This is a genomic window from Pantoea sp. DY-15 (assembly GCF_019795935.1).
Taxonomy (GTDB): domain Bacteria; phylum Pseudomonadota; class Gammaproteobacteria; order Enterobacterales; family Enterobacteriaceae; genus Pantoea; species Pantoea leporis.
In genome coordinates, this window is sequence record NZ_JAIMIF010000001.1 from 1,029,499 (window position 1) to 1,087,169 (window position 57,671).

At 56.1% G+C, this 57,671-nt stretch carries 50 protein-coding genes and 1 pseudogene (2 of these 51 only partly in view); 31 read left to right on the plus strand and 20 right to left on the minus strand.

Annotated elements, in window-relative coordinates; genetic code table 11:
- Both pqqE and pqqF read left to right on the plus strand, forming a co-directional pair.
- Positions 1–536: the end of a pyrroloquinoline quinone biosynthesis protein PqqE gene (gene pqqE / locus K5Y32_RS04980; protein WP_222181951.1), read on the plus strand. Its footprint begins 604 nt before the window's first position; 536 of the gene's 1,140 nt are visible here — the last part of the coding sequence; the start codon falls outside the window, past its left edge; the stop codon is at positions 534–536.
- Entirely contained in the window at positions 536–2,854 is a 2,319-nt protein-coding gene (gene pqqF, locus K5Y32_RS04985; protein WP_222181952.1) for a pyrroloquinoline quinone biosynthesis protein PqqF, read from the plus strand. The genes pqqE and pqqF overlap by 1 nt, the downstream gene beginning before the upstream one ends.
- A 301-nt stretch (positions 2,855–3,155) precedes the next feature.
- On the opposite strand, the pseudogene dld reads toward pqqF, so the two are convergent.
- A pseudogene (gene dld / locus K5Y32_RS04990) lies at positions 3,156–4,856 on the minus strand (D-lactate dehydrogenase).
- Positions 4,857–5,290: 434 nt separating this feature from the next.
- Here dld and K5Y32_RS04995 point away from each other — a divergent pair.
- The 12 genes from K5Y32_RS04995 to K5Y32_RS05050 all read left to right on the plus strand — a co-directional run bounded on the left by K5Y32_RS04995 (position 5,291) and on the right by K5Y32_RS05050 (position 14,833).
- Positions 5,291–6,271: a 6-phosphofructokinase gene (locus K5Y32_RS04995; RefSeq protein ID WP_101764479.1), complete on the plus strand. Its 981-nt coding sequence runs from the start codon at positions 5,291–5,293 to the stop codon at positions 6,269–6,271.
- 10 nt (positions 6,272–6,281) lie between these two features.
- Positions 6,282–6,596, plus strand: coding sequence for a PTS sugar transporter subunit IIB (locus K5Y32_RS05000; RefSeq protein ID WP_008110086.1), 315 nt, complete (start codon positions 6,282–6,284; stop codon positions 6,594–6,596).
- A complete protein-coding gene (locus K5Y32_RS05005; RefSeq protein ID WP_008110085.1) occupies positions 6,589–7,962 on the plus strand; it encodes a PTS sugar transporter subunit IIC in 1,374 nt (457 codons plus the stop codon). Before K5Y32_RS05000 ends, K5Y32_RS05005 begins: the two co-directional genes overlap by 8 nt.
- The gene (locus K5Y32_RS05010) at positions 7,949–8,791 is read left to right on the plus strand and encodes a class II fructose-bisphosphate aldolase (RefSeq protein ID WP_101764478.1); all 843 of its coding nucleotides are present in this window, start codon (positions 7,949–7,951) and stop codon (positions 8,789–8,791) included. Before K5Y32_RS05005 ends, K5Y32_RS05010 begins: the two co-directional genes overlap by 14 nt.
- Positions 8,792–8,853: 62 nt before the next feature.
- Positions 8,854–9,123: a hypothetical protein gene (locus K5Y32_RS05015; protein ID WP_222181953.1), complete on the plus strand. Its 270-nt coding sequence runs from the start codon at positions 8,854–8,856 to the stop codon at positions 9,121–9,123.
- A 9-nt stretch (positions 9,124–9,132) separates the two neighbouring features.
- Complete coding sequence (locus K5Y32_RS05020) at positions 9,133–9,570, plus strand: PTS sugar transporter subunit IIA (protein WP_101764476.1); 438 nt, start codon at positions 9,133–9,135, stop codon at positions 9,568–9,570.
- Positions 9,567–10,151: an ATP-binding protein gene (locus tag K5Y32_RS05025; RefSeq protein ID WP_222181954.1), complete on the plus strand. Its 585-nt coding sequence runs from the start codon at positions 9,567–9,569 to the stop codon at positions 10,149–10,151. Before K5Y32_RS05020 ends, K5Y32_RS05025 begins: the two co-directional genes overlap by 4 nt.
- 124 nt (positions 10,152–10,275) lie before the next feature.
- Positions 10,276–11,070, plus strand: coding sequence for an SDR family NAD(P)-dependent oxidoreductase (locus K5Y32_RS05030; protein WP_222181955.1), 795 nt, complete (start codon positions 10,276–10,278; stop codon positions 11,068–11,070).
- Between the two features lie 140 nt (positions 11,071–11,210).
- Entirely contained in the window at positions 11,211–11,567 is a 357-nt protein-coding gene (locus K5Y32_RS05035; RefSeq protein ID WP_222181956.1) for a hypothetical protein, read from the plus strand.
- A gap of 49 nt (positions 11,568–11,616) precedes the next feature.
- Positions 11,617–13,617 (plus strand): protein-disulfide reductase DsbD, encoded by a 2,001-nt coding sequence (locus K5Y32_RS05040; protein WP_222181957.1) that lies wholly within the window; start codon positions 11,617–11,619, stop codon positions 13,615–13,617.
- Entirely contained in the window at positions 13,617–14,339 is a 723-nt protein-coding gene (locus K5Y32_RS05045) for a DsbA family protein (protein WP_222181958.1), read from the plus strand. The genes K5Y32_RS05040 and K5Y32_RS05045 overlap by 1 nt, the downstream gene beginning before the upstream one ends.
- On the plus strand, positions 14,336–14,833 hold the full coding sequence (locus K5Y32_RS05050; RefSeq protein WP_222181959.1) for a protein disulfide oxidoreductase: 498 nt from the start codon (positions 14,336–14,338) through the stop codon (positions 14,831–14,833). The genes K5Y32_RS05045 and K5Y32_RS05050 overlap by 4 nt, the downstream gene beginning before the upstream one ends.
- 16 nt (positions 14,834–14,849) lie before the next feature.
- Here K5Y32_RS05050 and K5Y32_RS05055 read toward each other — a convergent pair whose 3' ends face one another.
- A complete protein-coding gene (locus K5Y32_RS05055; RefSeq protein WP_222181960.1) occupies positions 14,850–15,179 on the minus strand; it encodes a cupin domain-containing protein in 330 nt (109 codons plus the stop codon).
- A 128-nt stretch (positions 15,180–15,307) separates the two neighbouring features.
- Between K5Y32_RS05055 and K5Y32_RS05060 the strand changes: the two genes are divergently transcribed.
- Complete coding sequence (locus K5Y32_RS05060) at positions 15,308–15,946, plus strand: RpiB/LacA/LacB family sugar-phosphate isomerase (RefSeq protein WP_222181961.1); 639 nt, start codon at positions 15,308–15,310, stop codon at positions 15,944–15,946.
- Between the two features lie 596 nt (positions 15,947–16,542).
- Here K5Y32_RS05060 and K5Y32_RS05065 read toward each other — a convergent pair.
- The 6 genes from K5Y32_RS05065 to K5Y32_RS05090 are packed head-to-tail and all read right to left on the minus strand — an operon-like array spanning position 16,543 to position 22,925.
- Positions 16,543–17,298 (minus strand): ABC transporter ATP-binding protein, encoded by a 756-nt coding sequence (locus K5Y32_RS05065; RefSeq protein WP_061720157.1) that lies wholly within the window; start codon positions 17,296–17,298, stop codon positions 16,543–16,545.
- Positions 17,299–17,316: 18 nt separating this feature from the next.
- Positions 17,317–18,183 carry an ABC transporter ATP-binding protein gene (locus K5Y32_RS05070; RefSeq protein ID WP_222181962.1) on the minus strand — a complete coding sequence of 289 codons (867 nt, stop codon included), beginning with the start codon at positions 18,181–18,183 and terminating at the stop codon, positions 17,317–17,319.
- A complete protein-coding gene (locus tag K5Y32_RS05075; RefSeq protein ID WP_176972282.1) occupies positions 18,155–19,060 on the minus strand; it encodes an ABC transporter permease in 906 nt (301 codons plus the stop codon). Before K5Y32_RS05075 ends, K5Y32_RS05070 begins: the two co-directional genes overlap by 29 nt.
- Positions 19,057–20,082, minus strand: coding sequence for an ABC transporter permease (locus K5Y32_RS05080; RefSeq protein WP_064741146.1), 1,026 nt, complete (start codon positions 20,080–20,082; stop codon positions 19,057–19,059). Before K5Y32_RS05080 ends, K5Y32_RS05075 begins: the two co-directional genes overlap by 4 nt.
- Positions 20,079–21,710: an ABC transporter substrate-binding protein gene (locus K5Y32_RS05085; protein WP_222181963.1), complete on the minus strand. Its 1,632-nt coding sequence runs from the start codon at positions 21,708–21,710 to the stop codon at positions 20,079–20,081. Before K5Y32_RS05085 ends, K5Y32_RS05080 begins: the two co-directional genes overlap by 4 nt.
- 60 nt (positions 21,711–21,770) lie before the next feature.
- Positions 21,771–22,925 carry a mandelate racemase family protein gene (locus K5Y32_RS05090; RefSeq protein ID WP_222181964.1) on the minus strand — a complete coding sequence of 385 codons (1,155 nt, stop codon included), beginning with the start codon at positions 22,923–22,925 and terminating at the stop codon, positions 21,771–21,773.
- 324 nt (positions 22,926–23,249) lie between these two features.
- Here K5Y32_RS05090 and K5Y32_RS05095 point away from each other — a divergent pair, with 324 nt between their 5' ends.
- From K5Y32_RS05095 to K5Y32_RS05110, 4 genes are all read left to right on the plus strand, one after another.
- Positions 23,250–24,365 (plus strand): ABC transporter substrate-binding protein, encoded by a 1,116-nt coding sequence (locus tag K5Y32_RS05095; RefSeq protein ID WP_222181965.1) that lies wholly within the window; start codon positions 23,250–23,252, stop codon positions 24,363–24,365.
- Positions 24,366–24,495: 130 nt separating this feature from the next.
- Entirely contained in the window at positions 24,496–24,918 is a 423-nt protein-coding gene (locus K5Y32_RS05100) for a DUF2231 domain-containing protein (protein ID WP_222181966.1), read from the plus strand.
- Positions 24,915–26,207 (plus strand): sorbosone dehydrogenase family protein, encoded by a 1,293-nt coding sequence (locus K5Y32_RS05105; RefSeq protein ID WP_101764461.1) that lies wholly within the window; start codon positions 24,915–24,917, stop codon positions 26,205–26,207. Before K5Y32_RS05100 ends, K5Y32_RS05105 begins: the two co-directional genes overlap by 4 nt.
- Before the next feature lie 590 nt (positions 26,208–26,797).
- Entirely contained in the window at positions 26,798–28,180 is a 1,383-nt protein-coding gene (locus tag K5Y32_RS05110; RefSeq protein WP_222181968.1) for a Xaa-Pro peptidase family protein, read from the plus strand.
- A gap of 108 nt (positions 28,181–28,288) precedes the next feature.
- On the opposite strand, the gene K5Y32_RS05115 is transcribed toward K5Y32_RS05110, so the two are convergent.
- The 4 genes from K5Y32_RS05115 to uxuA all read right to left on the minus strand — a co-directional run bounded on the left by K5Y32_RS05115 (position 28,289) and on the right by uxuA (position 32,735).
- Positions 28,289–29,182 (minus strand): LysR family transcriptional regulator, encoded by an 894-nt coding sequence (locus K5Y32_RS05115; RefSeq protein WP_222181970.1) that lies wholly within the window; start codon positions 29,180–29,182, stop codon positions 28,289–28,291.
- 46 nt (positions 29,183–29,228) lie between these two features.
- Positions 29,229–30,005 carry a Uxu operon transcriptional regulator gene (uxuR, locus tag K5Y32_RS05120; RefSeq protein WP_222181971.1) on the minus strand — a complete coding sequence of 259 codons (777 nt, stop codon included), beginning with the start codon at positions 30,003–30,005 and terminating at the stop codon, positions 29,229–29,231.
- A gap of 121 nt (positions 30,006–30,126) precedes the next feature.
- Entirely contained in the window at positions 30,127–31,545 is a 1,419-nt protein-coding gene (gene uxaC / locus K5Y32_RS05125) for a glucuronate isomerase (protein WP_222182898.1), read from the minus strand.
- Complete coding sequence (uxuA, locus tag K5Y32_RS05130; RefSeq protein ID WP_222181973.1) at positions 31,542–32,735, minus strand: mannonate dehydratase; 1,194 nt, start codon at positions 32,733–32,735, stop codon at positions 31,542–31,544. The genes uxaC and uxuA overlap by 4 nt, the downstream gene beginning before the upstream one ends.
- 230 nt (positions 32,736–32,965) lie before the next feature.
- Here uxuA and K5Y32_RS05135 point away from each other — a divergent pair, with 230 nt between their 5' ends.
- Both K5Y32_RS05135 and K5Y32_RS05140 read left to right on the plus strand, forming a co-directional pair.
- Positions 32,966–34,267: an MFS transporter gene (locus K5Y32_RS05135; protein ID WP_222181975.1), complete on the plus strand. Its 1,302-nt coding sequence runs from the start codon at positions 32,966–32,968 to the stop codon at positions 34,265–34,267.
- Positions 34,268–34,281: 14 nt separating this feature from the next.
- Entirely contained in the window at positions 34,282–36,675 is a 2,394-nt protein-coding gene (locus K5Y32_RS05140) for a TIM-barrel domain-containing protein (protein WP_222181977.1), read from the plus strand.
- Between the two features lie 269 nt (positions 36,676–36,944).
- Here K5Y32_RS05140 and K5Y32_RS05145 read toward each other — a convergent pair whose 3' ends face one another.
- On the minus strand, positions 36,945–37,820 hold the full coding sequence (locus K5Y32_RS05145; RefSeq protein ID WP_222181979.1) for a LysR family transcriptional regulator: 876 nt from the start codon (positions 37,818–37,820) through the stop codon (positions 36,945–36,947).
- Positions 37,821–37,923: 103 nt separating this feature from the next.
- On the opposite strand from K5Y32_RS05145, the gene K5Y32_RS05150 reads away from it, so the two are divergent.
- Positions 37,924–39,018, plus strand: coding sequence for a tRNA-dihydrouridine synthase (locus K5Y32_RS05150; protein ID WP_222181980.1), 1,095 nt, complete (start codon positions 37,924–37,926; stop codon positions 39,016–39,018).
- 131 nt (positions 39,019–39,149) lie between these two features.
- On the opposite strand, the gene K5Y32_RS05155 is transcribed toward K5Y32_RS05150, so the two are convergent.
- On the minus strand, positions 39,150–40,052 hold the full coding sequence (locus K5Y32_RS05155) for a ParB/Srx family N-terminal domain-containing protein (RefSeq protein WP_222181982.1): 903 nt from the start codon (positions 40,050–40,052) through the stop codon (positions 39,150–39,152).
- A 132-nt stretch (positions 40,053–40,184) separates the two neighbouring features.
- On the opposite strand from K5Y32_RS05155, the gene K5Y32_RS05160 reads away from it, so the two are divergent.
- A complete protein-coding gene (locus K5Y32_RS05160; RefSeq protein ID WP_222181984.1) occupies positions 40,185–40,817 on the plus strand; it encodes a DapH/DapD/GlmU-related protein in 633 nt (210 codons plus the stop codon).
- An 84-nt stretch (positions 40,818–40,901) separates the two neighbouring features.
- On the opposite strand, the gene K5Y32_RS05165 is transcribed toward K5Y32_RS05160, so the two are convergent.
- The 3 genes from K5Y32_RS05165 to K5Y32_RS05175 form a co-directional block, all read right to left on the minus strand.
- The gene (locus tag K5Y32_RS05165; protein ID WP_222182900.1) at positions 40,902–41,867 is read right to left on the minus strand and encodes a GT-D fold domain-containing glycosyltransferase; all 966 of its coding nucleotides are present in this window, start codon (positions 41,865–41,867) and stop codon (positions 40,902–40,904) included.
- A 237-nt stretch (positions 41,868–42,104) separates the two neighbouring features.
- Complete coding sequence (locus K5Y32_RS05170) at positions 42,105–43,448, minus strand: NtaA/DmoA family FMN-dependent monooxygenase (protein WP_222181986.1); 1,344 nt, start codon at positions 43,446–43,448, stop codon at positions 42,105–42,107.
- The gene (locus tag K5Y32_RS05175; protein WP_222181988.1) at positions 43,445–44,374 is read right to left on the minus strand and encodes an aliphatic sulfonate ABC transporter substrate-binding protein; all 930 of its coding nucleotides are present in this window, start codon (positions 44,372–44,374) and stop codon (positions 43,445–43,447) included. Before K5Y32_RS05175 ends, K5Y32_RS05170 begins: the two co-directional genes overlap by 4 nt.
- Before the next feature lie 367 nt (positions 44,375–44,741).
- Here K5Y32_RS05175 and K5Y32_RS05180 point away from each other — a divergent pair, with 367 nt between their 5' ends.
- Complete coding sequence (locus K5Y32_RS05180) at positions 44,742–47,102, plus strand: membrane-bound PQQ-dependent dehydrogenase, glucose/quinate/shikimate family (protein WP_222181990.1); 2,361 nt, start codon at positions 44,742–44,744, stop codon at positions 47,100–47,102.
- A 42-nt stretch (positions 47,103–47,144) separates the two neighbouring features.
- Here the strand turns inward: K5Y32_RS05180 and K5Y32_RS05185 are convergent, their stop codons facing one another.
- A complete protein-coding gene (locus K5Y32_RS05185) occupies positions 47,145–47,696 on the minus strand; it encodes an AAA family ATPase (RefSeq protein WP_222182902.1) in 552 nt (183 codons plus the stop codon).
- 104 nt (positions 47,697–47,800) lie between these two features.
- Here K5Y32_RS05185 and K5Y32_RS05190 point away from each other — a divergent pair, with 104 nt between their 5' ends.
- The 5 genes from K5Y32_RS05190 (at position 47,801) to K5Y32_RS05210 (ending at position 55,231) form a co-directional block, all read left to right on the plus strand.
- Entirely contained in the window at positions 47,801–48,442 is a 642-nt protein-coding gene (locus K5Y32_RS05190; RefSeq protein WP_222181992.1) for a glutamate racemase, read from the plus strand.
- Between the two features lie 310 nt (positions 48,443–48,752).
- Positions 48,753–49,895 carry an efflux RND transporter periplasmic adaptor subunit gene (locus K5Y32_RS05195; protein WP_222181994.1) on the plus strand — a complete coding sequence of 381 codons (1,143 nt, stop codon included), beginning with the start codon at positions 48,753–48,755 and terminating at the stop codon, positions 49,893–49,895.
- Between the two features lie 2 nt (positions 49,896–49,897).
- Positions 49,898–53,053: an efflux RND transporter permease subunit gene (locus K5Y32_RS05200; protein WP_222181996.1), complete on the plus strand. Its 3,156-nt coding sequence runs from the start codon at positions 49,898–49,900 to the stop codon at positions 53,051–53,053.
- A 1-nt stretch (position 53,054) separates the two neighbouring features.
- The gene (locus tag K5Y32_RS05205) at positions 53,055–54,488 is read left to right on the plus strand and encodes an efflux transporter outer membrane subunit (protein WP_222181997.1); all 1,434 of its coding nucleotides are present in this window, start codon (positions 53,055–53,057) and stop codon (positions 54,486–54,488) included.
- Positions 54,489–54,607: 119 nt separating this feature from the next.
- On the plus strand, positions 54,608–55,231 hold the full coding sequence (locus K5Y32_RS05210) for a TetR/AcrR family transcriptional regulator (protein ID WP_255602377.1): 624 nt from the start codon (positions 54,608–54,610) through the stop codon (positions 55,229–55,231).
- A 2-nt stretch (positions 55,232–55,233) separates the two neighbouring features.
- Here the strand turns inward: K5Y32_RS05210 and K5Y32_RS05215 are convergent, their stop codons facing one another.
- Positions 55,234–55,797 carry a TetR/AcrR family transcriptional regulator gene (locus K5Y32_RS05215; protein WP_222181999.1) on the minus strand — a complete coding sequence of 188 codons (564 nt, stop codon included), beginning with the start codon at positions 55,795–55,797 and terminating at the stop codon, positions 55,234–55,236.
- A gap of 204 nt (positions 55,798–56,001) precedes the next feature.
- Between K5Y32_RS05215 and K5Y32_RS05220 the strand changes: the two genes are divergently transcribed.
- Both K5Y32_RS05220 and K5Y32_RS05225 read left to right on the plus strand, forming a co-directional pair.
- On the plus strand, positions 56,002–56,673 hold the full coding sequence (locus K5Y32_RS05220) for a pirin family protein (RefSeq protein WP_222182001.1): 672 nt from the start codon (positions 56,002–56,004) through the stop codon (positions 56,671–56,673).
- Positions 56,674–56,778: 105 nt separating this feature from the next.
- A complete protein-coding gene (locus tag K5Y32_RS05225; protein WP_222182003.1) occupies positions 56,779–57,495 on the plus strand; it encodes a GntR family transcriptional regulator in 717 nt (238 codons plus the stop codon).
- A gap of 1 nt (position 57,496) precedes the next feature.
- Here the strand turns inward: K5Y32_RS05225 and K5Y32_RS05230 are convergent, their stop codons facing one another.
- Positions 57,497–57,671 carry the final stretch of an enolase C-terminal domain-like protein gene (locus tag K5Y32_RS05230; RefSeq protein ID WP_192233810.1) on the minus strand. 1,025 nt of this gene lie beyond the right edge of the window, so only the last 175 of its 1,200 coding nucleotides appear in the window; its start codon lies beyond the right edge, outside the window — the gene reads right to left on this strand; the stop codon is at positions 57,497–57,499.

Consider the following 57,671-nt stretch of genomic DNA (forward strand, 5'->3'; position numbering starts at 1 on the left):
CGCGCGAGCAGATCGCCAACGCCGAAGCGGTGGTGGCCGATTATCGTCAGCGCATGGGCGCCAGCGGCAATCTCACCAATCTGCTGTTCGTGACGCCGGATTACTACGAAGAGCGGCCGAAACCCTGCATGGGCGGATGGGGATCGATCTTCCTCAGCGTCACGCCTGACGGCACCGCGTTGCCGTGCCACAGCGCGCGTCAGCTGCCGGTTGAGTTCCCGTCGGTGCTGGAGCGCACGCTGGACGATATCTGGTACAACTCGTTTGGTTTTAACCGCTATCGCGGCTTTGACTGGATGCCGGAACCCTGTCGCTCCTGCGATGAAAAAGAGAAAGACTTTGGCGGCTGTCGCTGTCAGGCCTTTATGCTGACCGGCGATGCCGATAACACCGATCCAGTGTGCAGCAAATCGCCGCATCACGGCAAGATCCTCGAAGCACGACGTGAAGCCAACTGCAGCGACATCAAAATCCAGCAGCTGCAGTTCCGCAATCGCAGCAACTCCGAACTGATCTTTAAGCAGCGCGTCACCTGATGCACGCGCGCCAGCTCACGCTCGCCAACGGCCTGCGCTGCCATCTTTATCATCAGCCCGACGCGCGTGAGGCGGCGGCGCTGATGCGCGTGCAGGCCGGCAGTCTGGATGAAGCGGATCGCTGGCCGGGTTTGGCACATCTGCTGGAACATCTGCTGTTTTGCGGCAGCGAAGTTTTTCACGGCGACGACCGCCTGATGCCGTGGCTGCAGCAGCAGGGCGGCCAGGTGAACGCCACCACGCAGTTGAGCCGCAGCGCCTATTTCTTTCAGCTCCCAGCCGCAGCGTTGTCAGCGGGCGTGCAGCGGCTGTGCGATATGTTGGCGTCACCGTTGCTGACAGCGCAGGCCATTCAGCAGGAAGCGGCGGTGATTGAGGCTGAGTATCAACTGCTGCAAAACCATGCCGACACGCTGAGTGAAGCTGCCGTGCTGGATAAGTTGCCGGGACGTTTCCAGCGCTTCCGTGTCGGCAGTGGGTTTGCATTTGGTGACAACGTCACGGAGTTACAATCCGCACTACGCGATTTTCATCGCCGTTTCTATCGCGCTGAAAATATGGAACTTTGGCTGCAAGGGCCGCAATCACTGGATGAGCTCGAACAGCTGGCGGCACGCTTCGGCGGCAGTTTGCTGGCGGGTGGAGAATGCGCTGCGGCTGTTGAAGCTACGCTGTTGCGAGGCGATCGTTTACTGCTATCAGGCGGTGAAGAAAATTTCTGGCTGACGATGTTGGTGGCGGGCGATGAGCAGACTGTGCGTGACAATGTCACCTTATTAACAGCATTCTGGCAGGACGAAGCGCCCGGCAGCTTGCTGGCGCAGTTGCGCGTTGAGGCGTTATGCGAAACCTTTGACGCGCATTGGTTATGGCAAGATGAGCAGCAAGCGTCACTGGCGCTGCGCTTTAGCGCCAGGCGCATTTCCCCGGCGCAGGCGCAACAGATTGAGCAACGCGTTTGGCAGCATCTGGCTGTGTTAACTGAATGTACGGCGCTTCAGCTGCAGCACTACGCACAGCTCGCGCAGCAGGATTTCGCGACCTTGTCGCCGCTGGAACAATTGCGCGGCCGGGCGTTGGGCTTCGCGCCGGGCTGCGCGCTACCAGACAATTTCACGGATTTTGCCGCAGCGTTGCCGCATTGGCCGCGCACACGTCTGCTCACACAGCAACAGATTGACGGCGCGCCGCATCACACGCAGGGCTTCACCCTGCAACTGGCTGAGTGGCTGCCGCCGTTACTGGCTGCGACCAAACCCGCAGCGTTTCACTTCTATCCCGCTTCAGCCGCTGTTCCGCTCCCTCGTCTCCCGCCCGTGGCGCAGCCGTTACCGCTGATTGAACCGGTAAAACAGGTTGAAACGCTGCTGCTGCGTCCGGCGTTTTATCAGACCTTGAGTGACGAAGACGCGCAGTCGCGGCAGCGCCAGTTACGCCCGTTGCTGGCGGAATTGCGCCACGCGGGTGGCAACGGCAGCTGGCAACAGACGCATGCCAGCTGGCAGCTGCTGCTCAATCTGCCCGCATCCGCCGATCGCGCGTTGTTTAGCGTGCATCAGGCAATACAGGCGCTGAACACGCCGGTGCTGGCGCAACCCGCAGCGAATACCCCTTCGATTGTGATTCATCAATTGCTTGCCGCTTTGCCCACTTGCTTGATCAAGCCATTACCCGCGCCACAATGGCTGGCGGCATGGTGCGGCACCAATACCGCATTAAGCCAGCGCGTGGCGCATCTGCTCAGCGATTTTACGCCGGATCTGGCGCGCGACACGCCGCTAGCACGACTGCAGCGCGGCATCGTGCCCATCGCTTGCGACGGGCGCGATCAGGCGCTGCTGCTGTTTATGCCGTTACCGCAGGCCGACGATGCCAGCCTGGCCGCTTTACGCGTGCTGGCGCTGATGCTGGAAACGCGCTTCTTCCAGCGGTTGCGCGTGGATCAGCAAATTGGCTATGTGGTGTCGGCGCGCTATCAGCGGGTGGCGGATGTGGATGGCTTGATGCTGGCGCTGCAATCACCGGATATCTCCTGGCGTGCGCTGCTGGGTCACTGCAAACGCTTTATGCGTGAGATGGTAGCCGAGATCGCGGCAATCTCGCCGCAAAAGCTGGCGGCATGGCAGGCAAGCTTAATGACGCAATGCGCAAGCAAAGATAATGGCGAGGCCGCACTCGAAACCCTGCGCCAGCAGCACGGCCTGGCCACTCTCAATCGCGCGGCTATTCAGGCACTGACGCTGCAGCAGCTCGAGCAACTGCATCAGCGTCTGCTGCGCGAACGGCATCGCTGGTTGATTTTGGTCAATCAAAGCTGAAAGGTTCAACCGAAACGCACCCATAATTATTCGTCTTTGTAGGGTCGCCATTTATGGCGACCAGGCGTGCATGAATGCGCACCCTACGAAAACGCGCCAATCCTTTGTAGGGTCGCCATTTATGGTGACCAGGTGCGCATAAATGCGCACCCTACGAAAAACGCGTCAATCGTTTGTAGGGTCGCCATTTATGGTGACCAGGCGCGCATGAATGCGCACCCTACGAAAAACGCGCCAATCCTTTGTAGGGTCGCCATTTATGGTGACCGGGCGCGCATGAATGCGCACCCTACGTGCGATGTTACATCTCCCGCCAAAACTTCTTCTTACTGGTTTTGCCAATCCCCGGATTACAACTGTTGGTGGGGTCGAGCTGTTTCCAGTGCTCAACATGTTCACAGGATGCCTCATAGAGGTGTCCGACATTGTGCTCGGCAGGATACTTCGCGCCGCGCTGCTCCAGATAGCGCTTCACCTCTTCCTTAAACACTTTCGCGTCGTAGCCCGGTTTCAGCACGTAATCCTGATGATTGACAAAGCAGAAGAAGTGCCCGCAGCACGAATCAACCTGCACCTGCGCCGCCAGATGATCGGGCAGCGTCAAACGCCATGCATCGTCATTACGGCGCAGCGCCACGTCGAAGGCTACCAGCCGCTCGTTGGGGTTATAGCCCAGCGCATCGCAGTAGGAAATGGTGCAGCCGCCCACGCCGAAGCGCACCAAAAACGCATCCGCCGCTTCACGCGTATTGCAGCGGAAAAAGCCGCCTTGCTGCTCAGCAAAGAATTGCTGCAGTAAACTCTGCAACTCGGCGGTTTGCGGCGACTCTACTTTGATCATCAGATGATGTTGATACTCGCTGCGGTAATCCATGATGCGCGGCGCAATAAAGCTCGGCGTCAGCTGGTTGAAGAATTGCAGCACCCGATCAACAACATTGCGCGGCAGGAATTTAAGATGGCTGACGCGCACATCCCATTTGGCTTTATTGGCCATCATCTGCGGAATGGCCTGCGGGCCCAGTTTGCGGATCGCCAGATACATATGCTTGGCGTAGCGCACGGTTAAATCGAAGGCATTGCGATGGATATATTCCGCCTGCAGCGGCAGTTCGCTCATTTCGGTTAGCAGGAAACGGCGCAGCGCCACCAGCACGTTCTCATCGTTAGTGCCGATGTAGAAGGTGTCGCTGCCGGCGCTGGCTTCGAAGGTGGGCAAGCGTACAGCGAAAACCACCACTTTACCGGCGCTGCCCGAGCTGTCGTGCAGGTAGCGCAGATCGCCATTGAAGCGTGCTGGGGAATCCGCGGTCACATCTCGTAAGCGGTCGGCGTAGTCATCGGCCCAGATTTTACCCTGCCAATCGGCTTGCTCGCCGGTTTGATACTGCTGCTGCGCCAGGTTTGCCAGCATCACTTCTGGCGTGTCGCCCAACTCGATGCCGAGATGATTAACCATCTCTAAGCGACCATCCTCATGAATACGGGCGAACAAGGATTTTTCGGTAAACGCGGGGCCGCGCCGAATCAGCGAGCCGCCGGAATTATTACAGATCCCGCCGACCACCGAGGCGCCAATGCAGGATGATCCAATCACCGAGTGCGGCTCACGCCCGAGCGGCTGTAAGGTGTGCTCCAGTTCGGTCAAGGTGGTGCCGGGGAAGGCGATCACCTAGCGCGCCTGATCGATTACCTGCACGCCTTTGAGCTGGCGGGTGCTGATGATCACGATATCGCGGTCGTAGTCATTGCCGTCGGGCGTTGAGCCGCCGGTAACGCCGGTATTTGACGCCTGCATCAACACAATCACATCGTGCGCCACGCACACCTGCAGTGTTTGCCACAGCTGCAACAAGGTTTGCGGTAATGCCACCGCCAGCGCGTCACCGCGCCCGACGCGGAATCCCTTTATGTACCAGGCTTTATCATCCGCATGGGTTAATAACTGTTTGTCACCCACCACCGCGGCCAACTTAAGCAAAATATCCTTCTGCATGCTCATTTTTCTCTTCTTTATTCTTCATCTGCCACGGTATTGGACAAGGGCAGCTGCACTGAGTCAATCATTCACTGGCCCTGACGCGTAAATAACGCACGGAATCATTATCCCTTTTTACTTTACGGAATAACCGGGAGGAACCGATAAAAATGCGCGGGAAATCACAAAATAGATCGAAATAAAAATCGCGAAGAGGGCGTTTATTTGGCCTGCTGATTTTACTACGCAAAATAAATATAACATTATGATTTTACTTGTCATTGTGGGTTTAATCTTAAAATTGACGTGTGACATATATCACAAAAGAAAGCCTTTATTGGCCGCTGTCAATGATCGCTCTCGATGAATTGATGGCAAAAGTGTGACATTCGTTGCAAATAACAATGCGGTTAATCGGAAGAATGAATTCCAGACGCACAGCATAAAGGATGATGACAATGAGAATTGGCATGGTAATCAGCGGTGGCGATGTCACCGGGATTAATAACTTTGTGTATCAAATATCGCGCTTAACTCAAGCGGAAATGGTGTTATTTAATGGTGGTATTCCAGGTTTGCTGGAAAACAATCACCAGGAAATATCCCAACGCGATTTAGTGGATTACGCCATCGCCGCTATTCCGGTGATGCAATCGGGACGAACCAGCAGGAAATTAATTCGCCCGGAATATGAGATGATCGCCAAACACCTTAAATCGCTGCGCATCGATGTATTAATTATGGCGGGCGGAGATGGTTCATTACAATTCCTGCATACGCTGAGCGAATTTGGTGTCAACTGTTTTGGCGTCGGCATGACCATCGATAACGATGTCTTTGGCAGTGATTACAGTATTGGTTTCTCCACCGCCTGTGAGCAGGTGTTAAAAGAGGTGGCGAAGTTACGTAATACCGGCCGCGCCTTAACCGGTCGTGTATTTATGGTGGAGCTGCTGGGAGGTTATTGCGGTGAATTAACCTTGCAGTCAGCGATCAAATCCAATGCGGATTTCGCGCTGATCCCGGAATGCCAGATTGCACCGCAGGAGCTGGCGGAGCGCATCACGCAGCGGCTGGCGGCGCAGAACAGCGTAATAATTTTGTGCTCGGAAGGCTATACCCGTGAATATTCACCGGGCTTTCAGGGTGCTATCGATACCTTAATTAAACAAATTGAACCGTTAATTGGTGTGCGTATCCGTAAAACGATTATCGGTTATGGCCTGCGTAATGGCGATCCTACCTGTGAAGAGATTTATCAGGGCACCATTATGGCCAGTGAAGTCGCGCGTTGTATTCAGTCGGGAATGCGCAATAAAGCGGTGATTATTAATGGCAGTAATCGACCGATTCCGATTGATTTAATAAGCATGAAAAAACGCCTGGTCGATACGGAAGGGCATCATTATAAACTCGCTAAACAACTGCAAATTCTGTGAGGAAATAGCCATGCTGAAAATATTATGTGTCTGTGGATGTGGTTTGGGTTCAAGCTTTGCGATTGAAATGAGCGCCAAGTCAGTATTAAAGAAACTCGAAATTGATGCTGATATTGATCACACCACCATTTCTGAAGCCAACGCCTTTAAATCCGACATGATTTTAACCCAGAAAGCCTTTGCTGATGTGTTAAATGCCGATGCCAGCCCGGAACAGATCAAGCGGGTGATTATTCTCAATAAGCTGACCGACAAAGCAGAAATTGAAGAGAAAATCGTGGCGTTTATGAAAGAACGTAACTTAAAGGTTGCTAATCATGAATAGTGTCATCGACTTCCTGGTAAAAGACTTATTGGGGCAGGCATCGATACTGATCGCCTTTATTGCCCTGATTGGTCTGCTACTGCAAAAAAAATCGGCGGGCAAGGTGGTGGAAGGCACCTTTAAAACCCTGCTCGGTTTCTTAATTATGATGGCCGGTATCAACATTATTGTCGGTACGCTGACCTTCCTGAACACCATTTTCACCCACGGCTTTGGCATGCAGGGTTATATCACCGACGTTGCCGCCATTGCCGGGTTAGCAAACCGCGAGCTGGGTTCAGAAGTGGCGCTGACGCTGTTGGTGATCTTTATCGTCAACATCATCATTGCGCGTCTGACACCGTTCAAATACATCTTCCTTACCGGACAGGCGCTGCTGTGGATGGCGACCATCGGTGCGGTGATTGGCTATAAAGCGGGGCTGACAGGTTTACCTCTGATCCTTACCGGCGGCATTTTTGGCGGCATTATGGCGGTGGTGATGCCTGCACTGGCCCAACCGGTGGTGCGCCGCATCACCGATTCTGACGACGTGGCGCTCGGGCACTTCTGCACCATTGGCTATCTGCTGACGGCGGCGGTGGCAAAGGTGGTGGGCAAAGGGTCGCGCTCCACCGAAGATCTCAAACTGCCCGATAACTTTAAATTCCTGCAGGACACCTATCTGTCGATGGCGGTGGTGATGGTGCCGATGTACCTGATCCCTGCGGTCGCCGCCGGTCCGGAATTTATCGGCCAGTACAGCAACGGCATGAACTACCTGATGTACGCCTTTATGCAGTCGATTCAGTTCGTGTGCGGTGTGTTCGTGCTGTATAGCGGCGTGCGTCTGTTGCTGAACGAACTTGTGCCGGCTTTCCGTGGTATCGCCATGCGTCTGGTGCCGGATGCAAAACCGGCGCTCGACTGCCCGGTGATGTTCCCGTACGCCCCAAACGCGGTGATCGTCGGCTTCCTCGCCACCACGCTGGGTTCGGTGGTTGGCATGCTGGTGTTCCCGATGTTTGGTCTGGCGATGATTCTGCCAGGTCTGCTGACCAACTTCTTTGCCGGTGGCACCGCAGGCGTGTTTGGTAATGCGCTCGGTGGTCGTCGCGGCGCAATGATCGGCGGTTTCGTGCACGGTCTGTTCATCACTTTCCTGCCGGCGATTCTGGTGCCGATGCTGGAAAGCTACGGTTTTACCGGCGTCACCTTCAGTGATTCGGATGTCATCAGTACCGGCCTGGTGCTCGGCCATGCATTCCAGAATAACTGGCTGTTCGTCGCGCTGTTTATCGCCTTTATTACTCTCATCGCCTGGTTTGTTAACGGAAAATCCACCAAGTCTAAATCCCATGAGGAAAAGCTCCATGAAACTTTATAACTTTACCGATCTGTTACAGGTGGCTAAAGAACGTGAATTTAAAGCGCTCGGTTCCTTTAATTTGCACTGCCTGGAAATGTTGCCCGCCTTTTTTAAAGCCGCGGAGAAAACGAATAGCCCATTAATGATTCAGATCTCAACCGGAACCGCCAAATATCTCGGACATAAATTATTGGTAGATGCGATTCGCTCATTGTCGGAAAGCCGTAACGTGCCGACCTGTTTGCACCTCGATCACTGTTCGGATTTGGACGCTATCCAAACCGCGCTGGATGCGGGCTTCAGTTCAATTATGTATGACGGTTCACATTTACCGATTGAAGAGAACATCGCCAATACGCGCCGTGTTATTGATATGGCGCGCCCTCTGGCGGTTTCGGTTGAGGCGGAATTGGGCGCGATTGGCGGCTCGGAAGATGGCAAAGAAGTGGAAATGAACGATGCGGCCTTTACCACCGTCGATGAAGCTAAACGCTTCGTCGATGAAACCGGCGTCGATATGCTGGCGATCTCCATCGGCACGGTGCACGGCTTGTACACTGGTAAAGCCCATATTCAACATCAGCGCCTCGCGGAAATTACCGATGCCACTAAAACGCCGCTGGTGCTGCACGGCGGAACCGGTGTTAGCGATGAAGATATGCGTCTTGCGGTGCGCAGCGGCATTGAGAAAGTGAACGTCGGCACAGAGATGAATGTGCAGTGGGTCGCAAACTGCAAGCAGACGTTTGAAAAGGGCAAGGTCAACGACAGCGTGCGTAATTTCCTTGTGCCGGCCAACGATGCCGTGACCAATGTGCTGGTAGAAAAGATTCAGCTGTTCCGCTAAGTCCGACTCACTCATGACGTAATAACCTGAGGTGCCCGGCGCCATTCGGGGCAGGAGACGCTATGTTTGGATTCTTGAAAAAGGGCTCTGATAATAAGAGCCAGGATTCACAGGAAATAGATCTTCAGGCTGAAACCATCAGCGGGAAAATAAGCGAACTGGAACAACAGTTAGCGAATAATCCGCAGGCGACAGACACGCAAAAACAATTAATGCTGGAATATAATCGTGCGTTAAATATCTTTGCCAAAAGTCGACAGTATCGTCAGGAAATTGATCCGCTGTTTGTCAAAATTGATGAACTGCGCAACACCATTCGCAAATCATTTTAAGGAGGCAGTATGAGTATTAAACAGCTGCTGCAGGAGGCAAGTGCGATTCAGGTGGGGATCAGCGCCAGGGATTGGCGCGAAGTGATCGCGCTGGCGGCGCTGCCGCTGGTGAACGGCGGTTACATCAAAGCCAGTTACCCGGAAGCGGTGATCGCTAACACGCTGGAGCATGGCGCCTATTACGTGTTTGAGGAGGGCATCGCCATTCCCCATGCGCGGCCGGAGGCCGGCGTGCTGAAAGATTGTTTCAGCATGATTGTGCTGGATGAGCCGATCTCATTCGACGGCAGTGACAAAGCCGACATCGTGATTATGTTCGGTGCGCGTGACAGCAACGCGCACATTGAAGAGGGCATCCGCGCGATTGTTACGCTGCTGGAGGATGAGGAGACGCTGGTGCGATTGCGAAAGGCCAGCAGTGCCGCGGAGGTGATAGAAATCCTATGACAACCGACACTGAAGAGAAAATTGTCGTGCTGGTGAATGGCATTCCGGCTTCCGGCAAAAGCACGCTAACGCGCGCGCTGGCCGAGCAGTTTGGCTTTCCGGTGCTGACGCTGGATAGCCTGAAAGAGCCGTTTATGGCCAGCTTTGCGCCGGTGGATCGCCTGCGCAATCGCCAGTTAGGTTGTGCGGCGTATCAGGCGATCTGGCAAGTGGTGGCGCAAGCGCCGACGCGTTGTATCTATGTCATCGATGCCTGGTTTGGCTTCCAGCCGAAAGAGGTGCTGCAGCAGGGATTGCAGCAGGCGGGCGTGACGCGGGTGCTGGAGCTGTGGCTGGCGATCACGCCGGATGAGGCGGTAGCGCGTTATCAGGCTCGTTTAACCGATCGCATGCCGGGACATCCGGGCGCGGAGTATCTGCCAGAACTGCGCCAGTTAGCAGAAACCGCCCAACCGATGGCGCTGGGTCCGGTGTTGCAGCTTAACGCACGCAATCCGGATCAGGCGGCAGCCTGCGCCTGGTTACAGCGTCAACTGCGGCTGCCGATCAGCGCTCAACCGGCTTTATCGGCCTCGGGCTGAAAATGTCGGCAGCAGGCTGAACGCACATCAGCACTGCGGCCGACACCGCCATCGCATGATTCGTCAAGGCATCTTCTCCTGTCTGAACCAGGCTTTTGTGATAACGATCACACAGGAGAATGCCATGAACATCGATTTATACGGAAAAACAGCCTTAGTCACTGCATCAACCGGCGGCATCGGTTTTGCCATTGCACAAGGTCTGGCTGCCAGCGGGGCGGAAGTGGTGCTGAACGGCCGCAGCGAAGCATCGGTGAGTCGTGCGCGCGAGAAGCTCAACGGCTTAGTGGCGGGGGCGAAAATTCACACCTTTATCGCCGATCTCGGCAATGCCCAGGGCGTTATGCAGCTGCTTAATGGCTTGCCGCCAATCGATATTCTGGTGAATAACGCCGGGATTTACGGTCCGCAGGATTTTTATGACGTGGATGACGACACCTGGGACGCCTATTGGCAAACCAACGTGATGTCCGGCGTGCGCCTGTCGCGGGCTTTATTGCCGGAGATGGTGCAGCGTGGTTGGGGCCGCGTGGTGTTTATCTCCTCGGAATCAGCCTTGAACATTCCCGCCGATATGCTGCATTACGGCGTGAGTAAAACGGCGCAGCTATCGCTGGCGCGCGGTCTGGCAAAAGTGGTGGCGGGTAGCGGCGTGACGGTAAACAGCGTGTTGCCCGGCCCAACGCTCTCTGATGGCTTTGCCGCCATGATGGAAGATGAGGTGAAGCGCACCGGTAAGCCGCTGGAAGAGCTGGCGAAAGAGTTTGTGATGGCGCAGCGGCCAAGTTCGGTGATTCAGCGCGCCGCCACGGTGGAAGAAGTGGCGAATATGGTGGTGTACGTTTGTTCGAAACAGGCATCGGCAACGTCCGGTGCCGCGCTGCGTGTCGATGGCGGCGTGGTCGATGATATTGTTTAGCCGGGTGTGGTAATTGACCAGGTCGCCATGAATGGCGACCCTACGACGCTCGCACCACAAAGACAAAAGTTTACACAGCAAAGCTTGGTGTTTCTGCTGCGGATGCTTAAAATGCCCGCACTTTTCTCTGAGGCTGCGGCATGACGATATCGCTATCACGCGCAAAATGGATTCTGGCACTGGTTTGTCTGGTGCTGGCGTTTTGTCTCGTCCAGCGCAGCTTCAATTTGCCTTCCGTACCTTTAGGGCAGGTCAGCGCGTCCGCGCACACCAACAGCAGTGATGATGCCAGCGGCAGCGAAAAGCCCTGTGCGCTGAGCGCAAAATCGCTGAGTGCCGCCGCGCCAATCCTTGATACCGCATTGCCTTTCCTGCTGTTGCTGCTGGCACTGATCGCCACTTTCACACAAACCACCACTTGCGTCGGCTATCGCCGCGCACCGCTGTTTCCGCCTCTGCGACGGCGGCATCTGACCTTTTGCGTCTTCCGGGAATAACACCTGCGCGTTACATCGCGTAAACCCTGTTATTCACTGGAGAATTCACATGACTGTATTGATCAGGAGCCTGCTGCTCCTGCTGGCGAGCTGCGCGATCACTGCGCAGGCGGCAGACACCGGCTGGCTGCGCAATGCGCAAAACAGCCACGCCGAAGTGCGCCTGCGCAGCGCCAGCCACAACGATAATCAGCAACTGCTGCTGGATATTCGCCTGCAACCCGGCTGGAAAACCTACTGGCGCACGCCAGGTGAAGGCGGCGTTGCGCCGGAAATCCGCTGGCTAACGCCGGAAGTCAAGGCGCAATGGTTCTGGCCAGCGCCCGAGCGTTTTGACGTCAGCGGCTTGACCACGCAAGGCTATAAAGGCGATATCACGCTGCCGATCGAGCTGGCGAAACTGTCGAGCCAGCAGCTTGCGGGAACGTTGACGCTCTCGACCTGCAGCGACGTCTGCATCCTTACCGACTTCCCGTTTAGCCTCGATCTGACGCAGCCCGCAGACGCCCATTTTGCCCGCGATTTCGCCGAGGCGATGGGGCGCATCCCGGCGGCCAGCGGCTTAACCGATCAACTCAATGCCAGCTTTGTTAAGGGCGAATTGCAGATCCGCGCACAGCGCCAGGGCGGCTGGCAACAGCCTGAACTGTTCTTCGATTATCCGCCGGGCAGCATGCTGGCGGCACCGACGATCCGTGTAAATGGCGACACACTCAGCGCGCGCGTAGCGGTCACCGATGAATGGGGCGAAGCGGCACCGGATCTGCGCGGTAAAACGCTGTCGCTGGTGGTTGCGGATGCTGGCATTGCGCAGCAAAGCGCGATAAATATCGGCGCGGAAACGCTGGTGTCCGGCGATGCGGCGCAAACCTTATGGTCGGTGTTGCTGCTGGCGCTGCTCGGCGGTTTAATCCTCAACCTGATGCCGTGCGTGTTGCCGGTGCTGGCGATCAAGCTCAGCAGCCTGGTGCAGCAGCAAGGGCAAACGCAGCGCCAGACGCGCCAGCAGTTTCTCGCCTCAAGCGCCGGTATCATTTTCTCCTTCCTGCTGTTGGCGCTGCTGATGACCGGACTGCGGCTCAGCGGTCAGGCGTTGGGCTGGGGCATTCAGTTCCAGAGCAGCGGCTTCCTGCTGGTGATGGTGCTGGTGATGTTCCTGTTCAGCGCCAGCCTGTTTGATCTGCTGCATTTCCGCTTGCCGTCGGGTTTGAATACCAAACTGGCGACGCAGGGCGGCAACGGCTTGCTCGGCCACTTCGGCCAGGGCGCGTTTGCCACCTTGCTGGCCACGCCATGCAGCGCGCCGTTTCTTGGTACGGCGGTGGCTTATGCGCTGACGGCACCGCTGCCGCAGCTATGGCTGCTGTTTGTCGCGCTTGGCGTCGGCATGAGTTTGCCGTGGCTGCTGGTGGCGGCGTTACCGGGCATGGCGCGCTGCCTGCCGCGTCCGGGGCGCTGGATGGTGCATCTGCGCACTGTGCTCGGCCTGTTTATGCTGCTTGCGACCTTCTGGTTGGTAACTCTGCTGGTGCCGCATAGGGGCAGCACCTTCGCGCTGGTGCTGGCGGGCGTGTTACTCGTGGTGTTGTGTGGCTGGCTGGTGAAGCGTCGCGCGCTGCAGCAGGCGGGCGTGGTGTTTATCACCTTGACGCTGGCCGGAGCGCTGTTCCTGATGACGCGTATCTCGCCGGAAGAGGAGACGCTGCACTGGCAGCCGTTGACTGAAGCGGCGATCCATCAGGCACTCGAGCAGGATAAACGGGTGTTTGTCGATGTCACCGCCGACTGGTGCATCACCTGTAAAGTGAATAAATCCCGTGTGTTAAATCAGCCGGATGTGCGTGCTGCGCTCAAAGCCGATGACGTGGTGCTGCTGCGCGGCGACTGGACGCAGCCCGATCCGGCCATTGGTGAATTCCTGCGCCGCCGCGACCGCGTGGCGATCCCTTTCAACCAAATTTATGGCCCGGCACTGCCGCAAGGCCAGATTTTGTCACCGCTGCTGAGTCGTGAAGCGGTGATCTCCACTCTCTCTGAGGCGAAAAAATAATGAAGAAATCCCTGTTACTGCCACTGATGTTCCTTGCCATGCCTGCACTGGCGGCCGCGCCTTTTACGCCTGAGCAGGAGGCGCGCATCAAAGAACTGATCCGTGAAACCCTGGTGCAGAATCCGTCGATTCTGGCGGAAGCGGCCGATGCATTTGATAAAGAAGCGGCGCTGCAGCAGCAAAACGTGGTGGCGCAGATGGTGAAGAAAAACCACGATGCGCTGTTCAACGACGCCGGTTCACCGCGCATTGGCGCTGAGAAACCGGCGCTGACGCTGGTCTACTTCACCGATTACAACTGCGTGTTCTGCAAGAAGTTTGAAGCCGATATCGAAAAACTGATTAAGGCTTATCCGCAGGTAGCGGTGGTGATCAAACCGCTGCCGTACCGTTCTGAAACCTCACTCACCTCGGCGCGTCTGGCGCTCACCGTGTGGGAGCAGCAGCCGAAAAACTTCCTGAAGCTGCATGAGCGTTTGATGGCGAAAAAGGGCAATCACGATACCGCCAGCATCGACGCGGCGCTGGAGAAAACCGGCATCAAGCTGAAAGAGCCAAGCAAAGTGAGCCTCGATACCATCAACAGCAACCTGACGCTGGCGCAGCAGCTCGGCGTTCAGGGCACGCCAGCCACGCTGGTAGGCGACCAGATGATCAGCGGCGCGGTGCCGTATGAGCAGCTGGAAGCGGCAGTGAAAGGCGCGCTGCAGGCGAAGCAATGAGTCGATTAAAGCGCTGGCTGCGTGAGACGCTGCTGCTGGTGCTGATTGTCGCAGCGGCGCTGTGGGGCATGGATTGGCTGCGCGCACCGCAGCTGCCTGCTGACATGGCGCAACAACCGCTGACCTCGCTGCAAGGCGAGGTGAATCTGGCCGAACTCAGTCAGGATCGGCCACTGCTGGTGTACGTCTGGGCAACCTGGTGTGGCGTGTGCAAACTCACCACACCAACCGTGGCGGCGATGAGTCAGGAAGGTGACAAGGTGGTGAGCGTGGCGCTGCGTTCCGGCAGTGACGCGCGCGTGGCAACCTGGCTGGAGAAGAAAGGGCTGCAAGGCGTGGCGATCAATGATGAGAGCGGGGCGATCGGCCAGCGCTGGGATATCAACGCCACGCCGACCTTTATCGTGCTGCATCAGGGCAAAGTCATTAGCACCAGCAGCGGCTGGACCAGCGGTTGGGGGCTGAAGCTACGACTCTGGTGGGCTTCCCGTTAATCGTTCTGGCGGCACGTTACGGTGCCGCCAGAAAATCCTCGCGTTGTGGCGTAAAGGTATCCAGCAATACGCCCGCTTCCAGACACACGCAGCCGTGCACAATGTTCGGCGCTTTATACAGCGTATCGCCAGCGCCGACTTCCTTCGTCACGCCATCAATGGTGAAAGCGAAACGTCCAGACAACACATAGGTGAGCTGCTCATGCGAATGGTGATGCAGCGGACCGACAGCATCCTGCTCAAAGGTGACTTCCACCGCCATCATGGTGCCGCCGTGCGCCAGAATTCGGCGCGTCACGCCGTTGCCTAAATCGTCCAGTTGGGTTGCGCTTTTATAGATAAACATGGTTTCTCCTTGCAGGTTGCATCGTCAATGTGTGACTTAACTCACAGTCAAAAAGGCAATTAAAGGCTGCATTTTAACGATCTTTGATTAAAATGAAACGGTGTTTCAATTTAATCTGAGGATGGATCATGAAAATCGCTTTGATGATGGAAAACAGCCAGGCTGCGAAGAACGCAACGGTGTTGAAAGAGCTTCAGTCTGTGGCGCAACCGCTCGGGCATCAGGTGTTTAACGTCGGTATGAGCGACGAACAGGATCACCATCTTACCTATATTCACCTCGGCATCATGGCCAACGTACTGCTTAACAGCAAAGCGGTGGACTTCGTGGTAGCCGGTTGCGGTACCGGCCAGGGCGCGCTGATGTCGCTGAACCTGCATCCCGGCGTGGTGTGTGGCTATTGCATCGATCCGGCGGATGCCTACCTGTTTGCGCAAATCAACAACGGGAATGCGCTGTCGCTGCCGTTCGCCAAAGGCTTCGGTTGGGGCGCGGAACTCAATCTGCGCTTTATCTTCGAAAAGGCCTTCACCGGTGAAAAAGGGCACGGCTATCCGCCTGAGCGCAAAGAGCCGCAGGTGCGCAATGCGGGCATTCTGAACGAAGTGAAAGCGGCGCTGCTGAAAGAGAATTACCTCGATTCACTGCGTGCTATCGATCCTGAGCTGGTGAAGACCGCAGTGAGCGGCCCGCGCCTGCAGCATTGCCTGTTTGAGCATGGGCAGAATCAGGAGATTGTGCGCTTTGTCCGTGAACTGACGCAGTAGTCAATACGGTTTGAGCAAAGCCAGGGAAACCTGGCTTTGTTGTTTATGTCCTTCTTCATTTGCACTCCGGCATCAAAATGTCGGAAAATTGTCGGAGTAAGTATCGGAGAAAACGCTAAGAGTTAGGCAGCTTCAGAGTCAGTGAAGCACTCGTTTTTGTTATCCCTTCGATTCAACAGTAACGCGTATTTATCCTGCCGGACCAACCGTTGCAGACGTCTCAATGGTTCATTCAAGTCACCACAGATGACGTAATGCATGTCAGTTAAGCCAGTGACGAGTACGCAGGCCGGTGCGTGTTATTGAAAAGGGCACCTTTGCCAGAGGCGCTGGCGCGTCTGCTGCGGCAAAAGGGCTATTCGCAGCGCTGAGGCTTTTACGTTGGGCCAGGAGCCTCGCGCATGGATGCGCGAGGCAGTTCGGGGTCGGCCAGGGAAGGCCGATCCGCGAACGGTCCGTTGGCACAACGTGGAAGCCGAAGGCACCGCGCTAGCGGCGCGAGGACGGCCCGTGACGCAGCAGATGTGTCAGAGCCCGCAACAGATTTAAAGCAAAATGCTTTCTTATCAGCAAGGATTACGCCATAAACGGCGACCCTACGCCAACACCCCGTTATCCTGCCGACTCGCATCCACCAGCATCTGCGTATAGGCCACCTGCGCGCGGTTATGCACCAGCGCATCGACATCCAGCGTCTCCAGCACTTTGCCGTGTTGCATCACCGCCACGCGATGGCACAGATGCGCCACCACGCCGAGATCGTGCGTCACCATCAAATAGGTCAGCTTCTCCTGCTGCTGCAAATCGCTGAGTAGATTGAGGATCTCCGCTTGCACCGAAACATCCAGCGCCGAGGTCGGTTCATCCAGCAGCAGCACGCGCGGTTCGAGGATCAGCGCGCGAGCAATGGCTACGCGCTGGCGCTGACCACCGGACAGCTGATGCGGATAGCGGGTTTGCCAGGCGCGATTGAGTCCAACCTTCTCCAGCATGGCGATGACGCGCTGCTGGCGCTGGCCGATGCCGTGAATCTGCAGCGGCTCCTCAAGAATATCGCCGATGGTGTGGCGCGGATGCAGCGATCCGTACGGATCCTGAAACACCATCTGCACGCTGCGGCAGCGCTCGCGCGCGATACGATGCTCCAGCGGCACGCCATCAATCGCCAGCTCACCGTGCCAATGGGTAAACAGCCCGGCGAGGCACTTCAATACCGTGGTTTTGCCCGATCCGGATTCGCCAACCAGGCCAAAAATTTCACCCTCGCGAATCGACAAATTGACGTCGAACAGCACCTGATTACGCCGCTCCTCCTCACCAAAACTGAGGTTGAGATTACTTACGCGGATCATCTCGTTCATCATTGCTCCTTAAGGTTGCAGCCAGCTGGCCTGACGTTGCAGCACCGGCAGACGGGCGCGACGCTGATCCATATCGGGCAGCGCGGCGAGTAGGCCCTGCGTATAGGGATGCTGCGCCTGATCGAGCTGGCTGGCAGCCAGCGACTCCACCACGCGCCCGGCATACATCACCAGCACGCGGTCACAGAAACGCCGCACCAGATTGATGTCGTGACTGATAAAAATCAGCCCCAGACCGCGCTGTTTCACCAAATCGTCCAGCAGCGCCAGCACCTGCAAACGCACCGAAACGTCCAGCGCCGAAGTGGGTTCGTCGGCAATCAGCAGTTCGGGATCGGTAATCAGCATCATGGCGATCATCACGCGCTGGCCCTGACCACCGGAAATCTCGTGCGGATAACATTGATAGATGCGGCCCGGATCGCGCACCTGCACCACGTCGAGCATCTCCATTGCGCGCTGCCGCGCAACGTCGCGCTGGCCGGGATGATGACTGCGCCACGCTTCAGCTATCTGCTCGCCCACGCGCACCACCGGATTCAGCGAGTATTTCGGGTCCTGCATAATCATGGAGATGCGCTTGCCGCGAATGGCGCGCATCTGTGCCGGCGTGGCACGCAGCAGGTCCACGTCACCAAACTGCATGCGCTGCGCCGTGACCTGCGCGCTGCGCGGATGCAGCTGTAACAGCGCGCGGCCAACGGTGGATTTGCCGGAACCGGATTCGCCCACAATCGCCAGTTTCTCCTTGCCCAACTGGAAGGAGATGCCGCGTACGGCGGGCGTCACCAGCCGGCCATTGACGAAATTGACCTGTAAATCCTGCACGTCGAGCAACGGTGCAGCGCTATTCGCTGCGGGGATCGAGGATGTCACGTAAGCCATCTCCTAAGAAGTTGAACGCTAAGCTGTTGATCAGAATCGCCAGACCTGGCACCGTCACCACCCACCAACACTCCAGCATGTATGTGCGGCCGCTGGCGATCATCGCACCCCATTCCGGATCCGGCGGCTGCGCGCCCAAACCGAGAAAACCGAGTCCGGCAGCGGTGAGAATGATGCCCGCCATATTCATGGTGATGCGGATAATCACCGACGGCAGGCACAGCGGCACAATGTGTTTCCACAAAATGCGCAGTGACGAGGCGCCCTGTAAGCGCACCGCGGAGACAAAATCGGCCTGACGCAGCGACAGTGCTTCAGCGCGCGCCAGTCGCGCAATCGGCGGCCAGGCGGTGAGCGTAATGGCGATCACCACATGCTCCAGCCCCGGACCGAGCGCGGCGACAAACGCCAGCGCCAGCACCAGGCTAGGGAAGGAGATGAAGATGTCGGTGACGCGCATCAACACGCTATCCACTTTGCCGCCGAAGTAACCGGCGGTGACGCCGAGCAGCAAGCCCAGCGGACCCACGGTGATCGACACCAGCAGCACGATATACAGCGTGATGCGCGCGCCCCACACCAGACGGCTGAAGATGTCGCGGCCAAACTCATCGGTGCCAAACCAGTGCTGCGCGTTGGGCGGCGTCAGCGCATTGTTGAGGTCCTGAATCAGCGGATGGTAGGGCGCGATCCACGGTGCGAACAGCGCCACCACCAGCAGTAGCAAAATGATGCCGCCGCCAATCGCGGTTAGCGGGTTGCGCGCCATTTGCCAGAGAAAATGGCCGATGCGCGCGCCGGTGCGGCGACAGCGCGCCAGCCGTTCGCGCGTCTGGCTGGCTAACGGCGTATCGAGAGAAATCGTCATACTTTGGTCCTCGGATCGAACACCTGATAGAGCAGGTCAGAGAGAAGATTGAGCAGCACGAATATCAGGCCGACCACCAGCACGCAGCCCATCACCGCATTCATATCGCCGAGCATCAAACTGCCGGTGAGATAGGACCCAAAACCGGGCCATGAGAACACGGTTTCAATCAGCACCGCGCCTTCCAGCAGCGAGCCGTACGCCAGCGCCACCACCGTCAGCAGCTGCACCAGAATATTGCGGAACGCGTGCTGCCAAATCACCTGCCATTCGCTGAGACCTTTCACCCGCGCCGTCAAAATGAACTCCTGCGACAGCTGCGCCAGCATAAAGCTACGCGTCATGCGGCTGATGTAGGCCAGCGAGTGAAAACCGAGCAGCGATGCGGGCAGAATCAGATGATTGAGTGCATTGCTGAACACCGTGAAGTTGCCCACCAGCAAGGCGTCGATCAGCAGAAAACCGGTGCGACGCGGCACAATGCCATCGAGACTGAAATCAACACGGCCCGCGCCGCCAACCCAGCCGAGATGGGCATAAAACAGCAACAGGCCGACCATACCCACCCAGAAGATCGGCGTGGAGTAGCCGGCGAGGCTGATGATGCGTACCAGATAGTCAATCACGCTGTTGCGGCGCGCCGCGGCCCACACGCCCAACGGGACGCCCAGGCCGGTACCAATCACAATCGCCAGCGTTGCCAGTTCTACCGTGGCCGGGAAGACGCGCAGGATATCGTTAATCACCGGTTGTCCGGTCAGCAGCGCCAGCCCGAGGTTGCCGTGCAGCAGGCCTTGCAGATAGATACCAAACTGCACCCACAGCGGTTTATCGAAGCCGAGCTGGTGATAAACCTGCTGATAAGTATTGTGATCGGCATCCGGCCCGACAATCGCCAGCACCGGATCGAGCGGCATCACACGACCAATAAAGAAGGTCAGCAACAGCAGGCCAAACAGCGTGATCGCCACCTGAACGGTGCGGCTACGCAGGCGTCGCCAGTGGCTTTTTGTCAGCTTCATTGCGCACCTCCCGCCAGGCTGTCTGGCGTTTTCCATACGTCACGCAGGAAAGTGGTGGCCGATGGATGCGGCACGTAATCCTGCACCCGATTATTCACCACCACCGAATCGGTCATTTGCGAGATTGGCATCAGCGCCGGAATCAGCTGGTCGTAGCGCTGCTGGATAGCAAAATAATCCTGCTGCTGCTGTTTTACATCGCGCTCCAGCAGCGCTTTATCGATCATGCTGTTCAGCTGCGCGTCATAAAAACCGGTGCGCCAGCCCTGAAAGTTAGTGAGGCGCGCACTGTCGGCGTTGTTGGGGTTGTACACCAGCGCGCGCAGGCTGGAGTGCGGATGCGGCTCCACGCCGCTGCCGCCGCGCCCGACTAGTAGATTGAACTGACGATCGCGCATCGCACCGTAAATCTGGTTACCGGTGCCGGTGATGATTTTGGCGCGAATGCCGCCTTGCATCAGCGTGGACTGAATCGCGATGGCGACATTGAGGAACGGCTGATCGGCCAGCACGCGCAGCGTGGTATCAAACCCGTTGGGATAACCGGCGGCGGCCAGCAATGCTTTGGCGCGCGGCACATCCAGCTTGTAGCCAGGATCGGGCAGCGTTGCCGGCATACCGGCTTGAATTGGCCGCTGATGCAGCGTGCCGTAACCGGCCATCAGCGTTTTGTTAATCCCCTGATAATCCACCAGATAACGCAGCGCTTCGCGTACCTGAGGATGGGCGAAGTGATCGTCCTTCATGCTCATCGCCAGGTAATAAATCGTGCCTTTTTGTACCGCGTCGATGGTGAGATCGGGATCGTGGCGCAGCGCTTTCACGTCAGGGATCGCCATGTTACTGGCGATATCGAGATCGCCTTTCTCCATCATCAGCCGCAAGGTTTGCGACTCCTGCAGATGACGGAACACCACGCGCGACAGCTTCGGTGCACCGCGCCAGTAGTGGGCATCGCGGCTGATGCGCAGCACATCTTTGGCCTGCCACACATCCAGGCGGAACGGCCCGGAACCCGCTTCGTGAGTGGTGAGCCAGCGATTGCCCCAATCGTTATTCACCGCCTGCGCCTGCACGGTTTTGCTGTCGAGCACCACCATGCTGCCGAGCGCCGCCAGCGAGTAGAGCACCAGCTTGGGATCGTTAGGCTTGGGCAGGCGAATCACCACCGTGCGCGCATCCGGCGCGCTGATCATCTGATCCACGTTCTCTTTGCTGAAGCCGTAAGACTTCCATACTGAGGCCTGCGCCAGATTAAGGTGCAGCACGCGACGCATCGACCAGATCACATCGGCGCTGCTCAACGGGTTACCGGAGTGGAAGGTGACATTGTCACGCAGGTGAAAGGTGAGTTGACGATTGTCGGGGCTGATCTCCCAACGTTCCGCCAGCGCGGGACGCACGTTGGTGAGTTGTTGCGGATCTAATTCGACTAAACCGTCATAAAGATTGACGACAATGCCGACCACTTCGTTGCCGGTCATGGCGGCGGGATCGAGTGTGAGCAGGTTATTCATGTTCATGCCCACAATCAGCTGGTCGTCTGGCGTGGCCGCCAGCAGCGACGGGCTACAGGTGAGCAGCAGCAGCGCGGCGCACCACGCTCTACAGGGGTTCATCAGGTTCATAAGCAAAGTCCAGCAGGTCAGAGGTTTATAGTTTTTTGCCGTACTGCTTGTGTTGGGCGCTTACCAGCGATTTAACGTGTGCGTCTCAATCCACGCGAAATTGATGTCCTCCCCAAGTCCGGGACGCGTTGGCAGATGGACAAAACCCTCTGCGTCCATGGGATCGACCAGCGAGTTGAGATAAGCCGGCGGCTGTTCGTAATCGAGGAACGGATGCAGCAGACCGCGTTCGTACCAGCGGCAGTTGCGGATAGCACCGACCACCGCGATGCTGGCGGCGCCGTTGCCGTGTACTTCGCAATCCATACCAAAGGCTTCGGCCAGGCTGGCGACCTTCATGGTGGCGGAGATGCCGCCGACGCCGTTAGCACCGGCGCGCAGAATGTCGCAGGCACCGGCGCGCACCCAATCGGCGCGGCTGTGGTGTTTGCCGCCGAGACTTTCCGGGCCGAGCACGTCAATGCTGAGGTTTTCCGCCAGCCACGCGTACGACGCCATGCTTTCCTCTTCCATCGGCTCTTCGAACCAGGCGAAATTGAGTTTTTCCAGCGCTTTACCGATGGTGAGCGCTTCGCTGCGGCTGTACCAGTGATAGCCGTCGAGCATCAGGGCGATGTCCGGGCCGACCGCTTCGCGCACAGCGGCGCAGGCTTTGATGTCCATTTGGGTGCTTGGCGCGAACGAAACCGGCGGCATCCAGGTGTGCAGTTTGATGGCCTGATAACCGCGCGCGACCAGTTTTTCGGCAAACTGCGCGTATTCATCGGGCGTGGATAAACCGCCTTCCAGCTCATCGCCACACATGGTGCTGCCGTAAGCGGGGATTTTCTCGCGATAACCGCCAAGCAGCTTATGCACCGGCTGCTTGAGTTTGCGACCAATCAGATCCCACAGCGCCTGTTCCACCGCCGATAACGCGCGTTCGGTGAGCTGATGGGCGCTACCGCGCTGCCAGTGCACCAGATCCTGCCACAGACGCTCGCGATCAAAGGCATTTTGCCCAATCAGCACTTTGCGGAAGAAGGCGTTCACCACGTGCGGACGAATCACTTCGGCGGGGGCAAACGCGTAGCCGCAATCGCCATCTTCGCTGGTGATCGTTAGCAGCGCCATTTGGGCATCGGTCTCTGCGCCGGGATGCGAATGTCCGGCGCTGTCAGAGACGCGGCGTGTAGGGTAGCTAAACAGGGTGACATCAATGGCACTGATCTTCACGGTAACTCCTCCTTCAACTCAGTGGCTTGCCCAAATCAGGCATTAACATAAAAAATAAAACATCGTTTCATTTTGTAATTTAGCGTTCACCCTTTGTTTACGCATTAGCCAAAGCGCGGGATAGCGCGGCGATTAATTGGGCATTTGCCCGGTAAGCTGTGAGGTTTTTCACGAATGAAGGGCATTTTGTGAGCGATTGCACAGTGGGAAAAAGCGCGGGGAATGTAAAAAAATGTGTATCCAGGGCTTTTCATTTCCTGTCTGCCAGGTAATAGTGACGCCGCGAAATTTAAATAATAATCATTATCATTCTAGGTGTATTAAATGAAATCATGGCTGATAGCACTGGGATTACTGGCGGTGACGGGTCACGTTGCGGCGAAAACCATTACCGATGTGGCTGGACGACAGGTCGAGGTCAAGGAGGAGTCTAAACGCATCATTCTCGGCGAAGGGCGTCAGATGTATTTGCTGGCGGCGTTTGACACCGCTGCGCCGTTCCAGCGCGTGGTGGGCTGGCGTGACGATTTCCATAAAGCCGACTACGACGGCTATATGGCGTACGAAAAGAAATATCCGCAGATCAAAAAGCTGCCGACCTTTGGTGGCGCGAAAGATGGCACCTTCAACGTCGAGCAGGCGCTGACGCTGAAGCCCGATTTGGTGCTGATGAACCTCGAATCCAAAGCCGCGACCGACGAAGGCAAGCTGATCGAGAAGTTACAAGCGGTGGGCGTGCCGGTGGTGTTTATCGACTTCCGCGAGAAGCCGATGGAACATGCTGAGCAAAGCATCCGCATCATGGGCGAGCTGGTTAACAATCCGCAGCGCGCCGAAGAGATCGTGGCGTTCCGCCGTGCGCAAATCGAAAAGGTAACCGATCGCCTGAAAAACTTTAACGGCACGCGCCCGAAAGTGATGATTGATCGTGCTGGCGGCTATACCGATGAGTGCTGCATGTCGTTTGGTAACGAGAACTTTGGTCAGATGGTGGAACTGGCGGGCGGCAGCAACATTGCCAAAGCGTTGATTCCGGGCACCTTCGGCACACTCAATCCCGAGCAGATCATCGCCAGCCGTCCCGATGTGGTGGTGGTGACAGGCGCGAACTGGAAAAACTACAACACCGTGGGTAAATGGGTTGGCGTGGGGCCCGGTGCGGATGTGAAAGAAGCGACGGCGCGTTTACGCGTGCTAATGATGCGTGATGCCTTCAAAACACTGCCGGTGGCGCACAACGGTAACGCGCATGCCATCTGGCATCAGTTCTACGACAGCCCGTATCAGTTTGTCGCGATTCAGGCGCTGGCGAAGTGGTTACATCCTGAACTGTTTGCCGATCTCGATCCGGACGCCACGTTCCATGAGTTCCACGAAAAGTTTCTGCCTTTGCCGTATCAACCGGGTTATTGGGTAAGCCTGCCGGCAGATAAGTCTTAAGTTAGAGTGTGTTAGATAAGTGTTAAACGTTACTGTTTATCTTTACTAATATTTCACAGGTGGCTGCACGTTGTTTTATAAAAGCGAAACGCGTGCACCATCTGACAATAATACGGTAAGGGAGAGAGTAATGTTTCATACCTCAGGAAGACCGGTGTTCGGTGTGACGTTGTATACGCTGCTGGAACCGTTGCCGCTGGGCTTTTTTGTCGCCGCCTGGTTTTTCGATATCCTCTATTTGCAAACCTTCGTCATCATGTGGACCAAATCCGCTAGTTGGCTGATCGCTATCGGTCTGGTGCTGGCCATCCTGCCACGTTTAATCAGTTTGGTTTATTTATTCCGCGGCGCGCGGCCGACCGAGAAAACCCATTTCTGGCTGTCGCTGCTGGCGATCGTGCTGGCGGTGGTGAATGCCTTTATTCACAGTCGCGATGCTTACGCGGTGGTGCCACTGGGCATCACGCTGTCGACGCTGGTGGTGGCGCTGCTGCTGATCGCTAACGTGCAGCTGGTGTTGCGCGAACGTCGCACGCAAGGAGGTCGCGTATGAAACACTTACTCAGTGCGGTAGCCATCGCGATGCTGCTCAGCGCCTGTGACGACGGGGCGCTGATCGATCCTCAAAAGCAAATCGGTGCGAATCCTGAACTGCCGCAGGCGCAGAACTTCTTTATGCCGCCGATGCAGGTGCCGGAAGGCACGCCGTGGAAAGCCGGTGAAATGCCGAAAGTGGCGGATGGGTTAAAGATCGAAAAGATCGCCGACAATCTGCAGCATCCGCGTCAGGTGCTGGTGCTGCCGAACAATGATGTGCTGGTGGCGGAATCCAATGGCACACCGAAACCGACCACCGCACCGAAGCAGCTGATTATGGGCATTGTGCAGAAAGCGTCTGGCAAGGGCGGCGAGGGCGGTAATCGCATTACCTTGCTGCGTAATGTTAACGGCAAATGGGAGCAACATCGCTTTATCGACAACCTGACAGCGCCGTTTGGTATGCAGCTGGTGGGCAACACGCTGTATGTGGCGAACGCCGATAGCCTGGTGAAATTCCCGTATGAAACCGGGCAAACCGAGATCCGCACCCCGCCGGTGGAAGTGACCGAGCTGCCGGGCGGGCCAATTAATCATCACTGGACCAAATCGCTGCTCGCCAGCCCCGACGGCAGCAAGCTGTACGTTGGCGTGGGATCGAACAGTAACGTAACGGAAAACGGCATTGGTGAAGAGTATCGCCGCGCGGCGGTGCTGGAAGTGGATGCGGCCAGCGGTGCTAGCCGGATTTATGCCAGCGGCCTGCGCAATCCAACCGGCTTACAGTGGGAGCCGCAGAGCGGCAAGCTGTGGGCGATTGTGAATGAGCGCGACGAGATCGGTTCTGATTTAGTGCCGGATTATATGACGTCGGTGCAGGACAAAGGCTTTTACGGCTGGCCGTACAGCTATTATGGCCAGCACGTGGATGAGCGCGCGCAGCCGCAGAGGCCGGATCTGGTAGAGAAGGCGATTAAACCGGATTACGCCCTGAGTTCGCACGTCGCACCACTCGGTCTGTTGTTCTACGGCGCGGATAATATGCCGCAGTATCGCGGCGGGGCGTTTATCAGCGAACACGGCAGCTGGAACCGTACGCCGCTCAACGGCTATCAGGTGGTGTGGGTGAAATTCGAGAATGGGAAACCGGTGGGACAACCACAGCCGGTGGTGACTGGTTTCCTCACCGACGATCAGAAGCAGGTGCGCGGCTTGCCGGTTGGTTTAGCCACCGATCGGCAGGGCGGCGTATTAATTGCCGATGATGCGGGAAATACCATTTGGCGTATCAGTTCCGCCAGATAATTAATCGCAGGTAATAAAAAAGGATTTGGCATTAAGCCAAATCCTTTTTTTTATGTTCGCTAAACGGCTGGTAACCGCGCCGCGAACGGGGTGCTCAGCACTCCTCACAACAGCGATAATAAAATGTGCGGCGAGATATTTCAAGTTTTGCCATAATACTGTATGGTTATACAGGTGTTGAGTGACGAGCGAAGCCTCATTGTTTTTCTGATGACTCCAGGGGCGCGGATAGTTAAATCCCGGCAGGTTTCAGGTGGTGCTGGCCTGTGGCTTTTACAATGAGAGCCGCTCAGCACTCCTCACAATTGTGCTTAGGCGGTCGGCGGGTGGAGTCAAAGCCCCGGCAGCTGAAAGGCGCGCTCCTCTCAGAGGAGAAGGAAAGTGATGGAACTTGTTCGATTGCTGCTGGACATCGTCCGCATCATTCTTCAAATCATCGTTGCCCTTTTGCAACTGACCGGTCAGGCACACTGACTGGAACTTGAGACAAGGCGGAGCTCACCCCTCCGCCTTTTTTCGCGTGGATCAAAATCCGCTGCGCTAAAAACGCGACTATCCTCATCTCATTCTGTAATGCGAGGAAGTGCATCATGGCAATCACGTTCGGGCCGATTACCGCGCCGATGACGTTCAGCGACGTTGAACCGGTTTTTCTCACCGATGATACGCTTGTGCAGCGCAAGAACGCGCTGCTGGCGGGCATGCAGCGCGAGGGTTTTGACTGGCTGGTGATCTATGCCGACAAGGAACACGGCGGCAATTTCGAATATCTGAGGGGATTTATCCCGCGTTTTGAAGAGGGATTGCTGCTACTGAATCACTCCGGAGCTTGCACGGTGGTGCTGGGCAACGAAAACCTGAAAATGGCGTGCTTCTCACGCACAGCGGCCGCGCTGCTGCACACGCCGTACTTCTCACTTCCCAATCAGCCCATGGACAATGAAGTGCCGCTGGAAAGTCTCTTCAAAGATGCTGGCTTAGCGAACGGCCATAAAGTCGGGCTGGTGGGCTGGAAGATGTTTACGCCCGCCGCCGGCAATGGGCGTGCGATGTTTGATCTGCCGTACTTTATTGTCGATGCTATTCAGCGCACGCTCAGCGATGACGGCATGTTAGAAAATGCCATCCACTTGTTTATTGGCGATAACGGCGCGCGCACCACCTGCAATGCCAATGAAATCGCCCATTACGAATATGGCGCAAACCTCGCGTCAAAGTGCATGCTGGAGGCGCTGAATGCCATCGAGGTGGGCGTGCGTGAAACAGAATTGGGCGCGTTACTGCACGCCGAAGGGCAATGCAACACGGTGGTGACCATCGCCGCGACCGGCAGCCGTTTCGACAAAGCGAATCTCTATCCGACTTACAAAAAAGTGCAGCGCGGCGATCCGCTCTCGCTAACCACCGCCTTCAAAGGCGGACTCTCCAGCCGCAGCGGCTTCGTCATCGCCGATCACAGCGAGCTGCCGCCAGGCCAGCAAGATTATCTGGATCGCATCGCCAAACCCTATTTCTCGGCGGTGGTGGCGTGGCTGGAAAACATTCGCTGCGGCATGAGCGGTGGCGAGCTGTATCAGCTTATCGAGCAGGTTTTGCCAAAAGCCCGTTTTGGCTGGCACCTCAATCCGGGGCATCTGGTGGCGGATGAAGAGTGGATGTCGTCGCCGATTTATCACCATTCAACCGAACGGCTGAAAAGCGGCATGTTGCTGCAAATTGATATCATCCCGTCGGTGCCGGGTTATAACGGTGCCAGCGCCGAAGAGTGCGTGGTGCTTGCCGATGCGGCGCTGCAAAGCGATATCCGCAACCATTATCCGGCGTTGTGGCAGCGCATCGAAACCCGCCGCCGTTATCTGCGGGAAACCATCGGCATTCAGCTCAGCGATGAAATCTTGCCGCTGTCGAATAGCGTGGCGTATTTAAGGCCGTTCTTTTTGGCGAAGGATTTGGCGTTGAGCGTGGTGAGTTGATGTTATTAGCTGAGGTCGCCATGAATGGCGACCCTACAAAATCGTGCTATATCGTCGTAGGGCCGCCATTTATGGTGACCAAAGTATTACGTCATAGATGCTGATCTTTCAGCCCTTGTATTTAATCGCTTCAATCAATTTCTCAAACGCGGCGGTGTGCTGTTTGCGGCTCGGATAATAGAGATAATATCCGCTAAACGGTTCGCTCCAGTCTTCAAGCAGGCATTGCAGTTCGCCGTTGGCGATGTGCTGTTTAACGGTATCCTCGGGTACATGGGCAATACCCATACCGGATAGCACTGCATCAATACGCGAAGCCAGATTATTAAATATCAACTGGCCTTCAACTTTAACGCGAATATCTTTGCCGTTCTTGCTGAACTCCCAGCTATATAATCCTCCCAGCGTAGGAAGGCGCATATTAATGCAGTTGTGATTCTGCAATTCGTAGGGCGTGGTGGGAATGCCGTGTTTTTGCAAATAGTCAGGCGATGCAACGGTCACCATTTTCCAGTCCGGGCCGATTCTCACCGCCACCATATCTTTCTCAATGCTCTCGCCGAGTCGCACGCCGGCATCGAAACGCCCGCTGACGATATCCGTTAAGGTGTTATCAACAGAGAGCTCTACATTCACTTCCGGATAGGCTTGCAGAAACGGTTTGAGCAGCGGCCACAACGTCGAAGACAGCGCATGTTCGCCCGCGGTAATACGAATATTCCCCGACGGCTTGCCCTGATTATCGGCTAGTTGCAGCAGGGCTTTTTCAATGTCAGCCATCATCGGTGCCACGCTCTGAATCAGGTTTTCACCTGCTTCGGTTGGCGCGACACTGCGCGTGGTGCGCGTTAATAAACGCGTGTTTAATCGCTCTTCAAGACCGCGAATCGAGTGGCTTAGCGCCGATTGCGACACGCCTAATTTGGCCGCAGCGCGCGTGAAGCTGCATTCGCGCGCCACCATCACTAAATAGATCAGGTCGTTGAAGTTTTCCCGCAGCATGTGGTTGACCTTATTACTGTCGTGGCGTCAAAAGAGGAAACGCAAATTAGTTAGGCGGATTATGAGTGGCGTACAGCGGCCAGGATTCAAACAGATAACCATCGAAATCAATATCATCAACGTCTGAGAACTCCAGCAGCCGCTGTTTCACGTTTTCCAGGTGTTGCCACATCGCCAGTTTGGCGGCGCGTGCGTCTTTCTTGATCAGCGTCGCGAGGATCTTTTTGTGATCGTCGAGCCACTGTTTGCGGTAATCGTTGTTGACCAGATGACGATGCAGCTGGCTCCACATCACATTATCTTCGCGCCACTGCCAGGATTGCTTAAATAGCTCAACCAGCATGCTGTTATGCGTGGCTTCGGCAATCGCCAGGTGGAAATTGCGATCGCCGTTTTCACTTTGGTTGACCGCACCGGAAGCCAGCTCTTTCTCTTCCAGCTCCAGCGCCTGGCGCATCTTCATGATGTCTTCACGCGTGGCTTGCAGCGCGGCGAACTCGGCGATATTGCTTTCCAGCAGCTGACGCGCCTGCAACATTTCAAAGGGGCCGGCATCGTTGCTGGCTTTATGAAGCGAAACGGGTTGCTGGGGCGAATCGTGAATCACATAGATGCCCGCACCACGCCGCACCTCGATTAATCCTTCCAGCTCCAGCATGATCAGCGCTTCTCGCACCAGCGTACGCGTCACATCCAGCAGCGCGGCGAGTTCGCGCTCCGGCGGCAGCCGTTCGCCCACCGCATACTGTTTCTGCGTGATCATCTGGCGGAGCATTTCCCCGACTTCCTGATAAGGGCGCTGTGCTGAAGTTTGAGTTTTCATCGTGCTCTTTTCTGTGTGTTAAAGGATTCACAACCTCTGATACAGCCTCACTCAGAGACGCGCACTATAGCATAGCGAATAAGAATCGGCCTGGTCACGGCGTGCCGTGACCAGGCCTAACTCACCTGGCGTTCAGCGCGAAATAGCGTTCGGCATTGTTGAAGCAAATGTCGCGCAGCATGCTGCCGAGCATCGGCTCATCGTGCGGCACAATGCCGTCTTTCACCCACTGCGCCAGCAGATTGCACAGAATACGGCGGAAGTATTCGTGGCGCGTATAGGAGAGGAAGCTGCGTGAATCGGTCAGCATGCCGACAAACTGGCTGAGTAAGCCGATTTGCGACAGTTGCTCCAGCTGACGCAGCATGCCATCGCGCTGATCGTTGAACCACCAGCCAGAACCGAACTGCACCTTGCCAGCAATGCCCGCGCCCTGGAAGTTGCCCGCCATGGTGGCCAGCACTTCGTTATCGCGCGGATTGAGGCAATAAAGAATGGTTTTCGGCAGCTGATCGTTGAGGTCCATCGCATCCAGCAGGCGCGCCAGCGGCCAGGCAATATTGTTATCTCCAATCGAATCAAAGCCGCTGTCTGGCCCGAGCTGGCTGAACATGCGCGTGCTGTTGTTACGTATCGCGCCGATGTGCAGCTGCATTACCCAGCCGCGCCGCGCATATTCGCTGCCGAGCCACACCAACACCGCGCTGCTGAACTGGGCGATTTCCAATTCATCCAGCACATCGCCACGGCGACGTTTCGCCAAAATAGTATCGAGCAGGCTGTCGTCCGGCACCGGCGCAAAGCGCAGGATTTCGATACCGTGATCCGATGCGCGACAACCGTGGGCGGAGAAGTGGTCAAGACGCCGCAAAAGCGCGCGGCGTAACGCATCAAAGCTGTCGATGGCGACATCGGCGGCGGCTTCCAGACGACCAAGATAGTCGACAAAACCCTCCAGCTCGATTTTGAAGACTTTGTCCGGACGCCAGCTCGGCGCAACGTCAATATCAAAGCTGCGGTCATCGGCGATTTGGCGGTGATAGAGCAGCGAATCAACCGGATCGTCGGTGGTGCCCACCATGCGCACCTTCATCTGGCGCATGATGCCGCGCGCAGAAAATTCCGGCGTCGCCAGTTGTTCCGTGCAGCGCTGCCAGATCGCAGGCGCGGTGTCCGGGCCAAACAGCGTATCGGTGATGCCAAACGGGCGACGCAGTTCAAGGTGTGTCCAGTGATAGAGCGGGTTGCCGAGGGTTTTTGGCACCGTTTGCGCCCAGGCGAGATACTTGTCGTAGTCGCTGGTGTTCTTGCCGGTGATCAACGACTCATCGACGCCCGCGGCACGCAGCGCGCGCCATTTGTAGTGATCGCCTTCCAGCCAGATTTGGCCAAGGTTGGCGAAGCGACGATCTTCAGCAATCTCCTGCGGATTGAGGTGACAGTGATAATCGTAGATCGGCATATCCGCAGCGAAGTCGTGATATAAGCGCCGCGCGACGTCGCTCTGCAGCAGAAAATCTTCATCCATAAAGCGCATTATTGGGCGTCCTGAGCAAAATAGGCGCGGTGGATCGCCAGTTCGACGCCGCGAATTTCAGCCAATCCTTTCAGACGACCAATCGCCGAGTAGCCGGGATTGGTTTTCTTCTTCAGATCATCCAGCATCTGGTGGCCGTGGTCGGGACGCATCGGAATCAAATCCGGCTGTCCTGCGGCTTTGCGTCGCTGCTCCTCTTCGGCAATCGCCTTGATTACCGCAAACATATCGACATCGCCAGCCAAATGTGCGGCTTCATGGAAGCTGTTGGGGTTCTCTTCCCGTTTGGTGGAACGCAGATGCGCGAAGTAGATGCGCGGGCCGAAGCGCTTAACCATGCCGGCTAAATCATTCTCTGCCAGCACGCCGTACGAGCCGGTACACATGGTGAAACCGTTGGCGGGGCTGCTGACGGTATCGATCATCCATTGCAGATCGTCGGCGTTGGAAACGATGCGCGGTAAGCCGAGAATCGGGCGCGGCGGATCGTCCGGATGTACCGCCATGCGTACGCCCACTTCTTCCGCAACCGCGACAATGGCGCGCAGGAAGGTGGCAAAATTCTCACGCAGCTCGGCCTTACCGATACCTTCATAACGCGCCAGCTGGGCGCGGAATTGATCCAGCGTGTAGCCTTCCTCCGCACCCGGCAAACCGGCGATGATGTTGCGCATCAGGCGGTTACGGTGCTCTTCACTCATCGTTGCAAAGCGTTCAGCAGCCTCGGCGATCTCTTGCGTACTGTAATCCTGCTCCGCGCCGGGACGCTGCAGAATGTGCAGTTCAAACACCGCGAACTCAATCTGATCAAAACGCAGGGCTTTCGCGCCATCCGGCAGCAGATATTCGAGATCGGTGCGCGTCCAGTCGAGGATAGGCATGAAGTTGTAGCACACGGTTTTAATGCCGCACTGCGCCAGGTTGCGCAGCGACTGCTGATAATTGCTGATCCAGTGCTGGCAGCGGCCGCTGCCGGTTTTAATCTCTTCATGAATCGGCACGCTCTCCACCACCGACCACACCAAACCGGCGGCTTCCACCAGCGCCTTGCGCTGCATGATTTCGTCGACTGACCACACTTCGCCATTAGGGATGTGGTGCAGTGCGGTGACGATGCCGGTTGCGCCCGCCTGGCGCGCATCGGACAGAGAGACAGGATCGTTGGGGCCGTACCAGCGCCAGGTCTGCTTCATGTTGTTACCTCACTCACTATTGGTTGACCAATATTCTTTATTAGCGCGCTACATCAGATAATAACTACGCGATTCCGGATTAAAACTCTGCTCTTTACGGGGTTAAGTCAACCTGGTAAGTGATTTTGGTTAACCATATCACATTTGCGACATCAATCTGGCGACCACTTTTCGCAACTGTGGTTCACTCCTGGCGGATGGTTAGAAATGACTCACTAACGGAGAATCAGATGAACCGCAGTTTAAACCCAGGGATAACCGCCGCAGGCACCAAACGCACCTTGCGCAATCTGCGCTGGTGGGTATTGGTGCTGTTCTTAGCAGGCGTTACGGTCAACTACATCACCCGTAACTCGTTGGGCTTGCTGGCACCGGAGCTCAAAACCAGTCTTAACATCACCACCGAACAATATTCCTGGATCGTCGGCGCATTCCAGCTGGCGTATACCTTCTTTCAACCCATTTGCGGCTGGCTGATCGACGTTATTGGCCTGAAAGTCGGCTTCCTGATCTGCGCCACCATTTGGGCCGTCGCCTGTTTGTTCCACGCTGGCGCGGCCAGTTGGGTGCATCTGGCTATCCTGCGTTTTGTCATGGGCGGTGCAGAAGCAGCAGCCACGCCCGCTAACGCCAAAGTGATTGGCGAATGGTTCCCGAAAAAAGAGCGTCCTATCGCCGCCGGATGGGCGGGGGTGGGTTTCTCGCTTGGCGCGATGCTGGCACCGCCGATTATCTACTTTGCGCACGCTTCCTTTGGCTGGCAGGGCGCGTTCCTGTTCACCGGCTGCCTGGCGTTGGGTTGGGTGGTGCTGTGGTGGTGGTTCTATCGCGATCCGGAGCAACATCCCAATCTGCAGGCCTCGGAACTGGAATTTATTCGTCAGGATAATGAACCGCCAGCAGTGAAACTGCCGTTCTTTACCGCGCTGAAAACCGTGTCGAAAAACAAACGTTTTTACGGCATCGCCATTCCCGCCTTTATGGCTGAACCTGCCTGGGGCGTGCTGAGCTTCTGGGTGCCGCTCTATCTGGCGAAAGAGCTGGGTATGGATCTGAAGCAGATTGCTATGTTCGCCTGGCTGCCGTTCCTCGCCGCCGATTTAGGCAGCGCGGCCAGCGGTTATCTGACGCGGCTCTACACCAAAATCTTTGGTTTTACCCAAGTCAATTCCGTGGTGGCGAGTTCGGTGACGGGCGCTTTCCTGATGCTGTCGCTGGCGCTGGTGGCGGTCACTAAAGATCCTTACGTAGCGATTGCGCTAATCTCGATTGGTGGTTTCGGCCATCAAATCATCTCCTGCATGCTGAGCGCGCTGGTGGTGGAGAAGTTTGATAAAGGCCAGATGGCCACCGTCAACGGCATGCGCGGCTCGTTTGCCTGGATCTCTAGCTTCCTGTTCTCACTGCTGATCGGCGTGACCGCCGACACCATTGGCTTTAATCCGCTGTTTGTCGCCATGGGCTTCTTCGACCTGATTGGCGCCGTATTCCTGATTGCTTTTATTGCTGAACGTCGCGCCCAGCGCGCATGAAAAAGTAGGTAACGATGAAAACGTTAAAAAATTGGTCATTAGCCGGTTCCGATGCACACCACGTGGCGTTAACCGTCGACGGCAAACACACGCTGTGTCTGTATGTGCTGGAAACGGGTATGTTCCGCGTGGTGATTAAACGTCAGGGCACGTATAGCCTTGATCGCACCTGGAGCATCGCGCCAGAAAGCGATGTGCCGTGGGAAGGGCGTCAGCGCGATAGCCTGGCCGGCTTCGCTTTGCCATCGTTCACGCTGGAAGAAGAGGGCGACACGCTGGTGGTGGCCACCGATAAACTGCGGGTAAGAGTCCATCAACCGCTGGCGCTGGAGTGGCAATATTGCGACAGCCACGGCACGTGGCAGCTGCTGACCTGCGACCGTCCAACCAGTGCTTATCAAATCAACGCGCACGGCGATGGCGTGGCGCACTATCAGTGCCGCATGAACGACGATCGTTATTATGGCTTGGGCGAGAAAAGTGGCGATTTGCAGCGTAACGGCCAGCGCTATGAGATGCGTAACCTTGATGCGATGGGCTACAACGCGGCCTCCACCGATCCGCTGTACAAGCATGTGCCGTTTACCATCACGCGTCGTACCGACGTTAGCTTTGGTCTCTATTACGATAACCTCAGCAGCAGCTGGTTTGATCTCGGTAATGAACTCGATAACTATCACAAACCGTATCGCCGCTGGCAGGCCGAAAGCGGTGATATCGACTATTACCTGTTTGTTGGTGACAAGGTGCTGGATGTCACCAAAGCCTTTGTGCGTCTGACCGGTAAAACGCTGTTCGGCCCAAAATGGAGCCTCGGCTACAGCGGTTCAACCATGCATTACACCGATGCGTCAGATGCGCAAAATCAGCTGATGAACTTCATCCGCCTGTGCGAAGAGCACGATATTCCGTGCGATTCATTCCAGCTTTCATCGGGCTACACCTCAATTAACAACAAGCGCTACGTGTTCAACTGGAACTACGACAAAGTGCCGCAGCCGGAAGTGATGAGCCAGGCATTTCACGACGCGGGCTTGCGCCTCGCCGCTAATATCAAACCGTGCCTGTTGCAGGATCATCCGCGTTATAACGAAGTGGCGGAACAAGGGCTGTTTATCCGCGACTCGGAAGAGGATGCGCCTGAGCGTTCGGTGTTCTGGGATGACGAAGGTTCACATCTCGATTTTACCCATCCGCAAGCCGTCGCCTGGTGGCAGGAAAACGTCACCAAACAGCTGCTGGAAAAGGGCATCGATTCCACCTGGAATGACAACAACGAATATGAAGTATGGGATGGCGAAGCGCGCTGCCATGGTTTCGGTACGCCAATTGCCATCAAACACATTCGCCCGGTGATGCCGCTGCTGATGATGCGCGCCTCAATGGAAGCGCAGCAGCGTTTCGCACCGGAAAAACGCCCGTTCCTGATTTCCCGTTCAGGCTGCGCCGGGATGCAACGTTATGTGCAAACCTGGAGCGGCGATAACCGCACCAACTGGACCACGCTGCGTTACAACATCCGCATGGGATTGGGCATGAGCCTGTCCGGTTTATACAACGTGGGACATGATGTCGGTGGTTTCTCCGGCGATAAGCCAGATGCAGAACTGTTTGTGCGCTGGGTACAAAACGGCGTGATGCATCCGCGTTTCACCATTCACTCGTGGAATGACGATCACACCGTCAATGAACCCTGGATGTATCCGGCGGCTACGCCTGCGATCCGCGCCGCGATTGAACTGCGTTATCGACTGCTGCCTTATCTCTATACGCTGCTGTGGCAGGCGCATGCTGACGATGAACCGATGCTGCGTCCGACTTTCCTCGATCATGAACAGGATGCGCAGACGTTCGCCGAGTGCGATGAGTTTATGCTGGGCCGCGATCTGCTGGTGGCCAGCGTGGTCGAACCCGGTCAGCGCGAGCGTCGCCTGTGGCTGCCCGATAACCAAACCGGCTGGTATGACTTTGCTACCCAGCAATGGTTCAGCGGCGGTCAATGGATCACGCTGGCGGCTCCGCTGGAAACCCAGCCGATGCTGGTGCGTGCCGGAGCGGCCTTACCGCTCAGCGATCGCCTGCGTCATGTTGATGCACAAGCTGACGATCGCCGCACCTTGCAGCTGTTCCCGCTGAAAGGCAAAGGGGTTAGCCAGGGTGTGCTGTTTGAGGATGATGGCGAAAGCTGGGCTTATCAGCAGGGCAACGCACTTTGGCTGAATTGGGAAATGCGCAGCGATGCTGAGGCGATTCACCTCAGCTTCCAGCGCAAAGGCAGCTTCCAGCCAGCCTGGCAGACGTTGAAAGTGATGCTGCCGCCGGGTGAACAGCGTCAGTTGTTTATTGATGGCGTGGCGGTCGATAAGGCGCAGGCAGAAGCAGTGTTGGCAGATATTGCAGCAGTGTAATGCTGGTGATCGGTCGCCATGAATGGCGACCCTACATCGATGTTGTATTCGTAGGGTGCGCATTCATGCGCACCTTGAAAAAAGCAAAATAGATCAATAAATTAACCCTTTCGCCCGCGCCAGCAGAAACGCGGTAACCGATGTCGCGTCGCTGATCTTTCCTGCCAGAATCAGTTCAAGAAACGCGTCGATTTTAATTTTCTTCGCGGTTAATCCCACCTCTTCCGCATCCAGATTTTGCCCCTGATTCGCCGTTCACATTTTCTGAATTAGCGCGCCATCGCCTGTTTCAGGGCATTCAGAAATACCGTGACACGCGTTGGCAGATGGCGCGCGGTGGGAAACAGCGCCCAGACGCCGAGCAGCTGCGGTTGGGCATCTTGCAAGGCAATTTCAATCAGTTCACCTGCCGCCAGTTCCTGCTGCACATCCCACGCAGAGAGCTGGGCGATGCCGCTGCCCGCCACGCACAAAGTGCGCACGCCTTCCACATTGCTGCCGCTGAAACGGCCCTCAACGCTGACACTGGAAATATGGTCGTCGACTATAAAACTCCATTGCGGCACGCCGGATAAGCGTAGGCAGTTATGCTGATGCAAATCGGCCAGCAGTTTTGGCGTGCCGAAGCGCGCCAGATAGTCTGGAGAAGCACAGAGCACGCGCGGATTATCCGCCAGCCGCTGCGCGACTAAGCGCGAATCCCGCAGCGGGGCGATGCGAATGGCGACATCGTAGCCCAGCCCAACAATATCGGTGACGTTATCGCTGAGCTGGAAATCGATCTTCAGTTCGGGATTCTCCGCCATCAGCGCAGGCAGCAACGGAATAATGGTGCGGCGGCCAAAACCAGAAGGTGCGGTGATGCGCAGCTGGCCGGTGGCGCCCTGTTTATTCGGCGAGAACAGATTGCGCGCGCTCTGTTCGGTTTCCGTCAGGGTTTTGGCGTAGGGCAGAAACTCTTCACCTTCATCTGTTAACGCAATGGCGCGGGTGGTGCGATGCAGCAGGCGTACGCCGAGATCTTCTTCCAGCGAGGCGAGTCGGCGTGAGACCGTCATCGGGGTGGTGTTCAGTCGCCGCGCAGCCTGCGTCAGGCTGCGCGTCTGGGTGACCATCAGGAAAACCTCAACATCTTTTGAGTTCATTGTAACGATTTCCGTTATACAGACGTATCATCATCGGCCATTTTTGTCCCTGTGGCGACCGAATATACTGCGCTCTGTAGATAATCCGCATCCAGAGAGCAATATGAGTGATAAACATCTTTTTCAGAGCGGCACACTGAATCGGCTGGCGCTGAAGAATCGCATTATGGTGGCGCCCATGACGCGCATCTCCGCCAGCGTTGACGGCATACCAGGCGAACGTATGCAGCACTACTATCAGCGCTTCGTGCGCGGCGGCTTCAGCGCCATCATCACCGAAGGCATCTATATCGATGAAGCCTGGTCGCAAACCTATGCGTTTCAGGCGGGGCTGATTAACGCTAAACAGAGCGCCGGCTGGCGCGCGATCACCGATCGGGTGCATCAGCATGGCGGCAAAATCATTGCGCAGTTGATGCATGCTGGGGCGATATCGCAGGGCAACATCTATCGACCGGACACGCTCGCGCCCTCGGCGGTGCGGCCGCGCGGGGAACAACTCGGTTTCTATCACGGTCATGGCGCCTATCCGCTGCCACGCGAAATGAATGAAGAGCAGATCCAGCAGGTGATCGACAGCTTTGCGCACACTGCGGCGCGGGCAATTGGCGAAGCGGGTTTTGATGGCATCGAAATTCATGGCGCTAACGGCTATCTTCTTGACCAGTTCTTTACCGATTACACCAATCAGCGCAACGATCGCTGGGGCGGCGATATCGTGGCACGTTTGTCTCTGACGCTGGCGGTGATCGCCGCGGTGCGCCAGCGCGTAGGCAAGGATGTTACGCTGGGAATTCGCCTCTCACAGGGCAAAGTGAATGATTTTCATCACAAATGGCAAGAAGGTGAAGCGGGCGCGCGTCTGGTATTCGCCGCGATTGCTGAGGCCGGCGTGGATTATCTGCATCTGACTGAATATGACGCGCTGCAACCGGCATTTGCCGATTCGCCGCTGTCGCTGGTGCAAATTGCGTGCCAGGCGGCACCGAAATTGCCGATTATCGCCAATGGCGCGTTAAGTGATGCCAGCACGGCGGCGCAGGCGCTGGAGCAGGGCGCGGATTATGTGTCGATAGGCAAAAGCGCGCTGGCCAATCCCGACTGGCCGATGCGTATTCGTGATGGCGTGGCACTGCGCGAATTTGATAAAAATCTGCTGGCGCCATCGGCGGGTGTGAAAAACTGCGAATTGGTTTAACGTTTGGCAAAAGCGCTGAGTGAGCGTAACGTTTTCATTAATTTGCATATGTATGCAGGTGCGCATGAACGCGCACCCTACGAAAAACGCACCAATCCTTTGTAGGGTCGCCATTTATGGCGACCGTATGATTATTGCGCAAAAGCCCACGTCAGTTTGCCCTTGTCGGAGACCAGCTTCTCCAGCTTCTTCTCATTCACTTTCTTGCGTGCACCTAACCGATCCGCCGTCAGCGGGCCGCTATCGCTGTGCGCAATTACCGTGTCTTTCGGCACGCTGGTCATCTTCTCAGCGATGGTTTCCAGCGCTTTGGCGTAACCGCTGCGATTGTTGAGGTCAAAGTTCTTCAGCGGCAGCTGCGTTTCCAGCCATTTGCCCCAGTAGAACTCGAGGAACGGCGGCGGATTCTGCTCCTTCTCAAAGCCAATGTCACGCACGAAATAGACCAGCGAGCGATATTCATCATTCTGCATATGCTGGCGGCCCAACTCTTTCGGCAGCGCGTCCGGTTTAATTTTGCCAGCAGGCGTATCCAGCCATACCAGATGTGCCGTTTCCATTTTTTGCCAGAAGGCGGACATGGTTTTCAGGCTGCGGAAGTCATCGGTGATGCGCACCTGCACCGGCGTGTTAAGACCGGCGATATCGGCGAAATTGCTGAAAGTATGATGACCATCGGTAAGGTACAGCACGTTATCCGGCGCAATCACCGCCGTTTTCATCGGCCCCGGTTCGCTGCCGACCGGCGCTTTACAGCTGAAGCTGCTGGGCTGCGAGAGACGTGATTTACTGTCAAATTTATCAACGCCTTTCTGCCCCATACTTTCGCAATAATCATCGAACAGCTTTTTCGGTTCGGCTTCATAACGATGCTGTTTGTAATCCAGCTGACGATAGCCAATCGCGGCCTGCGTCGGATGGAGTTGCGCTAACTGCACTTGCACAATATCACCGGCTTTGATGTCGGCGGGCAGCGCGGCGGATGCCTGTCCGGTTGACCACAACAGCGCCAGTATTGACCACGGTGTTCTCATTCCCTTTCCTCAAATCGCCTGAAACAGATGCGCACAATAGCATTAGTGTCATTTTGCCGCTGTAGTGTTGTGGCTCGCGGTTGCCCAGTTGCAACCGGTCATCCAGACATCTGACCACACGGAGCTTTGATTATGGCACTTGCTGCTGTGCAACCGGCAAAACTGCAACACACCGTTATCGATCCCAGCGTGCGCATGCGCGAAATCCAGATTGGCGCGCAATGTGAAGTGCTGGCCGAAACCTATATCGAATACAGCGAACTGGGTGACTTCTCCTATCTGGGAGAGCATTGCTGCGTCGCCGATGCGCAAATTGGGCGCTTTACCGCCATTGCTAATCATGTGCGGATTGGCGCACCCAATCACCCGATGGATCGCGCCTCGCAGCACCGTTTCACCTACTGTCCGGAATACTACGATGCGCAGGCGGAGCGCGATAATGGCTTCTTTGCCGAGCGTCGCGCCGATCGCGTGATCATTGGCAATGATGTGTGGATTGGCCATGGCGTGATCGTACTGCCGGGCGTGACGGTGGGTGATGGCGCGGTGCTGGCGGCCGGTGCGGTGGTGACGAAAGATGTGCCGCCTTACACCATTGTCGGTGGCGTGCCAGCCAAAGTGATCCGTGCACGTTTCCCGGCGGATATTGCCGCACAGCTGCAGGCGATTGCCTGGTGGAACTGGCCGCTGGAGAAGCTGATGGCGAATCTGGCGGATTTTCAGTCCTCCGATCTCCGCGCATTTTGCCAGCGGCACGGCAGCTAACTCCGCTGCAAGCGCCATTTGTCGTCGCAGCGAATCGCAAGCAATCTCAAAATACCCTGTTTTTGCGATTGCTTGCGATGTGGATTAGATCGGCGGATGCATCACCATCGCCGACAACACCGCTTCCTGCGGCAACCCGACATGCAGCAAAATCTGCTGGCGATAATGCTCATCGGCGTCGCGCGCATCGTCGCTGAGTAACACGCCAACTTCATTGACGTTCTTGCCGGCCACCTGCACCTTGTCACGCGCGGCACTGCGCATCCATTCGTACTCGATATCAATGTGGCCGGTATCAATGCAGCGAATGCCATGCTGGCTGAGATCGTAAGCCAGCACCGTGGCGGTGGGGCCGAGCGACATCAGCACCATATCGTAATCGTGTGCGTGCGCCAGTACTGAGCTGTAGAGATCGTTGTAGACCGAGAAGGCATTACGATTGAGCGTGGTGATGCGTTTAATCTGCCGCGCGCCATCGAGCAGATCGTTACCGATGCCGAGACGCGTGCCGCTGCCTTCCACAATTAATATCTTTTTATCGCTGAACAGCTGTTTGAACTTATTAAATACGCGAGCAGCCTGCTGCTTATCCTTATAATCGTGATAGGGGCGCGTAACGGAGGTGTTGCCGTAGCGATAATCTTTCTTTAATAACGTTTCATAATGGCGAAAATAAAACGCTTTATGAAAAAACCAGAATAGGGCCGAACCAAAACGCATATTCGAGGTGCCGCGAAAGGCATCGGGCATACATAATAAACAGGGATTCTTCGGCTGACTTCCGCGCCGTAATATCTCTTTAAGGCGAATAGAGAGTCGTTCATCGAAAGATTGAAAACCGATATTCTTGAACAAGGTCATTTCCAGTTCGCCGTCGCCATAGCGGCTTACGGAGAGCTTGTGGTCGCTGAGCAGCAGGTCAATGGTCTGTTCAGGCGACATCACCTGATATTGCCGGGCTCGCGCATTGGCTACCGGAAACTTAAAAGCAGCGTGTGTGAGTTTAAAAGGAAAACGTAATTTACGATAAAAGAAATCTGCGCTGATCATCATCACCTTCTTTTTATTAGCGGCCTTGCCGCAGAGCAGTTACGTGATTTATATCACGCTCAATCTGGGATAACAGGCTGAGGAAACTCTCAAAAAGTCATTGCCACGCAATGGCTAATCAATTTAAAAAAGGTTCAATGAAGAGGGCGTAAATAAAAAGCGTAATAAAACCGCGCTTATTCGCGCTGCTATGATAATTGTCGCCAGGAATAATCGCAGCAGCGCAATAATGATTAATTAAGTTATTTCAATTGATGACGAACGGTGAAAGCGATTTTCCGGCTTTACTAAGCCTAAACGATCGCGCAGCGTGCCCGGTTGATAGTCGCTTCGGAAGACGCCCGCAGCCTGCAGGCGCGGGACAACCTGTTCGAGGAAGCGATCTTCGTTCTCGTCAATGTAGGTGGGCAGAATGACAAAACCGTCGCAGGCCTGATGCTGATACCAGTCAATCATCTGCTGCGCAATGCTATCCGCCGTGCCGGTCGGCGCCGGGAATGACAAGCTCTCGGCGTAGCGTTTTGCCATCTCACCCAGCGTCAGGTTCTGCTCAATGGCGCTGGCGATCACATACTGAAAGCGGCCTTTGCTGCCGGTGATCTTTTCACGCAGATCAGGAACCGGACCGTCAATGGGATACTGCGACAGATCGATATTCATGCTGGCCGAAACAAAGCTGAGGCCCGATTCCACGGTGATCAATGATTTCAGGTACGCCGCACGCTCCTCGGCATCGCGCTGCGTGGTGCCGACAATCGGCACCATGCCGGGCAGAATGCGCAGGTGATCGGGCTGACGCTGATACTGCAGCGCACGCTGTTTCAGGGTTTGATAGAACTGCTGCGCGCGTTCCCGATTGGGTTGCACCACAAACAGCACTTCCGCCTGTTGCGCCGCCAGATCGACAAAGGCTTCCGATACGCCAGCCTGAATCACCACCGGATGGCCTTGCGGCGGACGCGGCAAGTTAAGCGGTCCCTGCACGTCGAAAGATTCACCCTGATGATCAAGCCGATGGAAGCGTGTCGGGTCGGCAAAGCGCGCCTGCGCTTTATCCAGAATCAGCGCGTCCTCTTCAAAGCTGTCCCACAGCGCTTTCATGACATCGATAAATTCGGCCGCGCGGCGATAGCGGTCTTCATGGCTAAAGTGCTCGCTGCGACCAAAGTTGCGCGCTTCGGCGTGGCTCAGCGAGGTGACCACGTTCCACGCCGCGCGTCCGCCGCTGATATGGTCGATGTTCGCCAGCTGTCGCGCGGTGGTGTAAGGCGCCGAATAGGAGGAAGATACGGTGCCGCCGAGGCCGATGTTGTCAGTCACCGCCGCCAGCGCGGCTAATAATGTTAAGGGTTCAGACCAGCCAACCTGACGATGCTGCACCGTGTGCGCCAGATGCCCGCCGTAAACATCATCAATTGCCAGCTTGTCCGCGACAAAAATCATGTCCAGCTTCGCGGCTTCGGCGCGCTGGGCGATTTTGCGGTACAGCGGCCAGTTGCTGCCGCCGGTCGCGGCCGAATCGGGATGGCGCCAGCCGCCCTGATGAATGCCGGAGTCGAGGTAGAGCGCCAGGTTCATCATGGTTTGGCGGCTCCATTGGCGTTAAAGAAGGAGGCATCCACCAGTTTGTCGGCTTTTAAGCCGGGTTTGATCAGGCCGCCGCGGGTGAAGGTATCAATTGCCAGCTGCTGGCGTTTCTCCACCAACGCGTAATCCTCAACCGGCGCGTTGTTTTCACGCTGCACTTTACTCAGCGCCACCGCATCTGGCAGACGCAGCAGTTTGGCGATCTCGCTGGCGTAGGCTTGTGGATGCGCCACGCCCCACGCACGTGCGCGAATCAGGCGCTCGCGGAAGTCCGTGAGCTGCTCACGCTTGCTGGCGATGGCGCTATCGGTCGCCACCAGATAGTTTGAAACCGGAGAGTTTTTGCCGTCGATGGCGATGCGATCGCCGGACTGCGCCACGGCAAAGGACACATAAGGTTCCCAGGTTGCCACGGCATCCACCGCGCCATTATCCAGCGCCAGCGTCGCTTCCGACGGCGTGGTAAAGACAAAACTGACGCTGTCATCTGGCAAACCCGCTTCGTGCAGCGCATTCAGCACCATGTTTTGCCCGGCCGATCCTTTTACCGTCGCCACTTTCTTGCCTTTTAGGTCGGCGATGCTGTGCAGGGCGCTGTTCTTTTTCACCAGGATGGCATTGCCGAGATATTGCGATGCCTGAATAGCGCGGATTTGCGCGCCTGCGGCCACGGCAAACGACAGCGGACCATCGCCGACCAACCCGGCATCCAGATGCTGGGAGTTGAGCGACTCCAGCAGCGGCGCAGCGTTGGGGAACTCATACCATTTGATTTCATACGGCACATTGTTGAGCTCGCCAGCGGCGGACATCACCGCGCGAGCATTGCCTTTTTGATCGCCGACGATCAGTGGGTCAGTTGCAGCGTGAGAAGTCACCGCGAGGAGCAACAATGAGCTGGCTAATAAAGTGATTTTCATAACGTTTCCCGGGTAAAAAGAAAACAGCGTAAGTTTTCTACTACAGCGGGCGTAGTAATAAATCTGCGCAAGGTTATGTCTCAGGCGGAAATGCCCCCAAATCGCGCATCCTCGCCATTTTCCGTTATCAAAAAATGCGAATTTTCCTCAGTAATGATTAATTCTCACAACGAAAATAAAACGTGATTTCAGTCACAGAATGAACGAGGCGGCAGCTAGCAGCCATTAGCCAAACTACATTCATTAGCGGAGCTAACGACACACCTCGCAACGGGTTTTTACTTAACGGTAACGTACGTTAAAATTCTGTTGATTTTATGTGGGGTTATTTTTGAGGTTTTTCGATGAAAATGGTTGAGGGATTAGCATGGTTAACAAACTAACCAGTATCGTGCTCGCGATTCTGGCGATTGCCTTGCTGTATATGGGCGGCAAGCTGTTAATGCTGGGCGGCAGCGCCTTCTATGCGCTGATGGCGGTGGGCTTACTCATCACCGCAATTTTACTGTTCCGCAACCAGCGCAGCGCGCTGGCGCTGTATGCGGTGCTGATGTGGATTACGCTCGCCTGGATTATCTGGGAAGTGGGCTTTGATAAATGGCAGTGGATCCCACGCGGTGACCTGTTCGGCGTGATCGGCCTGTGGCTGGCGATGCCGTGGGTGGTGAAACCGCTGTATCACGGCGAACGCCGTTTCCACGGCTTCCTCGGCGGCACCGTGATTATCATGATCTTGGTGGTGATTGGTCTGTGCTTCTACGATCCGGTTCCGCAGCAAGGCACCATCAGCAATGCCCGCGAACAGAACAACGAGCAGGGCGCCGCTAACGACTGGACCGCGTACGGTGGTTCGTCTGACGGCCTGCGTTTCTCGGCGCTGAATCAGATCAGCAAAGAGAACGTCAAAAACCTCGAAGTTGCATGGACCTATCACACCGGCGATTTGCGCCAGGATGCGGATGCCACCGAATACACCTTCGAAGCCACGCCGCTGAAAGCCAACGGTATGCTGTATTTCTGTACGCCGCATAACGAAGTGCATGCGCTTGATCCGGAAACCGGCGCGGTGAAGTGGAAATTCACGCCAAATAAAGATCGCTCCTACCTGCAGCAGCATCAGACCTGTCGCGGCGTAAGCTACTACGAAGAAACTCCGGCTGCCGCGCAGGATAGCGCAGCGAATCCGGCTATCTGCCGTAAGCGTATCTTCAACGCCACCACCGATGCGCAGCTGATTGCGCTGGATGCCGATACCGGTAAACCGTGCGCTGATTTCGGTCAGAACGGTGTGGTTGATCTGCACGCCAACATGGGTGAAGTGCGTCCACATGCGCTGATGCAAACCGCAGCACCGCTGGTGGCGGGCAAGCTGGTGATCGTTGGCGGTTCCGTGATGGATAACGGCTTCAACAGCGGCAACCCGTCAGGCGTGATTCGTGCCTATGACGTGCAAAGCGGTCGTCTGATGTGGAACTTTGATCCGGCCAACCCGGAAAACACCGCGCCAATTGCTGCCGGTCAAAACTACCCGCAGGACACGCCAGTGGCGTGGGGCACGCTGAGTGCTGACCTGAAAAATGGCGTAGTCTATGTGCCGTTTGGTAACGCTTCACCGGATGAAGTGGGCATTGAACGCGATCCGAACAGCAACACCGAGAAGTTCCGTGATGCGCTGGTGGCGCTGGATCTGCAAACCGGTGCGTTCAAATGGCGCTATCAGAGCTCCAACCACGATCTGTGGGACCGCGATAATCCGTCACAGCCTTCACTGGTGGACATCGATTATCAAGGCCAGAAGCAGCCTGTGGTGATCCTGCCGACCAAAACCGGCAACCTGTTTGTGCTGAACCGTCTTACCGGCCAGCCGGTGTATCCGGTGAACCGGGTGAAGGTTTCGACTGAAGGTGGCGTAGCGGGTGAGAAATTTGCGGCGACTCAGCCGGTTTCCAGCCTGAACTTCATCCCGCAGCCGTTGACCGAGAAGTCAATGTGGGGCATTACGCCGTTTGACCAGATGTCATGCCGCATGGATTTCCGTAGCCTGCGCTATGACGGCAATCCGTGGACGCCAGCAACGGAAGGCGGTTCACTGATCTTCCCTGGCAACATTGGTGTGTTCAACTGGGGTTCTGTTGCTGTCGATCCGCAGCGTCAAATGTTGATTGCCGCGCCAGTGCGTCTGGCCTACAAGTACAACCTGATCAAACGCACCGAGCAGACCGCCACCGAGCGCCTGTTCACCAAAGATGGCACGCCATACTGGAACGAAAACTTCCACGGTGACTACGCGATCCATATCCAGCAGATGGCCTCTGGCCTCGGCATTCCATGTGTTGCGCCGCCTTGGGGCCGCATGGTGGGCGTGGATCTGAAGACCGGTAAAACCGAATGGCTGCGCCGCGTGGGCGTGACCAAAAACCTGAAGACCAGCTTCCTGCCTGGCCGCTTCCCAATCGGCTTCCCGATGGGCATGGTGGCGCACGGTGGTCCATTGCTGACCGCAGGGGATTTGGTGTTCCACGGTGCAACTGCGGATAACTTCTTCCGCGCCTACGACAGCACCACCGGCGAACTGCTGTGGCAGACCGAGCTGAGTGCCGGTGCGCAAGCCACGCCGTCTACCTTTATGGGTAAAGACGGTAAGCAGTACGTGGTGATTGCCGCAGGCGGTCACGGTTCGCTCGGCACCCAGGCGGGTGACAGCGTTGTGGCATTCCGTTTGAAGTAATCGCAGTGAAATAGAATAAGGCGCCCGCTGTGGCGCCTTTTTTTATCTGGCGCGCGACAATTCCCACGCCTGATAGCAGGCGATGAGCTGGGCTGGAGAGGCCAGGAACACTTTGGGTAGCGTCCACTGTTCGAACATCCGGCGATTGCGTTGGCGATGGCCAGGCGTAGTTACCAGCAAATAACGGATCATTTCCCAGGTAAGGTGCTCGCGCTGGTTGGGAGAAACCACGCCGCCTATGCGTTGGGCATCAAAAAGTGTGCGGCGGATATAACGCAGTAGGCTGCGAGCGGGATGAACATCAAGCAAGATTATTCCGCTGGCTCTTATGAGGCGTTCGGGAAGGCAGCGCACATAATTACCGTCCATCACCCATTTTTCACCCGCAATAGCGTCAAGATGCAGTTGTCGAAACTCCGCTTCACTGCGCGCCTGCCAATGTGTTCCTGGCAAATGAAAAAGTTGGTCAAGATGAATCAGTGGCAATGCGGTTTTAGCAGCAATGGCCTGTGCTAGCGTGGATTTTCCGCTATTCGATGGACCCAGAATGCAGATACGTGGGCCAAGTTCCGCAAGCGTGAGAGAGGAAGCCATGATCAAATTCCTTGCAGCGATGTGATAACCCGTTGAAATAACCGATTGATAATCATATAAAATAATTGCATAAATTGAAGCATAAAAGCTAAACAGGAACAATTATGACCATCGCCTGCCTGCATACCGCCGCCAGTAATATCGCTATTTTCGATGACGCCGCGCACGCATTGGGCATGAGTAATGGCGAACTAAGTCATATTGTGATGCCGCATTTGCTGGCGGAAGCCGAGCTGACCGGTGGCATGACAGCATCGCAGCAGCACAAACTGGAACAGCTGTTACGCAGCCTGACGCCGTGGTTCGACGCGATTCTGATTACCTGCTCGACGCTGGGGCCGGTCGCCGATGATTTTAACGCTGAGGGGCATGATTGCCCGGTGTATCGCACCGATCGCATGCTGGCCGATGAAGTGCACCGTTTGCCGGGAAAATCTCTGGTGCTGTGTGCGGCGGAATCCACGTTAGCGGCTACCCGCGCGCTGTTTTGCCCAGCGACGCTACCGGTTGAACAGCATCCTGAGGTGCAGCTGATTTCTGGCGCATGGGCGGCGTTTAAAGCGGGTCAACAGGATGCGTATCTGCAGATGATTGCGCAAGCAGTGGCAGACGGGAAACAGCAGGGTGCGGATCATGTGGCGCTGGCCCAGGTTTCTATGGCGGCGGCGTCCAGGCTGTTTAGCGCCGATAGTCAGCCATTAACCAGCCCGCAGCTGGCGTTAAAGGTGGTACGTGATTTTTCGTAGGGTGCGCATTGATGCGCACCTGGATGGAGGTCGCCATGCATGGCGACCCTACGACGCGCAGGTAAGGCCGCGCATCGGGTTAACGTTCACCCTCATGTAAATAATAATCATTTGCATTAATGGTTATTACTCATTATCGTTAGCAACACTTTGTAACCTATCGCGATTAACCCCTAAAAATCCTCAATCAAAGAGGACGCTATTCTACTGCTGCTTTTCAGGAGTGCTCTTTTCATTTTCCTGACATACGCCCACATCCGCGATTTGGTAGACTCAAGATTGAGAATGAACGTTCACTACAGGATTATTCATGAAGAATTTTCAGCGCACGGCCATTGCCGGGCTGGTGTTATTGCTCGCCGCCTGTGACCAGAATAGCGCCCCGCCAGCGGGCGAGATGACCACCGAAGTTGGCGTGAAAACGCTGCAAACTGAGTCGGTGACGCTCGATAGCCAACTCACCGGACGCGTGGTGGGCAGCATGGTGTCGGAAGTGCGTCCGCAGGTGGACGGTATCATCCAGAAGCGCCTGTTTACCGAAGGCGACGAAGTCAAAGCCGGTCAGGTGCTGTATCAAATCGATGCAGCCAGCTATCAGGCCAGCTACGATCAGGCCGTTGCGCAGTTGAAAAATGCGCAGGCGTTAGTGAAAAGCAGCCAGTTAAAATCCGCGCGCTATAGCGCGCTGGTGAAAGAGAACGGCGTATCGCGTCAGGATGCCGACGATGCGCTGGCAACCTATCAACAGAACGTGGCGTCGGTTGATCAATATCGTGCCGCCGTCGAAAGCGCCCGCATCAACCTCAACTACACGCAAATCAAAGCACCGATTTCTGGCCGCATCGGCATCTCGTCAGTGACGCCGGGCGCGCTGGTGACCTCGGCGCAAACCACGGCGCTGGCGACCATTCGCGCGCTCGATCCGATCTATGTCGATCTCACGCAATCCAGCGTGCAACTGCTGAAACTGAAGCGTCAGCAGGCTTCCCTTCAGCAGAGCAGCGATGTGGTGCCAGTAACGGTAAAACTGGAAGACGGCAGCAATTACGATCATCCCGGCAAGCTGGAACTGACTGAAGTGGCGGTTGATGAAGCCACCGGAACCGTTACGCTGCGCGCCATTTTCCCTAATCCGCAGCATGAATTGTTGCCGGGCATGTATGTGCGCGCCAGCGTCACTAACGGCGTTAAAAAGGATGCGATTCTGGCCCCGCAGCAGGGCATCACGCGTGATGCCAAGGGCAACGCTACGGCGCTGGTGGTGGATAACGAGAACAAAGTGCAAAGCCGGGAAGTGGTGACCGATCGGGTTATCGGCAACACCTGGCTGGTGACCAGCGGTTTAAACAGCGGCGACAAGCTGATTGTCGAAGGCACCGCCAAAGTGCAGGCCGGGATGACGGTAAAAGCAGTTGAAGTGACGCCAAACAGCGCCCGCAGCGGAGGCAAGTAATTATGTTGGCTCAGTTCTTTATTCGCCGCCCGGTATTCGCCTGGGTGATCGCCATCTGCATCATGATGTTTGGCGTGCTCAGCATTAAAAGCCTGCCGATTGCGCAATATCCCGACGTCGCACCGCCGCAGATCAGTATTCAGGCTACTTACACCGGCGCGTCGGCGGAAACGCTGGAAAGCAGCGTCACGCAGGTGATCGAGCAGCAGCTCACCGGCCTCGACGGCTTGCTCTATTTCGATTCCACCAGCACCGCCTCAACCGGCCAGGTAAAAATCAGCGTCACTTTCCAGCAGGGCACCGATCCGGACATTGCGCAGGTGCAGGTGCAGAACAAAGTGCAGCAGGCCGAAAGCCGCTTGCCGACGTCCGTTACCACGCAAGGCGTGACGGTGGAGAAGGCGCAAAGCGACTTCCTGCTGATTCTGGCGCTGTACGATAAAACCAACCAAAGCACCTCGGCCGATGTGGCGGACTACATGGTCAGCAACATGGAAGATACGCTGGCGCGCGTGCCGGGCGTCGGTAGCGTGCAGGTGTTTGGTGCTGAATACGCCATGCGCATCTGGCTCGATCCCGCCAAACTCGCCTCCTATTCGCTGATGCCGTCTGATGTGACCAGCGCGCTAGAGAGCCAGAACACCCAGGTTTCCTCCGGTCAGTTGGGCGCGCAACCTGCCAGCAAAGAGCAGCAGCTGGTGGCGACCGTGCGTTCGCGCTCGCGTCTGCAAACGCCGGAACAGTTCCGCAATATCGTGCTGAAAAGCCAAAGCGACGGATCGGTGGTGCATCTGAGTGATGTGGCTCGCGTAGAAATGGGTGATGAGGATTACAGCGCCAACGTGCTGGCGAACGGTCACCCGGCTTCAGGGATCGCGGTACAGCTGGCGTCCGGCGCCAATGCGCTTTCAACCGCCGAACAGGTGAAAGCCACCATCGACGAGTTCCGCAGCAGCATGCCGCCGGGCTATGAAGTGGCGTATCCGCTCGACAGCACCGACTTCGTGAAAATCTCGATTGAAGAGGTGGTGAAAACCCTGATCGAGGCGGTGATTCTGGTGGTGATCGTGATGTTCGTGTTTCTGCAGAACATCCGCACCACGCTGATTCCGGCGATTGCCGTGCCGGTGGTGCTGCTGGGAACCTTTGGCGTGCTGTCGCTGTTCGGTTATTCGATCAACACCTTAACCATGTTCGGCATGGTGCTCGCCATCGGGCTGTTAGTGGATGACGCAATCGTGGTGGTGGAGAACGTCGAGCGTGTGATGCGCGAAGAGGGTTTGCCGCCGCGTCAGGCCACTGAAAAGTCGATGAAAGAGATCACCGGCGCGCTGATTGGTATCGCGCTGGTGCTGTCGGCGGTGTTTCTGCCGATGACCTTCTTTAGCGGCTCAACCGGTGTTATCTATCGTCAGTTCTCCATCACCATTGTGTCATCGATGGTGCTGTCGGTGATTGTGGCGTTAACGTTGACGCCGGCGTTGTGCGCCACGCTGCTCAAACCGCACAACGAAGAAGGCGGTCAAAAGGGCTTTTTCGGCTGGTTTAATCGCAGCTACGAGCGCGTGCAGACGCGTTATCACAACGGCGTGGGTCATGTGCTGCACAGTTCGGTGCGCTATCTGCTGCTCTACGCGGTGCTGCTGATCGGTTGCGCGGTGCTGTATATGCGTTTGCCGACCGGCTTCCTGCCGACTGAGGATCAGGGCTATATCATGGTGCAATACCAGCTGGCACCGGGCGCGACGGAAAACCGCACCAGCGCGGTTCGTCGTCAGGTGCAGGAATACTTCGCCACCAAAGAAAAAGACAACGTCAACGTCAGCATGCTGGTGAATGGCTTCAGTTTTGCCGGCAGCGGCCAGAACGCCGGGATTGGCTTTATCTCGCTGAAGAACTGGAGCGAGCGTAAAGGTGCTGAAAACAGTGCCGATGCCATTGCCGCGCGTGCAATGGCCAATCTTGCCAGCATTCGTGATGCGCAGATCTTCGTGCTGTCGCCGCCGTCGGTGTCCGGTTTGGGGCAGTCAGACGGATTCACCTTTGAGCTGCAGGCGCGTGGTGCCACCGGGCGCGACCAGCTACTGCAGATGCGCAATCAGCTGATTGCCGAAGCCAATCAGGATCCGCTGCTCAGCGCGGTGCGTGCTAATACCTTGCCGGATTTACCGCAGCTGCAGGTCAATATCGACGATGAAAAAGCGCAGTCGCTGGGTCTCACCATCAGCGACATCAACGACACGCTCAGTGCGGCGATCGGCGGCAGCTACATCAACGACTTCACCGATCGTGGCCGTGTGAAGAAGGTTTACATGCAGGGCGATCAGCAGTTCCGCAGCAAGCCGGAAGATATCGATCGCTGGTACGTGCGCGGCAGCGATAGCAACAGCAATACCACCATGGTGCCGTTTGCGTCGTTTGCCTCCTCAGAGTGGGCGTACGGCCCGGATGTGCTGTCTCGTTATAACGGCCTCGCGTCTTACGAAATCGAAGGTTCGGCGGCGGCCGGCAAGAGTTCCGGGGATGCGATCAGCGCGATGGAAAAACTGGCGGCGAAGTTGCCGGCGGGCACCACCTTTGCGTGGAGCGGCTTGTCCTATCAGGAAAAACTCTCCGGCAACCAGGCGATGTCGCTGTATGGCATCTCGCTGATTGTGGTGTTTCTGTGCCTGGCGGCGTTGTATGAAAGCTGGTCGGTGCCGTTCTCGGTGATGATGGTGGTGCCGCTGGGGGTGATCGGCTCGCTGCTGGCGATCAGCCTGCGCGGGCTGGAAAACGACGTCTACTTCCAGGTGGCGCTGTTAACCATCATTGGCTTGTCGGCGAAGAACGCGATTCTGATCGTTGAGTTCGCCGAAGACAATTACCGCAAAGGGGAAAGCCTGGTGAAGGCGGCAACGCACGCGGCATCGATGCGCCTGCGGCCCATCATTATGACTTCGCTGGCATTTACCGCTGGCGTATTGCCGCTGGCGATCTCCACCGGCGCGGGCGCCAACAGCCGTATTGCGATTGGTACCGGTATTATTGGCGGCACGCTGACCGCTACCTTGCTGGCGATCTTCTTTGTACCGCTGTTCTTTGTTCTGGTGCGTCGCGTGTTCCCGGCGATACCGCATGACGATAATCATGCATCTGTGCCCAAGGCGGGGGAATAACATGTCGGCAAAACTCTTAATGGTATTGGTTCCCGCGCTGCTGTCGGGTTGTGTGTCGCTCGATCCGCACTATGAGCGCCCGCAAGGCGCGGTCAGCAGCCAGATGCCGAGCGGTGAAGCCTATCGTTCATTGCAAGGCACACCAGCCAGCAACTACCGCGACCTGAGCTGGCAGGATTATGTGCTCGACGCCAAACTGCGGCAGGTGGTGGCGATGGCGCTGGATAGCAGCCGCGACTTGCGTGAAGCGGTGGCCAGCGTTAAATCCGCGCATGCGCAATACGGTGAAGAGCGCGCCAATCTGTTCCCGGCTATTAGCGCCGGCGTGAGCGGCACGCGTTCGCGCGCGTTAACAGGCGAAGGCAATCAAACCGCCATCAGCAACAGTTATTCGGCAGAAGGTAGCGTCAGTTCGTTTGAACTCGATCTGTTTGGCAAAAACCAGAGCCTGACGCGCGAGCAGTATGAAACCTATCTCGGCACGCTGCAGGGTGCACGCAGCACGCGCCTGACGGTGTTGTACAACACCGTGGATTACTGGCTGCAGCTCGCCGCCGATCGCAGCAATCTGGCGATTGCCAAAGAGACCGCCGAGAGCGCGCGACAATCGTGGCAGGTGACGCGCAAGCAGATGGAAAATGGTATCGCCTCAATGGTGGATGTCTCGTCTGCGGAAACCACCTATCAATCCGCGCAGGCCGATGTCGCCAGCTACAGCACGCTGGTGGCGCAGGATAAAAACGCGCTGGATTTGGTGGTGGGCCGCAGCGTGCCGGATAACCTGCTGCCTGACAGCATTGAGTCGATCGGTAACGCACTGCGCGAGGTGCCTGCGGGCGTCTCATCAGATGCGTTGCTGAATCGTCCTGATGTGTTGCAAGCCGAGCATAATCTCAAGTCTGCCAACGCCAGTATCGGCGCGGCGCGTGCCAACTTCTTCCCGAGCATCACGCTGACGGGCAGCGGCGGCGTCGGCAGTAGCGATCTGTCGACGCTGTTTAAAAACGGGGCGGGCATTTGGTCGTTTGCACCGAGCATTTCACTGCCGATTTTCCAGGGCGGCTACAACGTCTCTTACCTGAAATACACCAAAGCACAGAAAGAGTATTACGTAGCGGCGTATGAGAAAGCGGTGCAAACCGCCTTCCAGGAAGTGGCGGATGCGCTAGCGCGTCGCGGTACTATCAATGATCAGCTCAGCAGTCAGCAGAATAATGTGGCGGCATCGCAAACCTATTATCATTTGGCGGATCTGCGCTACCGCAACGGTGTTGATAGCTACCTCAATGCGTTAACCGCGCAGCGCACGCTGTACAGTGCCCGAACCAATCTGGTGAGTACGCAGCAAGCCTATTACCTGAATTTGATCACCTTCTATAAAGTGATGGGTGGCGGCACGGCGTTGAAAGAATCTGAAATAATGAGCGCGCAATAATTGCACTTTTCGTAGCGGCGCGATTTATCGCGCAATAAATTGCGCCGCTACAATGCCTGCGTGCGGGGAAGCAAGAATTGGAAACATTGTCTGGGTTTCTCACCGGAAACGCATCACGTATGATGACGGGAATAAACGATAAATTCTTTTTCGGAGCCAATGTGAGTCACTCTGAACATGACGATTTTCTCTTACAGCGTCAGCAGCAGGTGATTTCTGCGGCGAAAGTCTGTTTTAGTCGCTCCGGATTTCATGGCGCCAGCATGGCGGATATTAGCCGTGAATCTGCGTTAGGGGCAGGGCAAATATATCGTTACTTTAGCAGTAAAGAGCTTATTGTGATGGAAACAATAAAAAGCATCGCGCAGAATTGGCGCCTGTTTTTAATACAACACTTGCCCGCACAACAATCGACTCAGGATATTATCAACGCTGATTCGCCATTCTGGCAGCATTGGCCGAGTCAGGACCGGAAATTATTACTGGAAATGTATTCTGAGGCGTCGCGTAATGAATCGGTGCGTACCATTCTGGCCCAGCAGGAGCAATTATTACTTGCTGAGTTAGCGGCTATTTTTCGCGCGCAACAACCTGATATCGATCCAACACAGCGCGCCAATCGCATTCAATTTTTATTGCTGCTGGTCGATGGCGTCGCCTGTCGCGCCTTCGTCGATAGCGACCTGGACCAACGTGAAATGCAGCGGGTGAACGGCGTTCTCAGCCAGCATCTGTTCGGCTGAATTTACACCGCCCCGTGCGGATAGACATCATTCACCACCGCATTGAAAAACGGCATAAAGCCCGACGCAATATCGCGCTGCTTCATGCAGCGGCGAATAATAATGCCGTCAATAATCAGCGACATCACATATAAGCGGGTATGAATGGCATTGGCGTCCTGCTCGGGGTGCAGCGCCTGCTCCTGAGCAATAAAATTATTTTTAAGCTCATGCCAGGCATCGAGCATAATTTGTTGTATGCGATTATTACGCGTGGCTTCAGATGACACTTCCATCAGCAGAATAATACTGTTTTCCACTGCCGCCGGCACAATATCTTCCGCTTCGTGATAATGTCCTTTCATATGCGCGATACGTTCAAAGTCGGCATTGAGTAGCATGATCATCCGCTGCACTACATTGGTGACTAATGCCTCAATGATCGCCTCTTTGTTTTTATAGTATTTATAAATTAAACCAATGCTGACGTCGGCCTGGTTGGCAATATTCTGAATCGATGTCTGGTGAAAGCCTTTCAGCCGCATGCACTGCTCGGCGGCGGCCAGGATCTGTTCGCTTCGGTTCATGATTATTACACTCGCAGAATAAAGCGGCTATTTTACGCAATTAAAGCTGTACTGGCGATGAATAAAAACATTAACCCAACCTGATTATTTCGGCGCTTTAGCGTTGTTCAGTTTTTTTGATTTAAGCGAGCAGTTTTGCCTGCTGTTCATGATTTTTCAGACCTCTATGATGGTGGACAGAAAAAATCATTAAGGAATAACATCATGAACATCCTGCGCGCCCAACGCGATCAGCTGTTTGAATATGGTCCTTTCACCATTCGCCGTCAGCGTCCTGGTGAAGCGTTTGGACCGCTGGCGATTGTCGACCAAATGACGCTGCAACTGGATGCCACTATCCCGCTGCATTCTCATCAGGATAGCGAGATTTTCAGCTACGTTTGGCGCGGTTCGCTGCTGTACAGCACCGAGCAGGGTGAAACGCACTCCCTTAACGCCAAACGCGCGCTGCTGCTGAGTGCCGGTAGCGGCATGCGCTTTGCCGAGTCTGCGCCTTTTATCGAAACCGACATGTTGCAGGCCACCATCATTCCAGCGCAAACCGGCGGTGAGCCGCAGGTCAATACCTTTACCCGTGCGGACGGTGCGGCAGTAAACGCATGGACGTTACTGGCAGGGCCGCACGGCAGCGAGGCGCCGCTGGCGCTGAATCAGGCGGTATACATTTATGACCTGAAACTGGAGCGCGGCAAACAGGTGGATGTGCCACAGCTTGCAGGCTTTTCAAGCTGGGTCAGCGTGCTGGACGGCATTGTGCGTATGGATAATGAACGGTTGCACAAAGGCGATTCCGTGAGCGATACCGCGCCATTGCCCGCGCTGACGGGAGAAAGGGATGCAACACTAATCGCCTTTCTGGTGCAGGAAGGGATGTAGGGTCGCCATTTATGGCGACCTCTGCCCATTGATGCGTACCTAACCCTTCCTTCTCATAACATCGTGTTATCATCTGCGAACACCACACAGGAGGAGGGTAATCCAATGAAAAAGAAAGAGTTCGTTACCCAGGATTTGCTGAGCAAAATCTATCAGGAAGATACCTCTGCGCCACGCAAATTACCGCCTGAACGCCAGCTGGCCGAAGAGTATGGCGTATCGCGTTTCACCATCCGGCAAGCATTGGAGAAGCTGGTCAGTATCGGGGCGGTGCGTATCGTGCAGGGATCGGGCATCTGGATTAACGAAACGGTGCGCAATAACCCGCTGGTGTATAATTCGATTACCGAAAAGCGTTTCGATCAAATGCATTACCGCTCAATCAGCCTGCGTAAAAGGCGCCCCGATAGTGATGAGCAACAGATATTTGCCATTAACGACAACGCCTTTATCTGGGAGTTTTCCCGCCTGCGCTATGTCGATAATGTGGCAGTACAAATTGAAATATCGCGTATGCCCGCAACCTTATTTACCGATCTCAACGGTGAGATTATTGAGCGCTCGATACAGCAATATGTGTTGTCCAAAGGCTACCAAATCTCACATTTACTCACCAGCTATCGTGCGATTAGCGTTAACCGCGAACAGGCGACGCTACTGGGTTGTAAAAAAGGCAGTCCGGCGATGCACATTATTAATCGTGGTATTTTGCAGGGTGGGCAGGTGTATGAAATCAGCGATATCGTGGATATTCATTACACCTGCACCTATCTGATTCCGCATAACCCGGATAATCTGCGTTTCCGCCAGCAACAGCGCTAACTTATGGCGTGTGCATGGTGCCGTCTGGCAGGCGACTCTGCGTCCATTCATGCGGACGATAAACTACCGGATATTTTTCCGCTAACGCCTGATCAAAGCCGACGCCAATACCTGATGCTTGCGGCGGATAGAGATAGCCATTTTTAATTTCCGGCGCGCCAGGGAAAATGGCATCC

Excerpts from the sequence above, each read along its gene's own strand:
- pqqF (WP_222181952.1), top strand. The coding sequence starts at position 536 with ATGCACGCGCGCCAGCTCACGCTCGCCAACGGCCTGCGCTGCCATCTT.
- K5Y32_RS04995 (WP_101764479.1), top strand. The coding sequence starts at position 5,291 with ATGAGAATTGGCATGGTAATCAGCGGTGGCGATGTCACCGGGATTAAT.
- K5Y32_RS05000 (WP_008110086.1), top strand. The coding sequence starts at position 6,282 with ATGCTGAAAATATTATGTGTCTGTGGATGTGGTTTGGGTTCAAGCTTT.
- K5Y32_RS05005 (WP_008110085.1), top strand. The coding sequence starts at position 6,589 with ATGAATAGTGTCATCGACTTCCTGGTAAAAGACTTATTGGGGCAGGCA.
- K5Y32_RS05010 (WP_101764478.1), top strand. The coding sequence starts at position 7,949 with ATGAAACTTTATAACTTTACCGATCTGTTACAGGTGGCTAAAGAACGT.
- K5Y32_RS05015 (WP_222181953.1), top strand. The coding sequence starts at position 8,854 with ATGTTTGGATTCTTGAAAAAGGGCTCTGATAATAAGAGCCAGGATTCA.
- K5Y32_RS05020 (WP_101764476.1), top strand. The coding sequence starts at position 9,133 with ATGAGTATTAAACAGCTGCTGCAGGAGGCAAGTGCGATTCAGGTGGGG.
- K5Y32_RS05025 (WP_222181954.1), top strand. The coding sequence starts at position 9,567 with ATGACAACCGACACTGAAGAGAAAATTGTCGTGCTGGTGAATGGCATT.
- K5Y32_RS05030 (WP_222181955.1), top strand. The coding sequence starts at position 10,276 with ATGAACATCGATTTATACGGAAAAACAGCCTTAGTCACTGCATCAACC.
- K5Y32_RS05035 (WP_222181956.1), top strand. The coding sequence starts at position 11,211 with ATGACGATATCGCTATCACGCGCAAAATGGATTCTGGCACTGGTTTGT.
- K5Y32_RS05040 (WP_222181957.1), top strand. The coding sequence starts at position 11,617 with ATGACTGTATTGATCAGGAGCCTGCTGCTCCTGCTGGCGAGCTGCGCG.
- K5Y32_RS05045 (WP_222181958.1), top strand. The coding sequence starts at position 13,617 with ATGAAGAAATCCCTGTTACTGCCACTGATGTTCCTTGCCATGCCTGCA.
- K5Y32_RS05050 (WP_222181959.1), top strand. The coding sequence starts at position 14,336 with ATGAGTCGATTAAAGCGCTGGCTGCGTGAGACGCTGCTGCTGGTGCTG.
- K5Y32_RS05055 (WP_222181960.1), bottom strand. The coding sequence starts at position 15,179 with ATGTTTATCTATAAAAGCGCAACCCAACTGGACGATTTAGGCAACGGC.
- K5Y32_RS05060 (WP_222181961.1), top strand. The coding sequence starts at position 15,308 with ATGAAAATCGCTTTGATGATGGAAAACAGCCAGGCTGCGAAGAACGCA.
- K5Y32_RS05065 (WP_061720157.1), bottom strand. The coding sequence starts at position 17,298 with ATGATCCGCGTAAGTAATCTCAACCTCAGTTTTGGTGAGGAGGAGCGG.
- K5Y32_RS05075 (WP_176972282.1), bottom strand. The coding sequence starts at position 19,060 with ATGACGATTTCTCTCGATACGCCGTTAGCCAGCCAGACGCGCGAACGG.
- K5Y32_RS05080 (WP_064741146.1), bottom strand. The coding sequence starts at position 20,082 with ATGAAGCTGACAAAAAGCCACTGGCGACGCCTGCGTAGCCGCACCGTT.
- K5Y32_RS05085 (WP_222181963.1), bottom strand. The coding sequence starts at position 21,710 with ATGAACCTGATGAACCCCTGTAGAGCGTGGTGCGCCGCGCTGCTGCTG.
- K5Y32_RS05095 (WP_222181965.1), top strand. The coding sequence starts at position 23,250 with ATGAAATCATGGCTGATAGCACTGGGATTACTGGCGGTGACGGGTCAC.
- K5Y32_RS05100 (WP_222181966.1), top strand. The coding sequence starts at position 24,496 with ATGTTTCATACCTCAGGAAGACCGGTGTTCGGTGTGACGTTGTATACG.
- K5Y32_RS05105 (WP_101764461.1), top strand. The coding sequence starts at position 24,915 with ATGAAACACTTACTCAGTGCGGTAGCCATCGCGATGCTGCTCAGCGCC.
- K5Y32_RS05110 (WP_222181968.1), top strand. The coding sequence starts at position 26,798 with ATGGCAATCACGTTCGGGCCGATTACCGCGCCGATGACGTTCAGCGAC.
- K5Y32_RS05115 (WP_222181970.1), bottom strand. The coding sequence starts at position 29,182 with ATGCTGCGGGAAAACTTCAACGACCTGATCTATTTAGTGATGGTGGCG.
- uxuR (WP_222181971.1), bottom strand. The coding sequence starts at position 30,005 with ATGAAAACTCAAACTTCAGCACAGCGCCCTTATCAGGAAGTCGGGGAA.
- uxuA (WP_222181973.1), bottom strand. The coding sequence starts at position 32,735 with ATGAAGCAGACCTGGCGCTGGTACGGCCCCAACGATCCTGTCTCTCTG.
- K5Y32_RS05135 (WP_222181975.1), top strand. The coding sequence starts at position 32,966 with ATGAACCGCAGTTTAAACCCAGGGATAACCGCCGCAGGCACCAAACGC.
- K5Y32_RS05140 (WP_222181977.1), top strand. The coding sequence starts at position 34,282 with ATGAAAACGTTAAAAAATTGGTCATTAGCCGGTTCCGATGCACACCAC.
- K5Y32_RS05145 (WP_222181979.1), bottom strand. The coding sequence starts at position 37,820 with ATGAACTCAAAAGATGTTGAGGTTTTCCTGATGGTCACCCAGACGCGC.
- K5Y32_RS05150 (WP_222181980.1), top strand. The coding sequence starts at position 37,924 with ATGAGTGATAAACATCTTTTTCAGAGCGGCACACTGAATCGGCTGGCG.
- K5Y32_RS05155 (WP_222181982.1), bottom strand. The coding sequence starts at position 40,052 with ATGAGAACACCGTGGTCAATACTGGCGCTGTTGTGGTCAACCGGACAG.
- K5Y32_RS05160 (WP_222181984.1), top strand. The coding sequence starts at position 40,185 with ATGGCACTTGCTGCTGTGCAACCGGCAAAACTGCAACACACCGTTATC.
- K5Y32_RS05165 (WP_222182900.1), bottom strand. The coding sequence starts at position 41,867 with ATGATCAGCGCAGATTTCTTTTATCGTAAATTACGTTTTCCTTTTAAA.
- K5Y32_RS05170 (WP_222181986.1), bottom strand. The coding sequence starts at position 43,448 with ATGATGAACCTGGCGCTCTACCTCGACTCCGGCATTCATCAGGGCGGC.
- K5Y32_RS05175 (WP_222181988.1), bottom strand. The coding sequence starts at position 44,374 with ATGAAAATCACTTTATTAGCCAGCTCATTGTTGCTCCTCGCGGTGACT.
- K5Y32_RS05180 (WP_222181990.1), top strand. The coding sequence starts at position 44,742 with ATGGTTAACAAACTAACCAGTATCGTGCTCGCGATTCTGGCGATTGCC.
- K5Y32_RS05185 (WP_222182902.1), bottom strand. The coding sequence starts at position 47,696 with ATGGCTTCCTCTCTCACGCTTGCGGAACTTGGCCCACGTATCTGCATT.
- K5Y32_RS05190 (WP_222181992.1), top strand. The coding sequence starts at position 47,801 with ATGACCATCGCCTGCCTGCATACCGCCGCCAGTAATATCGCTATTTTC.
- K5Y32_RS05195 (WP_222181994.1), top strand. The coding sequence starts at position 48,753 with ATGAAGAATTTTCAGCGCACGGCCATTGCCGGGCTGGTGTTATTGCTC.
- K5Y32_RS05200 (WP_222181996.1), top strand. The coding sequence starts at position 49,898 with ATGTTGGCTCAGTTCTTTATTCGCCGCCCGGTATTCGCCTGGGTGATC.
- K5Y32_RS05205 (WP_222181997.1), top strand. The coding sequence starts at position 53,055 with ATGTCGGCAAAACTCTTAATGGTATTGGTTCCCGCGCTGCTGTCGGGT.
- K5Y32_RS05210 (WP_255602377.1), top strand. The coding sequence starts at position 54,608 with ATGATGACGGGAATAAACGATAAATTCTTTTTCGGAGCCAATGTGAGT.
- K5Y32_RS05215 (WP_222181999.1), bottom strand. The coding sequence starts at position 55,797 with ATGAACCGAAGCGAACAGATCCTGGCCGCCGCCGAGCAGTGCATGCGG.
- K5Y32_RS05220 (WP_222182001.1), top strand. The coding sequence starts at position 56,002 with ATGAACATCCTGCGCGCCCAACGCGATCAGCTGTTTGAATATGGTCCT.
- K5Y32_RS05225 (WP_222182003.1), top strand. The coding sequence starts at position 56,779 with ATGAAAAAGAAAGAGTTCGTTACCCAGGATTTGCTGAGCAAAATCTAT.